63 protein-coding genes and 1 pseudogene (1 of these 64 running past the window's edge) are annotated in these 55,448 nt (G+C 56.4%); 44 read left to right on the forward strand and 20 right to left on the reverse strand.

What is annotated here, in order from left to right:
- Window positions 1-362, forward strand: a 362-nt coding sequence (locus ACH6CV_RS10035) for an ATP-binding protein (protein ID WP_456358054.1), incomplete at its 5' end; no start/stop codon positions are given.
- 18 nt (window positions 363-380) lie between these two features.
- Here ACH6CV_RS10035 and ACH6CV_RS10040 read toward each other — a convergent pair.
- The 6 genes from ACH6CV_RS10040 to ACH6CV_RS10065 form a co-directional block, all read right to left on the reverse strand.
- On the reverse strand, window positions 381-1,472 hold the full coding sequence (locus ACH6CV_RS10040) for a hypothetical protein (protein ID WP_456358055.1): 1,092 nt from the start codon (window positions 1,470-1,472) through the stop codon (window positions 381-383).
- Window positions 1,473-1,592: 120 nt separating this feature from the next.
- On the reverse strand, window positions 1,593-3,314 hold the full coding sequence (locus ACH6CV_RS10045) for an ATP-dependent nuclease (protein WP_456358056.1): 1,722 nt from the start codon (window positions 3,312-3,314) through the stop codon (window positions 1,593-1,595).
- A 177-nt stretch (window positions 3,315-3,491) separates the two neighbouring features.
- Window positions 3,492-4,811, reverse strand: coding sequence for a recombinase family protein (locus ACH6CV_RS10050; RefSeq protein WP_456358124.1), 1,320 nt, complete (start codon window positions 4,809-4,811; stop codon window positions 3,492-3,494).
- Window positions 4,812-5,087: 276 nt separating this feature from the next.
- A complete protein-coding gene (locus tag ACH6CV_RS10055) occupies window positions 5,088-5,858 on the reverse strand; it encodes an SEC-C metal-binding domain-containing protein (protein ID WP_456358057.1) in 771 nt (256 codons plus the stop codon).
- Window positions 5,859-5,908: 50 nt separating this feature from the next.
- The gene (locus ACH6CV_RS10060; RefSeq protein ID WP_456358058.1) at window positions 5,909-6,532 is read right to left on the reverse strand and encodes a hypothetical protein; all 624 of its coding nucleotides are present in this window, start codon (window positions 6,530-6,532) and stop codon (window positions 5,909-5,911) included.
- A 35-nt stretch (window positions 6,533-6,567) separates the two neighbouring features.
- The gene (locus tag ACH6CV_RS10065) at window positions 6,568-7,455 is read right to left on the reverse strand and encodes a GIY-YIG nuclease family protein (RefSeq protein WP_456358059.1); all 888 of its coding nucleotides are present in this window, start codon (window positions 7,453-7,455) and stop codon (window positions 6,568-6,570) included.
- Between the two features lie 264 nt (window positions 7,456-7,719).
- On the opposite strand from ACH6CV_RS10065, the pseudogene ACH6CV_RS10070 reads away from it, so the two are divergent.
- Window positions 7,720-7,864 (forward strand): annotated as a pseudogene (locus ACH6CV_RS10070) (recombinase family protein); the annotation flags it as partial.
- Window positions 7,865-7,999: 135 nt separating this feature from the next.
- On the opposite strand, the gene ACH6CV_RS10075 reads toward ACH6CV_RS10070, so the two are convergent.
- From ACH6CV_RS10075 to ACH6CV_RS10085, 3 genes are all read right to left on the reverse strand, one after another.
- A complete protein-coding gene (locus ACH6CV_RS10075) occupies window positions 8,000-8,749 on the reverse strand; it encodes a DNA-methyltransferase (RefSeq protein WP_456358060.1) in 750 nt (249 codons plus the stop codon).
- A 10-nt stretch (window positions 8,750-8,759) separates the two neighbouring features.
- The gene (locus ACH6CV_RS10080; protein ID WP_456358061.1) at window positions 8,760-10,283 is read right to left on the reverse strand and encodes a hypothetical protein; all 1,524 of its coding nucleotides are present in this window, start codon (window positions 10,281-10,283) and stop codon (window positions 8,760-8,762) included.
- A 138-nt stretch (window positions 10,284-10,421) separates the two neighbouring features.
- Complete coding sequence (locus tag ACH6CV_RS10085; RefSeq protein ID WP_456358062.1) at window positions 10,422-10,736, reverse strand: phage head closure protein; 315 nt, start codon at window positions 10,734-10,736, stop codon at window positions 10,422-10,424.
- A 386-nt stretch (window positions 10,737-11,122) separates the two neighbouring features.
- Here ACH6CV_RS10085 and ACH6CV_RS10090 point away from each other — a divergent pair, with 386 nt between their 5' ends.
- Entirely contained in the window at window positions 11,123-11,386 is a 264-nt protein-coding gene (locus ACH6CV_RS10090; protein WP_456358063.1) for a hypothetical protein, read from the forward strand.
- A gap of 109 nt (window positions 11,387-11,495) precedes the next feature.
- Here the strand turns inward: ACH6CV_RS10090 and ACH6CV_RS10095 are convergent, their stop codons facing one another.
- The 4 genes from ACH6CV_RS10095 to ACH6CV_RS10110 all read right to left on the reverse strand — a co-directional run bounded on the left by ACH6CV_RS10095 (window position 11,496) and on the right by ACH6CV_RS10110 (window position 13,779).
- Window positions 11,496-12,035 (reverse strand): SLOG family protein, encoded by a 540-nt coding sequence (locus ACH6CV_RS10095; RefSeq protein WP_456358064.1) that lies wholly within the window; start codon window positions 12,033-12,035, stop codon window positions 11,496-11,498.
- A gap of 9 nt (window positions 12,036-12,044) precedes the next feature.
- Window positions 12,045-12,326 (reverse strand): hypothetical protein, encoded by a 282-nt coding sequence (locus tag ACH6CV_RS10100; protein WP_456358065.1) that lies wholly within the window; start codon window positions 12,324-12,326, stop codon window positions 12,045-12,047.
- A 2-nt stretch (window positions 12,327-12,328) separates the two neighbouring features.
- A complete protein-coding gene (locus ACH6CV_RS10105) occupies window positions 12,329-12,754 on the reverse strand; it encodes a LexA family protein (RefSeq protein ID WP_456358066.1) in 426 nt (141 codons plus the stop codon).
- Between the two features lie 140 nt (window positions 12,755-12,894).
- Window positions 12,895-13,779 (reverse strand): XRE family transcriptional regulator, encoded by an 885-nt coding sequence (locus tag ACH6CV_RS10110; RefSeq protein ID WP_456358067.1) that lies wholly within the window; start codon window positions 13,777-13,779, stop codon window positions 12,895-12,897.
- 269 nt (window positions 13,780-14,048) lie between these two features.
- Here ACH6CV_RS10110 and ACH6CV_RS10115 point away from each other — a divergent pair, with 269 nt between their 5' ends.
- The gene (locus ACH6CV_RS10115; protein ID WP_456358068.1) at window positions 14,049-15,287 is read left to right on the forward strand and encodes a DNA polymerase Y family protein; all 1,239 of its coding nucleotides are present in this window, start codon (window positions 14,049-14,051) and stop codon (window positions 15,285-15,287) included.
- Here ACH6CV_RS10115 and ACH6CV_RS10120 read toward each other — a convergent pair.
- Window positions 15,274-15,441, reverse strand: a complete 168-nt coding sequence (locus tag ACH6CV_RS10120) for a hypothetical protein (protein WP_456358069.1) — start codon at window positions 15,439-15,441, stop codon at window positions 15,274-15,276. The genes ACH6CV_RS10115 and ACH6CV_RS10120 overlap by 14 nt on opposite strands.
- 637 nt (window positions 15,442-16,078) lie before the next feature.
- On the opposite strand from ACH6CV_RS10120, the gene ACH6CV_RS10125 reads away from it, so the two are divergent.
- The 17 genes from ACH6CV_RS10125 to ACH6CV_RS10205 all read left to right on the forward strand — a co-directional run bounded on the left by ACH6CV_RS10125 (window position 16,079) and on the right by ACH6CV_RS10205 (window position 28,916).
- Window positions 16,079-16,627: a sigma factor-like helix-turn-helix DNA-binding protein gene (locus ACH6CV_RS10125; protein ID WP_456358070.1), complete on the forward strand. Its 549-nt coding sequence runs from the start codon at window positions 16,079-16,081 to the stop codon at window positions 16,625-16,627.
- Window positions 16,628-16,711: 84 nt separating this feature from the next.
- Entirely contained in the window at window positions 16,712-16,918 is a 207-nt protein-coding gene (locus ACH6CV_RS10130; protein WP_456358071.1) for a hypothetical protein, read from the forward strand.
- Between the two features lie 5 nt (window positions 16,919-16,923).
- Entirely contained in the window at window positions 16,924-17,229 is a 306-nt protein-coding gene (locus ACH6CV_RS10135) for a DNA ligase (RefSeq protein WP_456358072.1), read from the forward strand.
- On the forward strand, window positions 17,222-18,343 hold the full coding sequence (locus tag ACH6CV_RS10140) for a DUF2800 domain-containing protein (RefSeq protein ID WP_456358073.1): 1,122 nt from the start codon (window positions 17,222-17,224) through the stop codon (window positions 18,341-18,343). The genes ACH6CV_RS10135 and ACH6CV_RS10140 overlap by 8 nt, the downstream gene beginning before the upstream one ends.
- Before the next feature lie 17 nt (window positions 18,344-18,360).
- Window positions 18,361-18,933 carry a DUF2815 family protein gene (locus ACH6CV_RS10145; RefSeq protein ID WP_456358074.1) on the forward strand — a complete coding sequence of 191 codons (573 nt, stop codon included), beginning with the start codon at window positions 18,361-18,363 and terminating at the stop codon, window positions 18,931-18,933.
- Between the two features lie 60 nt (window positions 18,934-18,993).
- Complete coding sequence (locus tag ACH6CV_RS10150; protein WP_456358075.1) at window positions 18,994-20,934, forward strand: DNA polymerase; 1,941 nt, start codon at window positions 18,994-18,996, stop codon at window positions 20,932-20,934.
- 125 nt (window positions 20,935-21,059) lie between these two features.
- Window positions 21,060-21,482, forward strand: a complete 423-nt coding sequence (locus ACH6CV_RS10155) for a DUF7768 domain-containing protein (RefSeq protein ID WP_456358076.1) — start codon at window positions 21,060-21,062, stop codon at window positions 21,480-21,482.
- On the forward strand, window positions 21,479-23,770 hold the full coding sequence (locus tag ACH6CV_RS10160; protein ID WP_456358077.1) for a phage/plasmid primase, P4 family: 2,292 nt from the start codon (window positions 21,479-21,481) through the stop codon (window positions 23,768-23,770). The genes ACH6CV_RS10155 and ACH6CV_RS10160 overlap by 4 nt, the downstream gene beginning before the upstream one ends.
- 144 nt (window positions 23,771-23,914) lie before the next feature.
- Window positions 23,915-24,130, forward strand: a complete 216-nt coding sequence (locus ACH6CV_RS10165; RefSeq protein WP_456358125.1) for a YozE family protein — start codon at window positions 23,915-23,917, stop codon at window positions 24,128-24,130.
- Complete coding sequence (locus tag ACH6CV_RS10170; RefSeq protein ID WP_456358078.1) at window positions 24,127-24,528, forward strand: antA/AntB antirepressor family protein; 402 nt, start codon at window positions 24,127-24,129, stop codon at window positions 24,526-24,528. The genes ACH6CV_RS10165 and ACH6CV_RS10170 overlap by 4 nt, the downstream gene beginning before the upstream one ends.
- Entirely contained in the window at window positions 24,521-24,802 is a 282-nt protein-coding gene (locus ACH6CV_RS10175) for a VRR-NUC domain-containing protein (RefSeq protein WP_456358079.1), read from the forward strand. Before ACH6CV_RS10170 ends, ACH6CV_RS10175 begins: the two co-directional genes overlap by 8 nt.
- On the forward strand, window positions 24,783-26,138 hold the full coding sequence (locus ACH6CV_RS10180) for an SNF2-related protein (protein ID WP_456358080.1): 1,356 nt from the start codon (window positions 24,783-24,785) through the stop codon (window positions 26,136-26,138). The genes ACH6CV_RS10175 and ACH6CV_RS10180 overlap by 20 nt, the downstream gene beginning before the upstream one ends.
- The gene (locus ACH6CV_RS10185; protein WP_456358081.1) at window positions 26,135-26,377 is read left to right on the forward strand and encodes a hypothetical protein; all 243 of its coding nucleotides are present in this window, start codon (window positions 26,135-26,137) and stop codon (window positions 26,375-26,377) included. The genes ACH6CV_RS10180 and ACH6CV_RS10185 overlap by 4 nt, the downstream gene beginning before the upstream one ends.
- The gene (locus tag ACH6CV_RS10190) at window positions 26,374-26,787 is read left to right on the forward strand and encodes a hypothetical protein (protein ID WP_456358082.1); all 414 of its coding nucleotides are present in this window, start codon (window positions 26,374-26,376) and stop codon (window positions 26,785-26,787) included. The genes ACH6CV_RS10185 and ACH6CV_RS10190 overlap by 4 nt, the downstream gene beginning before the upstream one ends.
- 191 nt (window positions 26,788-26,978) lie before the next feature.
- On the forward strand, window positions 26,979-27,830 hold the full coding sequence (locus ACH6CV_RS10195; RefSeq protein WP_456358083.1) for a hypothetical protein: 852 nt from the start codon (window positions 26,979-26,981) through the stop codon (window positions 27,828-27,830).
- A complete protein-coding gene (locus ACH6CV_RS10200) occupies window positions 27,827-28,345 on the forward strand; it encodes a hypothetical protein (protein ID WP_456358084.1) in 519 nt (172 codons plus the stop codon). The genes ACH6CV_RS10195 and ACH6CV_RS10200 overlap by 4 nt, the downstream gene beginning before the upstream one ends.
- A gap of 316 nt (window positions 28,346-28,661) precedes the next feature.
- Entirely contained in the window at window positions 28,662-28,916 is a 255-nt protein-coding gene (locus ACH6CV_RS10205) for a hypothetical protein (RefSeq protein WP_456358085.1), read from the forward strand.
- 116 nt (window positions 28,917-29,032) lie between these two features.
- Here the strand turns inward: ACH6CV_RS10205 and ACH6CV_RS10210 are convergent, their stop codons facing one another.
- The 5 genes from ACH6CV_RS10210 to ACH6CV_RS10230 all read right to left on the reverse strand — a co-directional run bounded on the left by ACH6CV_RS10210 (window position 29,033) and on the right by ACH6CV_RS10230 (window position 31,396).
- Complete coding sequence (locus ACH6CV_RS10210; protein ID WP_456358086.1) at window positions 29,033-29,470, reverse strand: gamma-glutamylcyclotransferase family protein; 438 nt, start codon at window positions 29,468-29,470, stop codon at window positions 29,033-29,035.
- 82 nt (window positions 29,471-29,552) lie between these two features.
- Window positions 29,553-29,738 (reverse strand): hypothetical protein, encoded by a 186-nt coding sequence (locus ACH6CV_RS10215; RefSeq protein WP_456358087.1) that lies wholly within the window; start codon window positions 29,736-29,738, stop codon window positions 29,553-29,555.
- A gap of 31 nt (window positions 29,739-29,769) precedes the next feature.
- The gene (locus ACH6CV_RS10220) at window positions 29,770-29,994 is read right to left on the reverse strand and encodes a hypothetical protein (protein ID WP_456358088.1); all 225 of its coding nucleotides are present in this window, start codon (window positions 29,992-29,994) and stop codon (window positions 29,770-29,772) included.
- 135 nt (window positions 29,995-30,129) lie between these two features.
- Entirely contained in the window at window positions 30,130-30,996 is an 867-nt protein-coding gene (locus tag ACH6CV_RS10225) for an amidoligase family protein (RefSeq protein ID WP_456358089.1), read from the reverse strand.
- Between the two features lie 28 nt (window positions 30,997-31,024).
- On the reverse strand, window positions 31,025-31,396 hold the full coding sequence (locus ACH6CV_RS10230) for a hypothetical protein (protein ID WP_456358090.1): 372 nt from the start codon (window positions 31,394-31,396) through the stop codon (window positions 31,025-31,027).
- Window positions 31,397-31,983: 587 nt separating this feature from the next.
- On the opposite strand from ACH6CV_RS10230, the gene ACH6CV_RS10235 reads away from it, so the two are divergent.
- The 16 genes from ACH6CV_RS10235 (at window position 31,984) to ACH6CV_RS10310 (ending at window position 42,403) form a co-directional block, all read left to right on the forward strand.
- Complete coding sequence (locus tag ACH6CV_RS10235) at window positions 31,984-33,219, forward strand: site-specific DNA-methyltransferase (RefSeq protein WP_456358126.1); 1,236 nt, start codon at window positions 31,984-31,986, stop codon at window positions 33,217-33,219.
- 36 nt (window positions 33,220-33,255) lie between these two features.
- Complete coding sequence (locus tag ACH6CV_RS10240) at window positions 33,256-33,750, forward strand: phage terminase small subunit P27 family (protein WP_456358091.1); 495 nt, start codon at window positions 33,256-33,258, stop codon at window positions 33,748-33,750.
- Window positions 33,740-35,293 carry a terminase large subunit gene (locus tag ACH6CV_RS10245; RefSeq protein ID WP_456358092.1) on the forward strand — a complete coding sequence of 518 codons (1,554 nt, stop codon included), beginning with the start codon at window positions 33,740-33,742 and terminating at the stop codon, window positions 35,291-35,293. Before ACH6CV_RS10240 ends, ACH6CV_RS10245 begins: the two co-directional genes overlap by 11 nt.
- A 29-nt stretch (window positions 35,294-35,322) precedes the next feature.
- Complete coding sequence (locus ACH6CV_RS10250) at window positions 35,323-35,649, forward strand: HNH endonuclease (RefSeq protein ID WP_456358093.1); 327 nt, start codon at window positions 35,323-35,325, stop codon at window positions 35,647-35,649.
- Window positions 35,650-35,749: 100 nt separating this feature from the next.
- Complete coding sequence (locus ACH6CV_RS10255) at window positions 35,750-36,205, forward strand: hypothetical protein (protein ID WP_456358094.1); 456 nt, start codon at window positions 35,750-35,752, stop codon at window positions 36,203-36,205.
- Window positions 36,206-36,280: 75 nt separating this feature from the next.
- A complete protein-coding gene (locus tag ACH6CV_RS10260; protein WP_456358095.1) occupies window positions 36,281-37,489 on the forward strand; it encodes a phage portal protein in 1,209 nt (402 codons plus the stop codon).
- The gene (locus ACH6CV_RS10265; RefSeq protein WP_456358096.1) at window positions 37,486-38,202 is read left to right on the forward strand and encodes a head maturation protease, ClpP-related; all 717 of its coding nucleotides are present in this window, start codon (window positions 37,486-37,488) and stop codon (window positions 38,200-38,202) included. Before ACH6CV_RS10260 ends, ACH6CV_RS10265 begins: the two co-directional genes overlap by 4 nt.
- Window positions 38,203-38,212: 10 nt before the next feature.
- Window positions 38,213-39,415: a phage major capsid protein gene (locus tag ACH6CV_RS10270; protein ID WP_456358097.1), complete on the forward strand. Its 1,203-nt coding sequence runs from the start codon at window positions 38,213-38,215 to the stop codon at window positions 39,413-39,415.
- Window positions 39,416-39,473: 58 nt separating this feature from the next.
- Window positions 39,474-39,725 carry a Head fiber protein gene (locus ACH6CV_RS10275; RefSeq protein WP_456358098.1) on the forward strand — a complete coding sequence of 84 codons (252 nt, stop codon included), beginning with the start codon at window positions 39,474-39,476 and terminating at the stop codon, window positions 39,723-39,725.
- A 9-nt stretch (window positions 39,726-39,734) separates the two neighbouring features.
- Entirely contained in the window at window positions 39,735-40,019 is a 285-nt protein-coding gene (locus ACH6CV_RS10280) for a head-tail connector protein (protein WP_456358127.1), read from the forward strand.
- Between the two features lie 15 nt (window positions 40,020-40,034).
- Window positions 40,035-40,391, forward strand: coding sequence for a phage head closure protein (locus ACH6CV_RS10285; protein WP_456358099.1), 357 nt, complete (start codon window positions 40,035-40,037; stop codon window positions 40,389-40,391).
- Entirely contained in the window at window positions 40,391-40,750 is a 360-nt protein-coding gene (locus tag ACH6CV_RS10290; RefSeq protein WP_456358100.1) for a hypothetical protein, read from the forward strand. Before ACH6CV_RS10285 ends, ACH6CV_RS10290 begins: the two co-directional genes overlap by 1 nt.
- Window positions 40,747-41,160 carry an HK97-gp10 family putative phage morphogenesis protein gene (locus tag ACH6CV_RS10295; protein WP_456358101.1) on the forward strand — a complete coding sequence of 138 codons (414 nt, stop codon included), beginning with the start codon at window positions 40,747-40,749 and terminating at the stop codon, window positions 41,158-41,160. The genes ACH6CV_RS10290 and ACH6CV_RS10295 overlap by 4 nt, the downstream gene beginning before the upstream one ends.
- An 18-nt stretch (window positions 41,161-41,178) precedes the next feature.
- Window positions 41,179-41,787, forward strand: a complete 609-nt coding sequence (locus ACH6CV_RS10300) for a major tail protein (protein ID WP_456358102.1) — start codon at window positions 41,179-41,181, stop codon at window positions 41,785-41,787.
- Window positions 41,788-42,011: 224 nt separating this feature from the next.
- Window positions 42,012-42,191 carry a hypothetical protein gene (locus ACH6CV_RS10305; protein ID WP_456358103.1) on the forward strand — a complete coding sequence of 60 codons (180 nt, stop codon included), beginning with the start codon at window positions 42,012-42,014 and terminating at the stop codon, window positions 42,189-42,191.
- Between the two features lie 56 nt (window positions 42,192-42,247).
- Window positions 42,248-42,403, forward strand: a complete 156-nt coding sequence (locus tag ACH6CV_RS10310; protein ID WP_456358104.1) for a hypothetical protein — start codon at window positions 42,248-42,250, stop codon at window positions 42,401-42,403.
- Here ACH6CV_RS10310 and ACH6CV_RS10315 read toward each other — a convergent pair.
- Entirely contained in the window at window positions 42,394-42,798 is a 405-nt protein-coding gene (locus ACH6CV_RS10315; RefSeq protein WP_456358105.1) for a DUF4332 domain-containing protein, read from the reverse strand. The two genes, ACH6CV_RS10310 and ACH6CV_RS10315, sit on opposite strands and share 10 nt — an antisense overlap.
- A gap of 135 nt (window positions 42,799-42,933) precedes the next feature.
- Here ACH6CV_RS10315 and ACH6CV_RS10320 point away from each other — a divergent pair, with 135 nt between their 5' ends.
- The 7 genes from ACH6CV_RS10320 to ACH6CV_RS10350 all read left to right on the forward strand — a co-directional run.
- A complete protein-coding gene (locus ACH6CV_RS10320; RefSeq protein ID WP_456358106.1) occupies window positions 42,934-47,538 on the forward strand; it encodes a phage tail tape measure protein in 4,605 nt (1,534 codons plus the stop codon).
- Window positions 47,539-47,609: 71 nt separating this feature from the next.
- Entirely contained in the window at window positions 47,610-48,260 is a 651-nt protein-coding gene (locus tag ACH6CV_RS10325; RefSeq protein WP_456358107.1) for a hypothetical protein, read from the forward strand.
- Window positions 48,260-50,137, forward strand: a complete 1,878-nt coding sequence (locus tag ACH6CV_RS10330; RefSeq protein WP_456358108.1) for a phage tail spike protein — start codon at window positions 48,260-48,262, stop codon at window positions 50,135-50,137. Before ACH6CV_RS10325 ends, ACH6CV_RS10330 begins: the two co-directional genes overlap by 1 nt.
- Before the next feature lie 2 nt (window positions 50,138-50,139).
- Window positions 50,140-51,963, forward strand: coding sequence for a hypothetical protein (locus tag ACH6CV_RS10335; protein ID WP_456358109.1), 1,824 nt, complete (start codon window positions 50,140-50,142; stop codon window positions 51,961-51,963).
- 1 nt (window position 51,964) lies between these two features.
- Window positions 51,965-52,534 carry a hypothetical protein gene (locus ACH6CV_RS10340; protein WP_456358110.1) on the forward strand — a complete coding sequence of 190 codons (570 nt, stop codon included), beginning with the start codon at window positions 51,965-51,967 and terminating at the stop codon, window positions 52,532-52,534.
- Between the two features lie 4 nt (window positions 52,535-52,538).
- A complete protein-coding gene (locus ACH6CV_RS10345) occupies window positions 52,539-54,578 on the forward strand; it encodes a DUF859 family phage minor structural protein (protein WP_456358111.1) in 2,040 nt (679 codons plus the stop codon).
- An 86-nt stretch (window positions 54,579-54,664) separates the two neighbouring features.
- On the forward strand, window positions 54,665-55,448 hold the 5' portion of the coding sequence (locus ACH6CV_RS10350) for a peptidoglycan-binding protein (RefSeq protein ID WP_456358112.1). The gene runs 137 nt beyond the window's last position; 784 of the gene's 921 nt are visible here — the first part of the coding sequence; it begins with the start codon at window positions 54,665-54,667; its stop codon lies off the right edge, out of view.

Raw genomic sequence — 55,448 nt, forward strand, 5'->3', positions numbered from 1 at the left:
GCTACAAGGTTTTCTTCGCTTCCATGGATTCCCTCATCCACATCCTTAAGACTGCCGAAATCTCAAGAAAATCACAGGCCCGTATCAAGTGGATCAAAGAGGCCGACCTGCTCATTATTGACGAACTCGGCTATCTCCCCATCTCAAGGGTCGAAGCCAACCTCTTCTTCCAGCTCATCTCCCAGCTCTACGAGAACACCTCCGTCGTCATTACTTCCAACAAAGGCTTCGATGGCTGGGCAGACCTCCTTGGCGATCCTATCCTTGCCACCGCTCTCCTCGACCGCCTTACGCACAAATGTCAGGTCCTCTCCTTCTCCGACAACTCCTACAGGCTCGCTCACAGAAAGGAGATTTTCTAGCCCTGATATCTTTCCAAACTAGGGATTTTTGTTTGCCATTTTACAGGGATTTCTGCTTGACAGTAACACCCCCATTACATTGGGAACAGGCCTATACTCTTGCTTTAAACCACCACTACAAGCGGCAAAATAAAACATGGTCAAAATAATTACACCTATAATACCTGTTTTGAGCCAAGTTCTTTTCGGCTTGCTTCTTTGATAGTTCTCCACCGTTGAGCGGTATCGCTTATGCTCCCGAATAAATCTCCTTGCACATATGCCAACCAGAAAATACTTTGCTAAAAAGAACGCGTTTATGGCGATAAGATATAGGTATGCCTCGTCAGAGAACCCGATGTTCAGTTGTTTAATAAATTCTATTACGGTATTAATCCCCTGGCTAAACGATAAAATATCGTGACTAATAGCGTATTGAGCTACAATTATTACGAGCGATATGAGGGACCAAAATGCTAAATAGGCACTGGTTCTGGGCAGGCTATTTCTTTTTACGGACTGCATCTGATCTGTGCGTAGTTCGATACCGATTATTCTCATGGTCGCAGCAATGGCGAGGTGATATGGTAACAAAACAGCTACCCCCGACAGCGCTATTGCTGAATATGTCAAAGTAACTGCCTGAGAGTACTCTCCTAAATCTGCCATTGGTTTGTTTAGGATATATATCATCCAAGCGACACCGGCAACGGTGGAAATCAAGCTAATCAGAAGAATAATATACCTGATCGTGTGTACCAGACGAACCAACCCGGAACCTTTTCCGAACATTCGTAAGAATATCACACCTATAGCGTCTAAAATTACGAATACCAGGTTTAGAATAACCACCCAGTCTATGACAACGAAAATCGTCAATTCGGCATTGAAGATGCTATATAGACCAATCGTGTCAAAGGAGTCCACGTTTCCTTTCAAAATAGTTATCAAGCCATTGATTATATGCGATCCATCGCTTGTTGTCTTAAACGCCTGGTAAAGCAGGTAAGAAGCAATCAGTGCCTCAATGAACTTAATGAGTGCAAGAACTGCTCCTGAAAACGTTTTCAGGTAACAATTCGGATTAATGTCTCTATGGGCCAGGCCGGTGCCTCTTGATGGGTTATCCATTTTCCTCGCCCCGTTTGTTTTTTTCCATTTGTGTAGCGAATATATTATATAATAAACCTGGGTGTTGGTCATCCCACAACGAAAAGATAAACAAAATATTAACAAAATCTAGAGTCTACTTTACATCCAACCCCGAATATGTGCCATAATCCTTACCCCTTCACCACAGCCCCGTCCTTGATAATGAAGAACATGGTGCCGTCTTTCAGTACTTGATTCTTTCCAGCTTGCCATTTCCTTCTTGGCAATATCTATTGCGTCTTTAACTTTATCGGATGTAAGCGCGTACTTATTACTATTTTCTATTTTTTTCGCAAATAGAATGGATTGATGCATCAATACGCGCAAATTGCTCAGTGCCAATGTGTATTCTAGTGTCCAGTTGGGAGCGACAAAAGCTTTAATTTCGTTTAGGTTATACCTTTCTGTAATATCGTGAACGGCTTGTATGGTTTCCTTTTCTTTTGAATCGATAGTTCCATCTGAATTACGCACGGGCTTAATATCACAATCGGTTACAATGGATATGGGAATCCCTAAAGTCTTCTGGCTAGTCTGTTTAAAAATGTTTGCAAATCTGAAGAAGGCTATACTTCCAACATTGACTAGAGATACTCCGTGCTTTTCAAGGTTCAATCCAATTATGTCAGCTATTGTTGGAATCAGAAGATTCTCTGCATCCCCCTCGACCATAATGATGCCATTTGCAAAGAATAGATTTGCCTTTGTAGCATCAAGAAAACGTTGAAGGAAAAGGTAATCCCCTTTCTCCAGCTGCGTTTTTTCTGGCGTAAGGTCGTAGGCAGTCCCATTCTTACACAGGATAAGATTTTTAATATTTATCTTAGATGCAAGTATTGTACTATGCGTAGAAACGATAATTTGAACGCCAGAGTTGTTGTACTCCCTTTGCAAATAGGCGATCAACCTTAATTGTGCCTGTGGGTGAAGGTGCGCCTCTAATTCTTCAATAAGCGCCAACCTTAACCCACCATTTTCATCATGGTTCAGAAGTAAAAGCTCGGCTGCAATAAAGAGCAGATTATGTAGCCCAAGGCCAGGCTGTACTTCTGGCGCTGCGAGAGACAGGTTTTCCAGAATGGATTTCAGGCTTACGCCTGCCGCCTCGAAAGATACTTTATCGGGTTCGCCGAAGGCACGAAATTCTTGCAATATACTTCTAATGGTTCCAAGAACGTCTATGCCCTCCTCCTCTGTGAAGTATTTCTCTACCTTCTCGTTTGCATCGGAGAATATTTCAACTAACTTATGACCTTCTCTATTGCTAAATGTGGGGTGACTGTACAGTATCTGGGAGATCCTAGTGTTTCTCCCGGAGTTCATTTCACGAGAGGCATCGCGCAGAGGGCGAAGATATGTGCACTTCAGCAACTCCCTTGCCTTGCCATCCAACTGAACACCGTCTTCACTGTTTCCCGCTTTTAGTTCAGTAAAGATGCGATTCTTCTCTTTCCATGCGCGAAAGCGCAGTGTAAGCTTATAGCAAACTTCTTCACCTTCGGCTTTTCTGTAGAATGTTAGCCATTCAATGAAATTTTTCGCCTCTTCGGGTTTGAATTCTTCGAAGGTACATTCAATCCTAAACTCGGAAACACTTGTGCCATTAGCTGTGTAAAAGTCGTCGTCTGTAATGCGAATATACTCCCCGCTTTGTGTCTGGAGAACTAACTTTATGGCATCGATTATTGTACTTTTTCCTGAATCATTCTCACCGATAAGTGCATTTAGCCCCTTATGGAAGCAGACTTCTAAACCAGGCTCGATGCTTTCTTTACTATTGAATTTCCTGAAATTCCATAATTTTAATTTCGAAAGGATCATCGATATCCGCTCCCCGATGAAAGAAAGTAATAAGGACCGATGCCTTAGCCTAGCATATTTCAAAAATATAATTTATTATACCACAAATTTCCAATAAATACAATCGCAAAGGTAACCGCGGAATCAAAGGACGAGAGGCCGTAGACCCGATATGAGCCTGCGACCTCTTATTTGGCCTTACCCCTCAACCACAGCCCCATCCTTGAAAATGAAGTGCATGGTTCCGTCCTCTTTTATCCGTACCTGCTCAACAGCGCCGCACCACAGTGTTTCGTTGAACGTCCTGATTGGCCCCTGCTTGCGAAGCATATCAAGATACCCCCTGAGCTTCCCGCGTTTGGCGGTGAGGGCTTCCCGGCATGCCTCAACCTCGGCGATGCACCGCTTGGTTTCGTGGTACCGTGCCTCATACTCGTCATATTGCCGCTGATACTCGGTCTGATCCAGCACCATATGAGCATTGGCGCTGATATGTCGTTGCATAAGCCCCGTGATGATCTCCAATTCCGTGCGTAGCTCGGCCTGCTGCGCTACCAGCCCGGATGTGTCGCAGCGCTCCCGCATGGTATCCTCGCAGATTTGAATGATCTCGTCCTTGCGGTCAACGATTTGGTTGAAGGCCTGCACAAATGCATCCTGCAGGGTTTCGTTGCGTAAAGGGGGCGTACAGCAGGCGGTAAGCCCCTTGTGCCTCGCGTTACATTGCCACACAGTATGCGAATGCCACGACTTGCTGCCATACAGTTCGCCGCATTCATCGCAGCAAATCCGGCTAGAGAAGCAATGCGGCGTATAGTTCCTGCGGCCCGGCTGCTTTCGGCGCTTCAGATCGACCTGAACCGCGTCGAATATCGCAGGCTCGATGATGGCCGGGTGACTACCCTCCACATAGTATTGCGGCACTTCGCCCTCGTTTACCTTCATCTTCTTGGTCAGGAAGTCCGTGCAAAAGGTCTTTTGCAGGATGGCGTCGCCCTTGTACTTTTCGTTGGAGAGAATGCTAATGACGGTATTGGGTCGCCAGTTGGGTTTGCCACCCGGCGATGGAATGCCGCTCACCGACAGGTGGCGCGCGATGTAAGCGGGCGACTTTCCTTCGAGGAACATGCGGTAAATATCCTTCACGATGACCGCCTCCTCGGGCACGATCTCCGGCAGCCCATCGGCGCCTTTGCGATAGCCGAGGAATTGCTTGTAGGGTAGTGCGACCTTGCCGTCCGCGAACCGCTTGCGCATCCCCCAGGTCACGTTCTCGGAAATGGAGCGGCTTTCCTCTTGTGCGAGGCTGGACATGATCGTAATGAGCAGTTCACCCTTGGAATCCAGCGTGTAGATATTCTCCTTTTCGAAATATACTTCGACGCCTTTTTCCTTGAGCATCCGCACCGTGGTCAGAGAATCCACGGTGTTGCGTGCAAAGCGGGAGACGGACTTCGTGATGATGAGGTCGATCACGTGAGCGAGATTGATACAAAAACAGGCCCCGAATCGCTGGATTCATGGGTTTTCCAGCCGATTTGGGGCCTTTTTCTACGAGATTATTCGGTTGATCAGGGCTAGTTATCGCGGGTCATGACCACTGTCAAATGAAGCCTTGAGAATCGTTTGGGAGTGGGGGTTCGTTTGAGGGTGCAGGGTTTTCATTTGATGGTTGTGCCTTGAATATTTCTACCCAGGCACGCATCCCTCCGGCCGTGGTGGCAAAGTCACCATGAATTGATACAATGCACAACCCGAATCGTCAGAAGCGAGTAATCGTTAAACTGCACACCCCTATTTGCCGCAGCATTTTTTGTACTTCAACCCACTCCCGCAGGGACAGGGGGCATTACGCCCAACTTTGTGCGTCGCCTCAATTTTGAACGGCTCTTTGGGGAGCGGTTTTAGCTTAGGGCGTTCAAACTTCTCAAAGATCTCGCTCGGCGTGAAGCCGTTGTTGTCGTACATCCTCGTATTATTGTGAGCGTTCATTACCAATCGAGCAAATTCATTTGCACTATCAATCCCTTTGAATTTGTATCCCCGCTTGGTGAAGTAATCAAATTCATCCGTTGAATCAACGCCGAACTGTATAATTTCGTGTAGGTCGATCAGGTCGCCATCCACGCCGTCAAGCCCCTCGCCGCGAGTGGTGAGTTGACGTTTCATGATGTGCTCCTTAAGATCAGAATACGGCTTTTCAGGCTCACGATAGAATTCGTCGAAGTATCTCAAAAATTCTTCTTTATCCGGCAAATAGCGGGGTTTGCTCTTTTGGTTGGCCCGAATAATCTCAACGTTTTCTTCGTAGTCATCGAAGTCAGGCTGAAATTCGGGCCCTGATATGATGTCGCCAGCGATTGAGTACTCAACATCATCAGTTTTGGCAAGTCGCTTCAAGGCCAGCAATGCTTCCTCCGAGGTCGTTCGGTTTTCCTCGTAGTGGTTGAAAACACCGACAAACTCATCGACGCTTATTACTCCATACAGGAACACCGCCGCCGTTGCATACTTGGCGATTAACTCCTTGCGCGCTCGGCTTATTCGGATTGTTGCTGTCGCCATACTGGTTCACTCCTTTTTTAGTAGACTGCCGGATATAGACAATCAACCATTCATCTTTCAACGGTCATAAGTGCATATTTGAACAGCCCATAATTTCCACCCAAACGGCTATACTCTTTCCAGATGATTTCATATTCGCCCCGCAAAATCAATTCGCTTTCGCGTTTTCGTATCGTTCCTTCACTGACGCTGTTGCCCCAGCGCATTAGGCCGCATTTCTTTGCCCCGTTATGAACGCTGAACTCTGCGTATCCAACATCAGGACGGCTTGGAAGACGCCAGTAGAAGGGGTCGTTTGTGAGCCAAATTACATAACCATTCTTGAAACCAGCAAGATGATTGGCGAACGACTCAATCCGACAAATATCCTTTATGCTGTCGTATGCGCCAAGGTCCTGCGCCCCATGATCTTTTAGGCAGAACTGCTCGCCATTTTTTGAAGTGGACAGCTTTATTGTCTTGTATTTCAACTCAATAGGGTATACTTGCCCTTCATGTTTGACAATGATATCTATGTACTTGTTCGGTTCTTCTATGGACGGGTACTCAAGGCGTATATCGGCATTTTGATACATCTTCTGAATTTCCCAGGCCAGGGCAAACTGGAAATCTGCCTCTGAATGAAATATTGGGCGGTTTTCGCGAAGCTTCTCAAGAGCGAGCTGTATATCCAAGGTGTCAACTCCCATCTGCCGCTGTAATGCCTTGCTTAGCAGCCACTGTTCTCAAAATCCTTCAGTGTCCTTCTGTCTTCTGTCATCCACATAATCAGCCCATTTGCACTCGCAAAAGAAACGAACCCTGCCGCAGCCGATGGGCTCTTAAACAGCGTATCTTCTGTGAGCATACAATTTCCGTCAATCCTTGCCGCGTACTGATCACGATAGTGTTGGATGGTATCCGGGCAACTCCGGGTCGGGCTCGGAGCGATAACAGAACCTTTAAGCACGACGAAGCCCTCACTGGTCCTGCGCCCTTTCACATTAGCTTTGGACGTATTCAGATAAAACAAGGGTTCGGCGGTTATAACGTCAGGAACGCTTACCTGTACGGTTGGCTGTACTACTAAGGGGTCAAAGATTTTATGGCCTAGTGCCCCCATCACAATCTTCGCATAATCAATAAACTCCTCGAGCTCGCTTTCCTTTTCTTCGGTGATATTACCGGAAGTCGGGTCATTACCATTCTTGACGGAATATCGCCCCGCTTCTGTCGCGATTTTGCAGAAGCGATTTTCCAGATAACTTATCTCAGTCGGCCCAAAGGAGTTGTTTGATGTGGTAAAGACCACCGCTTCCGTCCAGTAGTCTTTTTCGGGATTGCGCTTATGCTCCTGCAAACGATTAAGGATGCCCTCACCGTTTTTTCTTGCTCCAGCTTGGCCAACGTAAACGACATTTTCTCCTGTTTGGTCCGACGTGCCAAACAGAAAATATACTCCGCTTTGTTTAAGGTCATCTCGCTCTCGGCACGCATCCAGCTCCGTGCGCGGAATTTTATACGCCACACCGGTCCAGTTAGCAAGCGTACATTTAATGCGTCCGTTGGGGGTTCCGTCCATCAGGAAGAGGTTTATGCTTTTTCCTCGAATCGCCATAGGCTGCCTCCTGCTATCCGAGCTAAACATCGTATCCAATAAATACGCTCAATTATTAGGTGCCAATAATGCGATAAGTATATCATGTATTTACTGATAATTCCATATTAAACTTCGTCGTATTGAATACCGCAGGCACCGGACGCCGAATCAATGTCCTTTGATACAAGGGTATATGAACGCCATCCGGGTGAACGGGCCTGAAACGCCGATAGACGAAGGCATCGTCGTGCTCACACCATGTGGCGCGACGGCTTCAACTAGATGGTTGCGGACGGTCTCGCAGGAAAGTCGAAACATCACCACCAAGAGCGTCAGCAAGTTCGTACGAAACACGGTGGACAGCCTGACCGTAGTTCACCAACTGAAGAAAAATGGTGTCGAAATCTATCTCGAAAAAGAGAACATATAACACGGCAGAAACCCAATAAAATCAAGGGTTTCTGCCGTGTTTTATTGTCGTTTTGTCGCTTTTTTGTCGCTTATATCAACAAAGTTACAATAAACGCGGCTCACGGTATGCGACAAGAGAAATCAATGTGTATCACAATTTAAGGCGTGAAACATTAAGCCTTTTCTCTATCATCTGCGTATATTCTTCGCTCATTTCACATACTATCGCTTTCCTATTACTTTTCTTTGCGCACGCTGCTGTGGTTCCAGAACCGGCCATTGGGTCAAATATCAATTCATCTTCCTTTGTAGCCATTAAAATAAGTTTGTCGAAAACTGCTTCGGGCTTTTGAGAGGGGTGCCCTGTCCGCTCTTTTTTTCCAACAAAACCTATAATAAGGGGCGCCTCTATAACACTTGGCGGGCCGGGTACGAATCTAAGTTTTCCCGACTGATATTTTTCTAACTGAGCACCTTCAAGGAAATTTTCCGGGTGCAACGCATATCCCTTTCGCATAAACTGCAAGCAGGCATTCTGACTTGAACGCCATCCCCGAATTACAGAGGGGCAGTTTTTATAGTACCACGTTAACCATGCAGACAGGTAAAAATCTTTCGGGGCATTTCTGACATAAGGACCTACAATTTCGGGGAATCCCCACAAATACAGCAAGTCAGAAATTTCACCTGTACCATTCAAAAGTGTCTGGATGAACATATCATATTCATCAATCGGAAGCTCACCCCCTAAACCTTTATTGTACCATGGGTCAAGTATTGTGCATTGTACATGAATATTGTTTTCTTTAAGCAATGAAATGGATTCAAATGCTCCCATTGGCGGCAATATAACTATACCATCTCTATTAAGCGCGTCAGTAATTTTAGTTTCGAGCGTCATAACTTCCCTCTTACTTCAAAATAATCAAGCCTTGTTCAATCAACGCTTGTAGATCCCTAAATGGACTAGTTTTGCTTTCCCACAGTGCATCAAGCTGTGGAATGACTTTTAACGCTGTTTCGATCACTTTGTCTTGCGGCATACCGAAATAGGTTTTATTGCCCGAAACCATTAGGCAGCCTTTCATTTTTCCAACGGGCAAGGCACAACCATAATTTGAAATAATGTCAAGTAGACAATATTTACGCACGATTTCGGCTCGCTTCTGTGTTATTGACAATGCGCCCGTTGCGTCTTGATGTATAAGGCCTGCATTTATAGCTTCGTTGATAGCTATACCGATTTCATTCTCGGAATAATCCTCTTGAGCAAGAATAGCATATACTTCCTGTTTGTCGCCTGAAGTTCGGATAATAGCGTGTTCAATTTCTAAGGTTGTCAAGAATCGTATTCCCTGTAATTCGCGTCGCAATTTAATCGGAGCGGTCCGAATTTGAATGAATTCTTTTGTAGTAGGCTTAGCAAGCATTTTTCGCAAGTCACCATTCAAGGACGCATAATAACCTGCTCCGTCTAAGTATTCTACAAAAACGGCATTTGTAAATTTCCGCTTCGTTACATTTCTTGTACTATCCGTCTGGTCAACAACCTTGTGAGATACGCTTCCCGAATCACCTGCATAAAACTGACTTTGAATAAATATCTTTGCCCCATCCCGCCTTGATTGATACGGTATAATAAAGTCATATTTACGCTTTTTAATAGTATTTTCGGCGGGCATATCACCTAACAAATCGCCTATTTCTACATCTTGCGTATTGAAGTCAAACCCCGATTGCAGCCCCCAGTCGTGCATATAATTTCTAAGAATTTCTTCCGGTATATGGCCTTGGGTTGCGGTGATTGACCCGCGCGATTGAAATATCACAATGGAACTGATAAGCGAATCAGCATCACCAGTAAGTTTTTGCGCAACATATGAACTTCCTAAACTCCAAAGCTGCCTTGCATATTGCTCATCTGAAATTACAAGATGAAAATAGCTTTCAGCTATTACCTTTTGCAGTTCCTCTTGCTCCGCCAACCCTAGAATAGTTTTGGTTACATCTTCTAAAGAAATGGTTCTAGGAAGTTCTTTATTCCTCCATTGTCCCCGGCTATTCTTAACCGGATAAGAAGAAATTCCTACTTCGTTTTGTAACATAAGCGGAAATTGACATTTGAGGTTATTATCTGTTTTCCCTGTGGCAAGCAGCAGAACATTAAAAATACTGTCTAATATATTTTTTGCTTCTTCGTGCGATTTTCCCGCAATTAAAGATATGGCATTATCAGCTAATGCCATTGATGAACACATTTCAGGCGTTTCATAGTTGTTTGTAATACAACCGCAAATATCGAAGCCGTTTTTCAGTAGTTGTAAATTAAGCCTGAATTGCTCTGTTTCCCTTATATCTCCAAGGGACGGCGTGACCCACAAGTCAAATTCCGACATTTTTTCTACAAGAGTAGCAGCATAAGATTTTAGTTTCATTATTGCGCCCCCTTATCAGCATTTTCCATAGCTTGTTATAGCTGTAAAGCAAAAACAAACCCCACTGTTCGGCATCCCTCGTATCAGTATACCACAAGTGGGGCAAAGCCCGCAATCAATATTGTCAACCGTGATAGTTTATCTGCGCCGCTTTGCGTACAACGTCAGGTCGTCTTTGTACCCCTCAAACGAGTCCACGCGCGTAATATCGTACAAAGCCCCGTTGTACCGTATAACCTGCGTTGGCGTAATGTCGGGGCGGTAGTTAATGGTGAATAGCACTTCCTCAACCGCCATTTGCGCAGACGCGGCGAATATCTCCTTGCCGGACAGGTGGCGAAAATATGCCCATACGGGTGGGCCTATGGGGGTCAGGGTTTCGGTGAAGTACCCGCTGCCGTTTGAGACGTTCAGCGCCGCCAGAATCTCAATTTTCTTGTCTTTCAGCTTCATGCTACTGCCCCCGTAAATTCGTTCAGGTGCTCGTACAGCCCGACATAGCAATCCAGCAGCGCCGCCGTGCCGTCAATACTCACAGGTCATTGCAGCACCACCCGGCTACTCGTCGTAGGTCATTAAGAACAAATCAGCGTTATCGACCAGGGATCGATTTCTCTAGAACATGTAGGGAACTAGTGCACTCACGCCTGATCGCGGTCACGATGTTCACTCCCGCAGAAGCCAATCATGCCGCTTACAATGCTCGACATTCCCAATTGAGTACTCTAGTTTTCTATCGCATCGACTGTTTGGATATCTTGCCAAAGCAAACAAGTAAATTAGGCCTTTACATTTCAGATCAATGATGATACTCTCATTTTTGAAAGGATGTGTGCATTATGACCGTGAAGAGAAAATCAGAAGTTGTTGTTTCAGCTCAAAGTGGAGAAGCCAAGCGTACTTTCAGAAGCGCCGAAGAGAGGATCGCCGAAATTGATCGGAAGATCCAGTTTCATCAGAAGGCGATTGAACAGCTCGAAGCGAAGAAGGCCAAGACTGGAACCAGACGCCGCCAGAGCAAGTTAACTTATGCTAAGGTCTTTGCTGAACTGAAGGCATCCGGCAAGACACCAGAAGAAATCGCTGAATTGCTCAGCAGGTGATTTTCAACCCGCTTCGGCGGGTTTTCTCTTCAACTGCACTGATCCTGGAGAAGCGTAAATAAAAACCCCAGTCGCTTGAAGCAACCGAGGGCTTTGGAGAACTCACAAATTATGCAGCGCGAGACAGGGGCATAATCAACCGTATCGGCACACCCATTTCCCGGGCGTACTCACAGGTCATCGCCGTGCCGCCCGGCTGCCCGTCGTAGGCGGCTAAGAGCAAATCGGCATTAGCAACCATGTATCGATTTCTCCGGAACATGCATGATTTGGTGTACTCGTGCCCGGTGGCGGTTACGATGTCCGCCGCCGCAAACAGCCGATCATGCCGCATCCGGTACTCGTCATTCCAACGAGCCGCCTGTGCGTCAAACGGGCTGACCATCTCCAGGATGATCCAAGGATACTTCTCCTGTAGCTCCAGCACGGCTTCGGCCGCGAACAGGTCCATTCCCAATGCGCCCCCGCTGACGAAATGTGCGTAGCCTTCTCCGATCAGTGTCTCGATCATGTTCTTCAACCGGGCCTTGAACTCGACACAGCGCGGATCGGCCTCGTCATAACCAAAGGGCATCTTGGCGGGGCGATAGCCCGTGAAAGCGCAGCGCTTGAGTGAAGATTTCCGTTTCACAAGATTCGTCACTTTCATCCCTCCCGATCAACCAACTTTGCGTTCCACGAACCATTTACCGATATTCGGACCGCTCAATTCCGTGCTGCGCTCAAAAAAAAGATACTTCTCATGTCCGTCCACCCGGATTGTGAAACGCTCGCCTTGTCCACCGGCGCGCATGGCGGCGGCGGGTTTACACGCCAACACTTGATCGATGTTATATCGCGTACCATCCTCCCAAACAAGGCTGCGCGGAAGCATACGCCCGTCCGCCCCAAAGTCGGCGCTTACCTGAACATACACTTTCGTTGGATTCCGATCCGGCATAGTTATCCCTCTTCCTGCTTGTTCGTCTCCAGTCTGCAGCTTACAACTCGGCTCACCGTGCCTTTTAACTGGCTGGCATCGAGTACTCCGCAGAATGTAACGGAAACGCCGTCCGTGCCAGTTTTTTCGAGGTTGCAGTCAAAGCAAATCACCCCGCCGTCAGCGACTTCCAACTGTACCCTGCTTTGGCGCTCCGCACTGGCGTTAACAAGCTCCAAGCGGCGAAGCGGCGCCAACGTCCGCGACTTCTGATCGCGCAACGTGATCCTCCCTTCAGCCTTCAACTGCTCGATATGGCGACTGACGCTGGAGGGTGACCTCAAACCAACCGCGCTCGCGATCTCACGGTAGGTTGGCGAGAACCCATTGGCATCCACAAAGCCCACGATGTATTCCAGGATGCGTTCCTTTATCTCCTTGTGCTGCACCAGATCACCTCATCTCCACCGATCCATGGGCGTGATTCGTTTTTCTCGACCCAACTTGACTGAATTCCTTTCCCCCTTGCGGTTAATTCATAAAGGGGATAGCAAATAAACCGACCGCCTATACAATTCACATTAGGACGTTAGGCTTCGCCGTGCTTGCTCTTCTTCCGCTTTTCCCTATAGATATCTTCCAGCACTTCCTGCTCAAGGCCGGTGGCATACTGATCTTTTTCCAGGACTCCCAGCACCCTGCCGGTACACCGGACATTGTCGTCTGCCGAGAACTTCATGACCGGGTATGCGGGATTGTGGGAGTGAAGTCCATCTTTCTGATACTCTTTGACGAAGCCCTCGCCAGCTGCCACAAAGATCCCGATTTCGCCAGGCTCAATGCGATCCGCGTGCTCAACCAACAGATCGTCCCCATCATGATAAGTTGGCTCCATACTGTCGCCGGTGACAGAAATGATCTCGTCGGCGCGGCAGACGTTACGGCTCACGCGTGCGAACACATACTCCGCCTTGCTTTCATCGCTCAGATAAAAGCCGGTACCGGCCGAAGCCAGCAAGTCGGAGCGGCGCAGCCGCTCAAAGTCGCGTTCACAGTTCGCCTTGAACGCCGCGTCATTGTTCTCGATCATGGTGTCAATCATGCAATCCACCAAGGTCCTGTCGTACCTGGTCAGAGAACGGTAATTGGTCAGATGGCGTTGTTCGTCGAAAGAAAGCTCCCCAAGCCTGGCTGGCGAGCCAAACAGCGTGGAGATTGAGACCCCCAGGGCTTCGCTCAGTGGAGGGAGCAGGTTCATGTCAGGCCGACCGCGCCCAGCTTCCCAATTGCAGACAGCGTTCTTCTTCACGCCAACCTTCGCCGCAAGCTGCGGCTGACTCAGCCCGCACTTAATGCGCAGCGCCCGAATTCTATCGCCGTACTGCTCCTTGTTAAACTGATACAACTTCTTCGCTTTCGCTTCCGCGAGATGCGTGATGTTCCCCTGCGAGGGCTTAGGAGTTGTCGGTGCCATGATTTAGCCCCCCTACTACACTTTTCTATTCGGCCGCATTATAGCACACCATCGATGTACTGTAAAGCGCCCCAGAAACTCCGGATCAAATTTCACATCGTGTTCGATTCCCAGAAATAGGCGAATGTTAAATTGCGCCGAAAAGAACGCTTGTTCTCTACGGTCGATTTGCTTAGACATCAACCGTGTGCTATACTCCGTTTCACCGTATCCGGCCGGTGGCGAAATGGCACTTGTCCGGGCCGGACGAGAAGGGAGTGGAGAAAGAAATGAGCCAGGTTGTGCTTCATTCAGACCTCAACTGTTTTTACGCAGCAGTCGAGATGATGCTGGACCCATCACTTAAGGGAAAGGCGGTCGCGGTCTGCGGTTCGACGGAAAACCGACACGGGATCGTGCTTGCGAAATCCTACCCCGCGAAGGCGAAGGGCGTCAAGACAGGGCAGGCGAACTGGGAGGCGCGCCAGGCATGCCCCGGCCTGATCTGCGTCCCACCCCAGTACGATCAGTACCTGAAATACTCGAGGCTGGTGCGCGCGATATATGCTCGGTACGCGGACGACATCGAGCCGTTCGGCATGGACGAGGCGTGGATCTCGGTTCGCGGGTGCGGCAGCGTCCGGAAGGGCGGCCTCGAAGTGGCGGAGGAAATCCGGCAGACCGTGAAGGACGAGCTCGGGCTGTCAGTCTCCATCGGTGTGTCTTTCAGCAAAATCTTTGCCAAATTGGGGAGCGATATGAAGAAGCCGGATGCGATCACCGTGCTGCATGAGGACAACTGGCGGGAGAAAGTCTGGCCGTTGCCGGTGTCGGAACTGCTCTACGTCGGGCCGGCCACCACTAAAAAGTTGGCGCAGACGAACGTCCGAACCATCGGGGAACTGGCCCATATGGGTCCCGAAAACCTGCGCGCCAGATTTGGCAAGAACGGCGTCATGCTGTGGGCGTTCGCCAACGGGCTGGACAACGCCAAGGTCAGCCCATCCGATTACGAAGCGCCGATCAAGTCCGTGGGACACGGCACCACCTGCGTGGTTGACCTTGACAACGAGTACGCCGTCTGGCTTGTGCTGTACGAACTGGCACAGGACGTTGGGCACCGGCTGCGGGAGAGCGAGCTGGCGGCGCGGGGCGTACAGCTGACGGTCAAGGACAAGGACTTCGGCTGGCAACAGTTTCAACTGCCGCTGAGCTTCCCTACGCAGAGCCCGCTCGAGATGGCGCAGGCCGCGTTCGCGCTGTTCCGGGCTCGATACAACTGGTTGAAGCCGGTGCGGGCGCTTACCGTGCGCGGAATCAACCTGGTGCCGGAGAAGCGCCCCGTGCAACTGGACATGTTCGACGACGTGGTAAAGCGCGAAAGGCGCAAGGCGCTGGACGACACTATTGATGAGATCCGGCGCCGGTTCGGCTACCGGGCGATCTGCCCCGCGTCCCTCCTGGGTGATCTCAGGATGGCGCAGGACAAGTGCGAGACCGTCACGATGCCGGGCCTCATGTATATGTAATCAGGAAAAGGAAGGTATGCCCAATGCGCGATCCGAACATGCTGGCAATAGCCTGCTCCTCCTGCAGAAAGCGGGCTTTCGACACGACCGCACTCCCCGAACCACCGGTAACGATCAAGATGAAATGCCCGCAGTGCGGAATCTTGGTTTCCATCCCTCTCGTCTCGGATTCCGTTCTGTATAAGCCGCCTCACGCCTCTGAAAGAGGCAAGATTCTCAGGCTGGCGCCCGCGGGGCATGAACAGCGGCGATGGTCGCGAAAGAGCGGCCACGATTGATTGGCAACATACCGAGCAACGGCTCCGTACAGCAGGTGAAATAGTCCTGGCCGCCCATGAGCGGCAGCGCATTGCCTGATAAGCAGGCCAATGGAGATTCTGTAGCGAGTGACCAAATAGCCGGATGATTGCGGGATGGGTGTTTTGCACCCGTTCCCCTTCATCCGGCTATTTTTTGTCGGCTAAGTCCGGCGAGCGGTTCCTTTCGCTGTAGGAGCCTTACAACCTTACGGCGCGGCATTCCATCAGGGACCATCTCTGCACCTTGTACAGCCTGATCCTGCCGGGTCGCTCCCGGTCAGAAGTTCCCGATCAAGCTGGAAGACCCGCACCGCGCTTGGGAAGGCGCAGGTGCAGCCTATGAGGGAGACTCCTTCATTTTCGGGCTGCCCGTATTTGGTGCACCTTGAAATGGGCGGATTTGCTCCCTCAGCGCAAGAAAGCGTAGAGGGAGCTTCATTTTTGCCTTCTCTCGCTTTCGGAACACAAACCGACGACGAGAGGAGACAAATCATGAAAACCAGGAAAACACCTCTGGACAAGCGTTTGACCTATTCCTATATGGACGCCGATGGCGGCGTTGTGGCCCTCTACCCCGGCAAGGACGGCGTGACCGAGGCCGACATCAAGCGGCTGCATGCTCTTGATGACGCTGAGGTGTACCAAAACCTCAAAGCCGCCCATCGGTATATCTCTCCTGACGAGAAGGCCGTAATGACGGCGTGGCGTAAAACACACCCTGGGGAACCCGAACCGTCCTCGTGGCAGCTTTGGAATGCTCCGCTCTCATCTGTGTACGGCGGCGAAGATGACGCCGAGGATAAGAACCAGCTTGCCCTTCGCGCGTGGGAACTCACGCGGAAGGAGGATGTCTCCCCTCGCGCCGAGAGCGTCCGGGACTTCATCGCCACCCTTCCCGAATATCAGCAGAATCTGTACCGCTTATACTTCATTGAGGGTAAACAGCAATCTGAAATCGCTGACGAGCTCGGCAAGGGTCGTCCCGCCATTAGTCGCGCGCTAGGTCGTCTGTTCGAGTCCATCAAAGAAAACTGCAGATAAACCTCCGGGGCGTGTAAACAACGCCCCACTTTTCTTTGACTGGGACACGAGAGGGAAAGCCCTCCAGAAAGGCAGGTGGTCAATATGACCCTCAAACATCGGATCTGCATCAACGTGACCGACGCGGACGGCAGTCGAGAACAGGTGCTCAAGGGTGGCACGCTGTCGCTGCCCAGAAAAATCGCGCGCTGGTTGTTCGGTGAGCCGACCGAGATTCTGGTGCTCACGCCCGGCCAGTCGGTGGAATCGGTGGAGATTCGAGAGATTGCGGAAGGGGGCGTGGACGCGTGAGCAGGATGAGCGAACTGGACATCTGCATCGGCGAACTGAGGACAGCGGCAAATGCCCTGAACTCGGCAGCGGTCACCCTGGAACGCCTCTTCTCCAGTCAGGAAGAAACAGAAGCGCCTGCTCCCGTAACCAAGGAGCAAGTTCGTTCCGTCCTCTCCCAGAAGAGCACGACGGGGCACAGCGCGGCGGTCAGAGCGCTGCTAATGGACTTTGGTGCAACGCAGCTGTCCGACGTCGATCCCGGCAGGTACGCCGACCTGATTCAGGCAGCGACAGCAATCGGCACGACGGAGGTGCGGCAGGATGGGTAGTCACGCGCTTCTGTCCGCCTCCTCCAGTAAGCGCTGGATCGAGTGCCCACCGTCAGCGCGGATGTGCGAAGAGTACGAGGATAAAGGCAGTGATTACGCCGCCGAGGGCACCGAAGCACATGCCCTGTGCGAGTATCTGCTCAAAACCGCGCTGGGCATGCAAGCGCGAGACCCGCACCCAGCACTCATCCACTACACCGAGGAAATGCACGAGTGCGCCGAAAGCTACGTGGCATATGCGCTTGAGATCATCACTGGGATTCGGCAGACTTGCGCCGACCCGCAGATCCTCATCGAACAGAAGCTGGACTTTAGCGAGTTTGTGCCGGGCGGGTACGGCACGGGCGACCTGCTCATTGTGGGCGACGGCACGCTGTACGTGTGCGATTACAAGCATGGCGCTGGAGTACTCGTGGAGGCGTACGGCAATCCCCAGCTTCGGCTATACGGTCTTGGGTCCTTGCTCCTCTTCGACGGCATCTACGATATCCAGACTGTCAGCATGACGATCTTCCAGCCCCGGCGCGCGAATGTCGCCACCGAGGTCCTCTCAAAAGACGACCTCTACCTCTGGGCGAACGAAGTCCTGAAACCGGCGGCGGATCGGGCTTTCAAGGGCGAGGGCGAACTGAAGTGCGGCGAGTGGTGCCGTTTCTGCAAGGCGAAAGCCGAGTGCCGGAAACGCGCCGAGCACAACATGGAACTTGCCCGACACGACTTCAAACTCCCTCCATATCTGGAGGACGACGAGATCGCCGCCATCCTCGACAAGCTGGACGAGCTGCTGGCGTGGGCCAGCGACATCAAAGAGTACGCGCTGCAGGCAGCGCTCAGCGGCACACACTTCAACGGCTGGAAGCTGGTAGAAGGTCGGGCGAACCGCCGCTACACCGATGAACAGGCCATCGCAGACGCCGTGACCGCTGCTGGCCTCGATCCCTTTGAACACAAACTGCTGGGTCTTACGGCAATGGAGAAGCTGCTCGGCAAGAAACGCTTCAGCGAGATGCTTGGTGCTTATGTGGAACGCCCGCAAGGTAAGCCGACGCTCGCTCCCGAGACCGACAACCGTCCGGAAATCAACAACGCGAAGACTGACTTCGCTGACGAATGAAAGTGAGGAACACATCCATGGCAAATACGCAGAAGGCAATCAATCCCATGAAAGTCATCACCGGCAAAGACACCCGCTGGAGCTACGTCAACGCCTGGGAAGCGAAAAGCATCAATGGCGGCACGCCGAAGTACTCCGTCTCTCTGATCATCCCCAAGTCCGACACGGTCACCATTAATAAGATTCACGCGGCGATCGAGGCCGCTTACCACGACGGGGAAAGCAAGCTCAAGGGCAACGGCAAGTCTGTGCCCCCTATGTCTGCTCTCAAGAACCCGCTGCGCGACGGCGATGTGGAGCGCCCCGACGATCCCGCTTACATGGGTGCTTACTTCATCAACGCCAACTCCGCGACCGCGCCGGGCATCGTGGATGCCGACCGCAATCCCATCCTGTCCCGCTCCGAGGTGTACAGCGGCGTGTATGGCCGGGCGAGCATCACGCTGTACGCGTTCAACTCGAACGGCAACAAGGGTATCGCCTGCGGCCTTAACAACCTCCAGAAAATCCGCGACGGCGAGCCTCTCGGCGGTCGCGCCAGCGCCGAGTCCGATTTCACGGACGATGACGACGACGATTTCCTGCGGTAAGACAAATCGGCTGGGGCGGTGGAGCGACTTCACCGCCCTTCGCCTTATGGAGGTGAAACGGTGAAACGTTTGAGTGTTGACATCGAAACCTTTTCCAACGCCGATTTGAGTAAGACCGGCGTATATCGCTACGTGGAAGCACCCGATTATGCTGTGTTGCTCTTCGGCTATGCTGTGGACGACGGCGAGGTACGTGTGATCGATCTCGCTCAAGGAGAACAGATTCCTCCTGAGATCATCACCGCTCTGACGGATGAAAATGTTCAAAAATACGCCTATAATGCAAACTTTGAGCGTGTCTGTTTGTCGCGCTATCTTGGCTACCCCACTGGCGAATACCTTGACCCGACACAGTGGCGCTGTTCGATGATCTGGTCTGCGTACCTGGGGCTGCCGCTGTCCCTCGCGGGCGTTGGCGCGGCACTCGCTTTGGATAAGCAGAAACTGACAGAGGGCAAGGAACTCATCCGATACTTCTGCCAGCCCTGTGCGCCGACCAAGGCAAACGGCGGACGCGAACGCAACCGCCCCGCCGATGCGCTGGAGAAATGGGCGATGTTCAAGGCCTACAACGCGCGGGACGTAGAGACGGAACGTGCCATTCAGGAGCGCCTCAAGCGCTTTCCCGTACCACAAGCCGTCTGGGAGGAATACTGGCTGGATCAGGAGATCAATGACCGGGGTATCCGCGTAGACATGACGCTCGTGCAGAACGCAATCCGTATGGACGAGCAGTCCCGAAGCGAACTGTCTGAAAAGATGCGCGCGCTGACGGCGCTCCAGAACCCGAACAGCGTAGCACAGATGAAAACTTGGCTTGCGAAGAACGGTCTGGAAACTGACTCGCTCGGCAAGAAGCAGGTGGCCGCGCTTCTTAAAGACGCTCCCGATGGTCTTGCGGATGTGCTTGCGCTCAGACAGCAACTGGCGAAATCCTCGGTGAAAAAATATCAAGCGATGGCAAACACCGCTTGTTCGGACAATCGCATCCGCGGGTGTTTCCAGTTTTATGGCGCGAATCGCTCTGGTCGCTGGGCGGGCAGAAACGTGCAGTTGCAAAACCTGCCCCAGAACCACATGGACGATCTCGCGGACGCCAGAGAGATGGTGCGTGCGGGCGCGTATGAGGATCTGAAAGCCCGATATCCTTCCGCCCCCGATGTGCTTTCCGAGCTCATCCGCACGGCACTCGTACCCTATGAGGGCGGAAAGCTCATTGTCGCCGACTTCTCAGCCATCGAGGCGCGAGTCATCGCTTGGCTGGCTAGGGAGCAATGGCGGCTGGATGTGTTTAAGAAAGGCGGCGACATCTACTGTGCCAGCGCCGCCCAGATGTTTCGTGTGCCCGTGGAGAAGCACGGCAAAAACGGGCATCTGCGGCAGAAAGGAAAGATTGCGGAGCTGGCGCTCGGCTACGGCGGCTCCGTAGGCGCGCTCAAGGCAATGGGCGCGCTGGACATGGGTTTGATGGAAGACGAACTGAAGCCGCTGGTCGATGCGTGGCGTGCGGCCAATCTCAAGATCGTAAAGCTCTGGTGGGATGTGGACAGCGCCGTGATGACCGCCGTGCGCGACAGGACGATCACCAAGACGCACGGAATCACCTTTACCTGCCAATCCTCGATGCTTTTCATCACGTTGCCGTCCGGCAGACAGCTCTCCTATGTACGGCCCCAGATCGGAACAAACCAGTTCGGTTCTCCGGCGATCACCTACATGGGCGTAAGCGGGGTCAAGAAGTGGGATCGCATTGAGTCCTACGGTCCGAAGTTCGTAGAAAACATCGTTCAGGCGATCAGCCGTGACATTCTGTGCTACGCCATGCAGACGCTGCGCTGCTGCAATATCGTGGCACACGTGCATGACGAAATCATCATCGAGGCTGATCCTCGGGTGTCTCTGGAGGCCGTCTGCGAGCAGATGGGCAGAACTCCGCCGTGGGTACCGGGGCTGGTGCTGCGCGCGGACGGGGACGAGATGCCTTTCTACAAAAAAACTTGATCCGGCGGTGTAAACTCCCGCGCCGATTCTTTTGACTGGGATGTGAAAGGGCGACCTTTCACATCTTTGTTTTAGGAGGTCAAGGTTATGTGCTATCACCCAAGTCCCCCGGCGGAGGGAACACTATGAGCGTCAGCAAGTACAACTCGGAGGGCTACCCCGACCCGACGGTCTTTGCAGCCTTCACCAACATCGAAGCTGAACTGCGAAAAGCCCGGTTCCGGCCGATCGTCTATGTGTGCTCCCCCTACTCCGGAGACATCGATGCCAACATCCTGAACGCCCGGCGCTACTGCCGCTTCGTGGTTGACAGTGGCTGCATCCCCATCGCGCCGCACCTGTTGTTTCCCCAGTTCATGCAAGATGATGACGACGCCGAGCGAGATCTGGCGTTGTTCATGGACATCGTGCTCCTTTCGAAGTGCGCGGAGCTCTGGGTGTTCGGAGACGCGATTACGAGGGGCATGGGCATTGAGATCACGCGCGCTATGCGCAAGGGCCAGCGAATCCGGTACTTCACCAAAGAATGTGAGGAGGTGGTCACATGAACGGCTTTACGCTCTACCACGCAGACTGCGTCGGAATGGAGACAAATTGCATATACCCACACAAGGTGCTGGTCACGGATGACGCGTCACTACGGGAAGCCGCCGCGCGCGATTATGTCTGCGTGCAGTATAAGCGCAACTATCGCTCGAACGATAATTTCACAAGATCGGACTGTCTCGGCATGGACTGTGACAACGACCATTCTGAAAACCCTGACGACTGGGTCACTCCGGACCATATCCGGCAGGCTTTTCCGGACACGACTTTCGCCGTGCATTTCAGCCGACACCACAACATACCCAAGCGCGGCAAACCCCCGCGACCCAAGTTTCACGTTCTGTTCTTGATCGAAGAGGTGACCGACCATGCCGAGTACAGCGACCTGAAAAAGCGCATGAACGCTGTCTTCCCGTACTTCGATATGAAAGCGCTGGATGCCGCCCGGTTCTTCTTCGGCACGGCAGAGCCAGAGGCGGCGTTTTTCCCAGGCACGATCACGCTGGACGAGTGTCTGGACATGTACTATCCCGACTCCGAAGCGGACGCTTTCAGGAATATGGGCAATCCGTCGGGCAGCGTCATTTCGGAAGGCAGCCGGAACGCCACGCTGTCGCACTTTGCCGGGCGCGTGCTCAAGCGCTACGGGGACACCGAGACCGCGTACAACTTCTTCCTGGATGAGGCCGACAAGTGTGACCCGCCGCTGGAGGATGCGGAACTCTCCACGATCTGGCGCAGCGCACAGGGGTTTTACAGCCGGATCTCGCAGCAGGAAGGCTATGTGCCGCCGGACGAGTACAACGCCGACACATATCTGTACAAGCCCGAAGACTACACGGACGTCGGCCAAGCCCGCATGCTCGGTGAAGTCTTTCATGGGGAACTCCGGTACTCTCCGGCCACCGACTACATCCATTACAACGGCACCTACTGGCGCGAAACAAAGCCGGGCGCGCAGCATGTCGCGCACGCGCTGACAGATCTGCAGTTGGCGGAGGCCCAGCAAGACATTCAGAACTGCGTTGGTGCCTACGAAGATACCGGGGCGGCTGAGATTATGGCCAAGCATCCGAAGAAGAAGGCCACGGCAGTGCTGAATGATGAGCAGCTCCAGGCATACCAGCGGTACGAGGATGCGGCGTCCTACAAGAGCTTTGCCCTGCAGCGCCGTGAGTCCAAGTATATCACCGCCACCCTGCATGAAGCAAGGCCTGTTCTGGAGATCGATCCAGCGCTCCTGGACAAAGACTGGTACCTGCTGTGTACGCCTGCCGCCACCTACGATCTCCGCCGCGGGCTCGCGGGCGCGCAAGCGCACAATCCAGAGGATTTCATCACCCACGCAACAGCCGCTTCACCCAGTGAAAAAGGCAAGAAGCTGTGGCTCGACGCCCTCAATACCTTCTTCAGCCATGACGAGGAGCTGATCCGGTATGTCCAGCGTGTCGCGGGCGTGGTGTGCGTTGGCCAGGTCTTCTGGGAAGTCATGATCATCGCCTATGGTGACGGCCGCAATGGCAAGTCCACCTTCTGGAACACACTGGCCCGCGTGCTGGGTGACTACAGCGGCAACATCTCCGCTGATGCCTTGACGGTGGGCTGCAGGCGCAATGTCAAGCCTGAGATGGCCGAGACCCGAGGCAAGCGCCTCCTAATCGCTGCCGAGCTCGAGGAAGGTACCCGGCTCAACACCTCCACGGTCAAGCAGCTGACCTCCACGGACAATGTGTACGGCGAAAAGAAGTACAAGGACCCGCTCAGCTTTACGCCGAGCCACACGTTGGTTCTGTACACGAACCATCTCCCCAAGGTCGGCGCGATGGACAGCGGTATCTGGCGCAGGTTGGTGGTCATTCCCTTCACGGCGAAGATTGAGGGGAATAGCGACATCAAGAATTACGCGGACCACTTGTTCGAGAACGCCCGCGAGGCCGTCATGGCATGGATGATCGAGGGCGCGCAGGAAGCCATTGAGCTGGGGTTCAAGATCCCTTTGCCCGCGCGTGTCCAACGTGCGATCGAGGCGTATCGGGAGCAAAGCGACTGGCTCAACCACTTCCTGACGGAGTGCTGCGAGGTCGGCCCCGGCCTGGAAGCCAAATCGGGGGAGTTGTACACGACCTACCGCAGTTTCTGCACTGAGACCGGTGAGTACATCCGGTCCACCACGGATTTCTACGCGGCGCTGGAGGCGGAGGACTTCAACAGGCATAAAAAGCGATCTGGGATCTTCGTCAATGGCCTGCGGCTCGTGGATCGGACGTTCAACGATGACTTTCTTCAGTAACACCATTTAATAGGTAGTGTGCAGGTTGCGAAGGTCTCCACTAGAAAGTCCCTTAAGGGAAATTCAGGGTCAAATTTTCCCTATAGAGAGTTTTATACAGCGACTTCCGCAACCTGCACACAGGAGATAGGAGTGGAACATATGATGACCTTTTACGATTGGATGATAGCCCGATATCAGGGAAAAAACTCACCCCGCGGGGACCTCGCTGATGATATGTCGTCCGACAAATCCTGGCCCGCTGAAAACATCAGGGCGGCTATCCTGGAGCATCTCACTAGTCATGGTGCCTGCTCCGAGTGCGTTGAGGTGTTCAAACGCTGCTGGCGCGACTACAGAAAGTGTGAGGTATCTCCATGACAGATCAGATCGCGATCGTATTCGATTCCGATAATCCAACCGTCAGCGGACGCGAGCTGCACGCCTTGCTGAAAATCAACACCCGCTACAATGACTGGTTCCCCAGAATGTGCGCGTATGGCTTCCGTGAGGGAAAAGACTATTGCACATTTTTGAGTAATAGGTCTGACGGGTTTCCGGGCAAGCAAGCGATCGACCATGCGCTTTCCATCTCAATGGCCAAGGAGCTCTGCATGCTTCAGCGCAGCGAGATGGGCAAAGAGTTCCGTCGGTACTTCCTCTCCATAGAGGAAGCGTGGAACTCGCCCGATAAGATCATGGAGCGAGCGCTTCAGATTGCCCATGATCGTGCCCTTGAAGCCGAGCGCCGGATCTTCGAGGAAAACAAGGATGCGTGAGAAAATCATCGAGCAAAACCTGGTACAGGCCGTCCGTCGGATGGGCGGCCTCGCGCCTAAGTTCACCTCCCCCGGATGGGCAGGCGCACCCGACCGCCTCGTACTCCTCTCCAGTGGGCGCCTGGCGTTCGTGGAAGTGAAAGCGCCTGGGAAGATCCTGCGCCCGCTGCAGGTAAGGCGGAAAGGGCAGCTGGAGGCGCTAGGGTTTCGAGTGTACGTGATCGACCGACCGGAGCAGATCGGAGGTGTGCTGGATGAAATACAAACCCCATGAGTACCAGGCCTACGCGACCGACTTCATCCTGACGCACCCTGTTGCCGCAATTCTCTTGGATTGTGGCCTTGGCAAGAGCGTAATCACACTGACGGCGATTCATGAGCTTTGCCTGAACCGCTTCGAGATCAGCCGGGTGCTGGTGATCGCACCCCTGCGAGTGGCGCGAGACACGTGGCCAGATGAGATTCGGAAATGGGATCACCTGCGGGGCCTGACCTACTCGGTCGCGGTGGGCACGGAAGCCGAACGCAAAGCGGCGCTACGGCAGCAGGCCAGCGTGTACATCATCAACCGGGAGAACGTCCAGTGGCTGATCGAGAGCAGTGGCCTGCCGTTCGACTACGAGATGATTGTCATCGACGAACTGTCCTCCTTCAAGTCCTATCAGGCGAAGCGGTTCCGGAGCCTCTTGAAGGCGCGCCCCCACGTCATGCGGATTGTGGGCCTGACGGGCACCCCCTCCAGCAACGGCTTGATGGACCTGTGGGCGGAATTCCGGCTGCTGGACATGGGCAAGCGCCTGGGCCGCTTCATCACCCACTACCGGGACGAGTTCTTCCTGCCCGACAAGCGCAGTGCTCAGCAGATCTTCTCCTACAGACCCAAACCCGGCGCGGAGCAGGAGATCTACCGCCGGATCGCCGACATCACCATCAGCATGAAGAGCACCGACTACTTGAAGATGCCCGAGTGCGTGATGAACAAGGTGACGGTGACACTCTCTGACCCGGAGCATGAGGTATACACGCAGATGAAAAATGACCTCGTGGTCTCGCTGAACGGCGAGGAGATCGACGCGGTGAACGCGGCCGCCCTCTCCGGCAAGCTCTGCCAGATGGCGAACGGCGCGGTGTACGGTGATGAGAAGCGCGTCGTCCACATCCACAACCGGAAGCTGGACGCGCTGGAGGATCTCATCGAAGCGGCGAACGGCAAGCCGGTGCTGGTGGCCTACTGGTTCAAGCACGATCTGGCCCGGATCCAGGAGCGGTTTCATGTACGGGAGATCCGAACGAGCAAGGATATCGCGGACTGGAATGCCGGCGCAATGCAAGTCGGCCTGATCCACCCAGCATCTGCCGGACATGGTTTGAATTTGCAGGCGGGCGGCTCCACGCTCATCTGGTTCGGGCTAACCTGGAGCCTGGAACTATATCAACAGACCAACGCCCGGCTCTGGCGGCAGGGGCAGCGGGCCGAGGCCGTGGTCATCCACCACATCATCACGAGGGGCACGATTGACGAGCAGATCATGGCTGCTCTGAAACAAAAAGACAAGACCCAAGCCGCGCTGATTGACGCGGTGAAGGCGAATTTGGAGGGGTACCAATGACTGAAATCCCCAGCGACAACTGGTTGAGCCTGGCGGAAGCTATCATCGTGCAGGCGACCAAGGATTACAGAACCGCACTTCGGAGCCTGCACTTTTACCCGGAGAGCACCAAACAACTCTGCCAGAAGCGTGAACTGGAAGCGTTCTTTCGATCGAGCTGGTTCCAGACATTATGCGACCTGGACGGCAAGCAACTGATCTGGATGCTAAAAAACGAAGTCAGGGGGAAACACAAATGACCGCGAAAGAATACCTTAACCAAACGTTTCGGCTCGACCAGCGCATCAACAGCAAGCTTGAGCGCGTGGAAGTCCTGCGCGCGCTGGCGCAGAAGGTCACCGCCTCGTATGAGAGCGAGCCTGTCTCGCACTCGCGCTGCGCCACCTCGATGGAGAACACGATCCATCGGCTCATGGAAGCGGAGGATGAACTGAGCCGGGCAATTGATCTGCTGCTCGAAGTGGGCACCATCATTCAGAAGGTGCACAACCCGGAATATCAGCTTCTGCTGGAACTGCGGTATCTATGCTTCAAAAGCTGGAGCGAAATCGCTGTTCGGATGGACCTGGAAGAGCGGTATGTGTACAAAGTGCATGGCCGGGCCCTCCAGGAGGTAGAAAAAATTCTGGCTTCGGAACAAAAGACCTGAAAAGACAGTATTAGACAGCCCCCAGGGTGTGATATAGTCAGACTAGCAAAGTAGATCCGACAAGCCTTCGCTGATGCACCGCGAGGGTTTTTTCTTTGAAAAGAAGGATAATGACCAACCTTCATGATTTGCTTGACTTCCATCGCTTTTAGAGCGTATATGACACTACCCAAAGCGAAGGAGGCATCCCCATGAGAGTAGAAACCGGTCTTACAACCCAGCGCAAGCTGCTCGCACAGGCCATCGGTGAATGGCTGCACATGGAACCGCACTATGACGGCGTACCGCGCTGCACCTACAGCATTGGCTCGGTCAAGGTGGAAAAGGACGCAGCAATCGTCACCGACGATTTGGAAGCCTGGACCGCACTACAGCCATTCTTCCAGAACCATGGCTGGGCGGCGGAGGAACCGCAGACCGAGCAACCAGCGCCGGAAGCTGATTCAGAAGCTACCGACATCGAAGCCATGGAGATCAGCGAGCCCGCCCCCGGCTTGACGGTTGGGAGCCTTTCGAACTTGATCCACATGCTGTACAGCAAGCAGTATCTGTTCAACCGCATGACGGAATCCGGAAGCCTTTTCATTTCGAAGAACCTGATCGACAGCCTGAAGGAGCACATGCCAGAAGACCTGGCCGCCTTCCAACAGCGGCTGGCTGATTCTAAAACCCGCGGCGAACTGGACGGCTTCAGCTATTTGGACGGTAACGTCACGCTGCGCTACCCATTCCATGCGGAACAGCCGATGCGCTGGACGACCTACGGCCTGCTAACCGACAAGATTATCAAGGCCGCGCAGTCAGCGACCCGCATCACCGCACAGGTCCAGGAACCCGAGAACGAGAAGTACTTCGCGCGGTCATGGCTACTACGGCTGGGCATGGGCGGTGCCGATTTCAAAGAGGAGCGCCGTATCCTGCTGGGCGGATTGAACGGCCACGCGGCGTTCCCGAACGACGTTGCCGCACAAAAGCACAAAGAGAAATACGCCGCGCTGCGCCGGGACGCCCACGCCGCTGACGGGAAGGAGGAGACAGAATGAAGGATCTGAATGAACAGCTCCTTGATTTCAAAGCCCGGCAACTGGCCGGAGAGCGCATGTCCTGTCCCCGCTGCGGGAGCGGCGTGATGAACATCCATGTGACGTGCAATGCGCTCAGCCGCCACGCGGACGTCTACGTCTGCGACGATTGTGGTACCGCAGAAGCGATGCTGGACCTGATGCAAAACCCGCTACCGCTTAACCAGTGGGCGCTCTTTCATGACGGGCGGCCAATCTCCAACTTCAAGTCGATGCCCGGCCCACTGGTGTGGGAGCGGCTTCAGAAACAGCAGCTTCCTTACCTGATGGATCTGTACAGGCGTTGGCTGGGCGCGGAAGGCAAAGAAGATTTCGAAGCGTACCGCGCCGAAGCATACCAGCACTGCCCAGGGTTGACGCACCTGTGGCTCCAGCCCTTCCAGGCGGTGTACCGGGTGTGTGAAGGCCAACTGCTGGTTCGGTTCAGAAAGAACGAAACCGGTGTCGAAACCGCCTACGACGTGATCCCTCTCTGACGATTCGCGACGTGACCGCACAGGCGCCCTTGACGCCGGCTGAGCGCTGTTGACTCGGGTCGTCCCCCCAGCTCCGCCATCGGCGCTCACGTGGCGCGACTGGCGCAAGATTTCAAAGCTCCATGAACGACAGAAGCCGCCCTCGATTTGAGAGCGGCTTCTGTCGTTGGACAAACCCCTAAATTAAACAGCTTGGCAGAAGGGTGGATGGAAAGAGGGCGAAAGGTACGGGAAAGAGAAGAGGCAATTGACACCCAGACCGCCGGGTGATAGTATATTGCATGTGGATCTATGAATAGAAAGACGGGGATGTTGCATGAACACGGAAACCATCATGGCCATCCGGGCCAGCAAGCGGCGGGAAGTCGCGGACGCTCTTCAAGGTGTGTTGACTGAATTCGGATGCAACATCAAAATGCGCCTTGGATTGCACCAGGCCGGCGATGTTTGCTCCGAAGAAGGTCTGATTCTGCTGCAGCTGGTGGACGCGGAGGAAGTCGGCGCGATTAAGGCGCTGGAGGACGCGCTCGCAAAGATTGACGGGCTTCGGTTCAAGACCATACAGTTCTGATTCTCCAGCCACCGGAGGTTTTCGGCGCAAGAAAAGCGCTATTTTCCCTATTCATCAACGCTTAAAGCCGCTCGATTTGAGAGCGGCTTTTGTTGTGCCCTAAACGGCCGGGTGCATCAAGATTTTCGCAGCAGGCTGCGTAGGAGCGCGGGCTTCAAGACCCTCTCGATTTCGGAGGAAAAGCCCAGCGCCAGGTACGCCCGTAAGATTCCATCATAGTAATCCCGGGTCGGCGGCGCAATGCGCTTCTGGTTCATCAGGTAGATCATACCCTTGATTTCAGAGCCGCCCGTCATGTGTACCGTGCGCTCCGCCTTGATGTAGTAACTGGGGTAACCTTCGTAGTGGTCCAGCCGCCGTTCATCAGCTGAACTGATCTCCCAGACGGCGACCGGCACCTGTGCATCTTTTGCATGGGAGTGCTCTACGGTGGCGTGAAGGTAGAACTCCAACCGGCTTCCCGGCAGGTACCCCATGCCAAGAAGCCGAGCGTCCGGGCAGCGGTACATCATCTGTTCCTCGATCATGTTGGAGCCATACGCGATGTAATTCATGGCGTTGTTCCTCCGTATTTAGTGTATCAGGTTTGAGGTTGATTTGGAAGTGTATTCGCTCTGGATTTGTAAGCTTGCGGGGTCAACCGCAGCGGGCGCAGGCGATGATCACCGGGATCATCCTGAGCGGGTAGCGGAGCGTCAGCAAAATGGCGGCTGTGCGGGCGGCGTCGTGCAGCCCGACGCGCTGCAGCGCCCAGTACCGCTCGGGGTCATCGGTGTGGTCAAAGATATTCCAGCAGGTGGTGTTGTCAAAGATGCGCTTCATGATGTACCTCCCTTGATTTCAGAGCCGTGTGTCAGCGGCTCCGGATGATGGTCAACTGGTACTCGCGGCCGTTCGGCAGGCTGATGACCAGCCCTTTGTCGCGGGTCATCACGCCATCCTCGGAAAAGGTCTGAACCCGTAGGTTCACCCAGCACAGGTCTTCCGCTGTGCGGTAGTCGCCATCCTGGGCGATCAGTTCCCGCAGGCCGTCCTGCAACACCTCTTCGAAGTCCTGTTCGTTCTCGCGCTCGTACATCTGTGTGGTCCCCCTTTTTGATTTGGGAGCTCTACTAGCTTCCCGCGACGCGTTTCGCGTTTCGGCCCGGAGCCACCGGGCCTCATCAGGCGGGTGTGCTTGATTTCAAACCAGCCGGCCTGGAAGCGGGCTGTGTCAGCTCGCCTGGCGCCATGCGGCATTGCCCGGCAGGTGCTTGAGCAGGTGTTCGCGGGCGGTCGCGAACTCGTCGCCGATGAACCCCAGCCGCAGCATCCAGCACCGGAAGGTGTACTTGGGGTTGTCGGTCTCCGGGCGGCGTGGCGAGGCCGAGCTCGATTCCAAAGCCTGGTGGGAAATCGCCATGCTCAGTTGGATGAAGGATTTGATTTCGCCCGCGTGGAGTGTGCTGTTGAAGGCCCGGAACTCGACGGTGCCCTTTTGGAACACCGAGTGGAGGTTCAAAAGGTGGTACCGGCTGTGGTCGTAGTGCTCGTGGGCATGGCGCTCCCAGTTCCGATCGTCGTACCACACCCGGGCGAGCTCGGGAAGGGTTTTGGGCTTGAGCCGGTTCAGCCTCGCGAGGAAGCCCGCGTCAACCGGCTGGCACCAGCGTGTGCGGCGTTCCGGCGCGATTTGCAGCGCCTGGGTCAGCAGGTCCTCCTTGGCGTTGACGATGTTCACCAGATTTCGAAGCGTTTTCGGGGTGTGGCTGCCCAGCCCGATGTGCACGTGGATCCCGCAGCTCTCGTGTGCTTTGGCGCCGGCCCGGCGCAGCTTGCGCACCAGTTCCTGGACCGTCTCGATGTCTGTCCACCGGCAGATCGGGCTGACCAGCTCGGTGCGCTCCTCATACGGGCCGGCGATGCTGGCGTCCGAGACCAGCTTCCAAGGCCGGCCTTCCGGGTCGTACACCGCCCAGGTGTCGTAGCTCCCGCCCACGTGGGTGGGTCGGATGTCAAAGTGCGCGGCGATGACCTCCGCGGCCTTCGCCCGGGTGATGCCATTCATCTCAATCTCGATACCAAAGGTCTGGTCCTTCATAGCGGCGTCCTCCTTTGTGTGCTCGGGCTCAGCGCTTGACCTGGCGGGCGGCGGCCGCGGCTTTGCGGGCCTTGTCGGCGGCGACGTAGGCCCGGCCGTGTGCCTGCATGGCGGCTTCCAAAAGGTCGGCGTCCTCGTCGTCCGACCCCATGTCGGCCGGGATCTCGTCTGCCAGGAGCTCGGCGGTGTCGGCCGCGACCGCGGCGTGGAGCGCAGCCTGTTCGGCGGCGGCCCGGTACAGCCGGGCGGCGTTGGTGGCGGCGACCAAGGCGGCTTCGGCCTCGGCGGCTTCGCGGGCGGCCCGGTCGGCCCGGTCGGCGGCGGCCTCGGCTTGAGCGGCGGCCCGGAGCGCGTCCCGGGTGGCGGTGTGGAAGGCAGCCCTTTCAGCGCAGGTGGTCATGGGGTACCCCTTTCGGCCCGGCGGCTTGACCCGCCCGCGGCGGCGGCCCGGTTTGCGGCCGCGACACATTCATCGCTCGGCCCGGCCGGAAACGCAAGATAACAAACGCCGTCGTTTTTGCGTCGTTTGCGATACGTCGCCCGGCCCACGCGCTATAGAGGAAGCGCGCGCCACCGCCCGCCCAAACCCCGCCCGGCCGCCCGCCCACACCCACCGCCGGCTTTCGCACGCCGCTTCGGAGAAGTCCGACGGGCGTGGTGGACTTTCGGGGTTTGCTTTGCAGAAGTCCCACCGACCCCGTGGACTTTCGGGGTTTGCTTCGGAGAAGTCCCACCGGCCCCGTGGACTTTGGCGCTCCGCTTTGGAGAAGTCCCACCCGCCCGGTGGACTTTCGCGCTCCGCTTCGGTGAAGTGTGCCGGGGAGGGGGGATCGGATCTCTACGAACCTCTCGCCGGAGACCGCGGCCCCCTCTAGTGCGAGTTTTCGCGAAATTCAGGACCCGGGGTATTCGGCCCCAAAACGAAAAAAGCAGCCGCTCGTGATGGGCGTCTGTTGCGAGTGAAGGAGGCTTTCTTTGAATACGAGCATGAACCTGCAGCGGATCCCGGTGGAGAAGCTGAAGCCCGCGAAATACAACCCGCGCAAAGACCTGAAGCCCGGCGACCCGGCCTATGAGAAGATCAAGCGGAGCCTCTGCGAGTTTGGCTATGTCGATCCCGTCATCTGGAACGAGGTGACCGGGAACATCGTAGGCGGTCACCAACGATACAAGGTGCTGACGGCGGAAGGCGCGACGGAGATCGACTGCGTGGTGGTGCACATCGAAAATCCACCGGACGAAAAGGCCCTCAACATCGCGCTCAATAAGGCCGTGGGTGAATGGGAACCTGTGGCGCTGGCTGACCTCCTCTCCGACCTGCAGCAGAACGGTTACGACCTGGGCGCGACGGGATTTGACGCCGCCGAGATCGACGAACTGTTCTCCAAGGTCCATGACAAGGATGTCAAGGACGACGAGTGTGGTATCGACCCGGATGCCATCCAGCCGTTTGTGCAGCTGGGTGATGTATGGACGCTGGGCAGGCACCGAATGGTCTGCGGCGACGCTACGAATGCGGACCATGTCGCGCTGCTCATGGACGGCGTCAAAGCGAACCTCGTCGTGACCGACCCCCCGTACAATGTTGCATACGAAAGCGCAGATGGCAAGTCAATTTTGAACGACAGCATGGCGGATGGTGCTTTTCTCGAGTTTCTGCTGGCCGCGTTCCGCAACATGGCGGCACATATGGCGGAGGGTGCGTCGGCTTACGTCTTCCACGCGGATACGGAGGGGCTGAATTTCCGGCGCGCGTTCAAGGAAGCGGGCTTTCACATCAGCGGCGTCTGCATCTGGGTGAAGCAGTCGCTGGTGCTGGGGCGCTCCCCGTATCAGTGGCAACACGAGCCGGTTCTTTTCGGGTGGCTCCCCAACGGCAAGCACAAGTGGTTCGCCGATCGTAAGCAGACCACCATCTGGAACTTCGAAAAACCCAAGCGCAGTGCAGACCATCCGACCATGAAGCCGATACCGCTTCTGGCCTATCCGATCAAGAACAGTTCGGCCCCCAATGGCGTGGTGCTTGACCTCTTTGGGGGGAGCGGTTCAACGCTCATCGCCTGTGAACAGACCGACAGGATCTGCCGGATGATGGAGATAGATCCGAAGTATGCGTCCGTCATTGTCCGGCGATATGCCGATGCCTTAGAAAGCACGGCGGGCATCCGCGTGCTGCGTGACGGTGTGGAGCTGTCATTCGAGGAAGCGACGGCGCAGGAGTGATCATCGGCCCGATAACCAGGAAGGGAGGTGTGCCAGATGGCGACGCGGGGCAGAAAGCCCAAACCCACCGCGATCAAGTTGCTTGAAGGCAATCCGGGCAAGCGTCCGCTCAACGAGCATGAACCGATCATGCCCAAGGGGAACATCAAATGCCCGGCCTGGATTCTGCCGGTAGCCAAGAAAGAATGGAAGCGTCTGGCCCCGGCCCTTGAAGCAATGGGTGTACTGACCATGGCCGACCTGACAGCCTTTGAGGGCTACTGTCAGGCGTATGCGCGATGGAAGGAGGCCGAAGCGTTCATCACGCAGCACGGCTCCATCTTCAAGACGCCCAGCGGGTATGTCCAGCAGGTCCCGCAGGTGTCCATTGCCCAGCAGAATCTGAAGATCATGCAGTCGTTCTGCTCGGAGTTCGGCCTGACGCCCGCAACACGCGCCCGCATCATCGCGGCAGGCGGTGGATCAGATGATACGTTCTCCACAGACCCCATGGAGACGCTGCTGAAGGGCGGGTGGATGGGTGGCGTTTGATGAGAACAAGGCCAAGCGGGCCAGCTCTTTTATTGAGTGCCTCAAGCACACCAAGGGCGAGTTCCACGGGAAGCCGTTTAAGCTGCTGCCGTGGCAGGACAAGATCATCCGCGAGGTTTTTGGCACCGTCCGGGACGATGATCCGACCATGCGGCAGTACACCACAGCATATATCGAGATCCCGAAGAAACAAGGTAAGTCTGAACTTGGCGCGGCGATTGCCCTGAACATGCTGGTCAATGACGATGAATGGAAGGCGGAAGTGTACAGCTGCGCGTCCGACCGCCAGCAGGCGGGCATCGTATTTGACGTGGCGGTTGATATGGTCAAGCAGTCCCCAGCGCTCCTGAAGCGCATTAAGATCATACCCTCCGTAAAGCGAATGGTGTACCAGCCCACCGGCAGCATCTATCAGGTGCTGTCTTCGGAAGTCGCCACCAAGCACGGTCTGAACGTTTCGGCTTGCATCTTTGATGAGCTGCACACCCAGCCTACCCGCGCGCTTTACGACGTGATGACCCAGGGCTCCGGCGACGCTCGGAAACAACCGTTGTGGTTTTTCCTCACGACAGCAGGTACAGACCGCAACAGCATCTGCTGGGAGGTACACCAAAAGGCGCTCGACCTTCTGGAAGGACGTAAAGCCGACCCGCGTTTCTATCCGGTTATCTTCGGACTGCCGGATGATGCGGACTGGCAGGATGAGCAGAACTGGTACAAAGCCAATCCGTCACTGGACCACACGATCTCCATCGATAAGGTGCGCGACGCCTACCGAAAAGCCATGGAGACCCCTGCGGATGAGAACATGTTTCGGCAGCTGCGCCTGAACCAATGGGTCAAGCAGTCCATCCGCTGGATGCCTATGGAGCGTTGGGACGAGTGCGGCGGTGTAGTGAATGCTGTGGCACTGGAAGGCCGGCTTTGCTATGCGGGGCTTGACCTTGCGTCCACAAGCGACCTGACGACGCTGGTGCTTGTGTTCCCGCCTGAGGATGAGGAGGAGCCATACACCGTGCTTCCTTTCTTCTGGCTGCCGGAAGAGACGCTTTCCCTGCGCGTCCGGCGCGACCACGTGATGTACGACGTCTGGAAGGCGCAGCAGCACCTCATGACCACCGAGGGCAACGTTGTACACTACGGGTTCATCGAGAAGTTCATCTGTGATCTGGGCGAGCGCTACAACATTCGCGAGATTGCCTACGACCGCTGGAACGCCACGATGATGGTGCAGGCACTGGAGAACGACGGGTTCACCATGGTTCCCTTCGGGCAGGGTTTCAAGGATATGAGTCCCCCGACCAAGGAACTGATGCGCATCGTGTTGGAACGGAAGCTGAATCACGGTGGGCACCCGGTACTCCGGTGGAACATGGACAACGCTTTCGTGCGCACCGACCCGGCGGGAAACCTGAAGATTGACAAGGAGAAGTCCACGGAAAAGGTGGACGGCGCGGTGGCGCTGGTGATGGCGCTGGATCGGGCGATGAAGAACCAGAACGGCGGCTCCGTTTATGATGAACGCGGACTGCTCTTCATCTGATCTCTTCATCTATATAGGGGGGAATTTGCATGCCGCGAACGCCAAAACGTCCCTGCCGCCATCCCGGCTGCCCCAATCTAGGCGACGAGCCCTATTGCGCGCAGCACCAAAAGTCGTACGCGCGCGAAACGGCGACGCAGCGCGGCTACGACGGGCGCTGGCGGAAAGCGCGAACGCTCTTTCTGAAGAAGCACCCGCTCTGTACCGAGTGCCTGCGGGCGGATCGGCTGACACCCGCCACCATAATCGACCACATCGTCCCTCACCGCGGTGACTACCGATTGTTCTGGGATCAGTCGAATTGGCAACCGCTGTGCAAGCCCTGCCATGACCGGAAGACCGGCGAGGGCCTGTAGCCAGTCGGCGCACGCCCAAATATTGGGACGATCTATCTTTACCTTTCAAGATAGGTCTGATACAATATCAACAGTACCAATAGAACGGGGGTGATGTCTGATGAGCCTGATAGCTGAGTTTGATGAAATAGTCCTCAACACTTTTAAGCTGTTGGGTAAGCCCATCGATACAAGGAAGTACATAATTGTCGATAGGCCTACACCTCACAATCCGGAGAAACTTCCGCCTGGTATGATGGGCATTTGTACGTTCTGGCACGATGGCAATGCGTTAGTCGTTGGAAGAGCCGGCTCCAAGAGCAATTCCCGGTTTTATAGCCAACACTACAACCCAAAGTCCTCGCAAAGCAATTTGGCAGCATCACTTCTATCGGATATATCAATGAGTCACCTCAGAATTTCAGAAGCGAGTGTCTGCGGATGGATAAAAGAGAATTGCAGGAGAATCGACATATTACTAGACGCTAACTTCGGCACCATAGTATTAGAGCGGATAAAAGCATCCCTCGTTGAAAAATACAATCCCAAGTATGAGAGAAGAACGGCACAACACTAAATCCCTTTCCTTCGAACCCCTCCAACGCCCATCCACCGATGGGCGTTTTCTTGTGATCTTTTTTGGAGGCGTGATATGAACAATCCACTAGCCCGGCTATTCCGCTCGCGGGATAAACCGGAGAATATCGTCAGCGCTGCACCAGCCTTCTACTTTGGTTCCAGCGGCTCGGGCAAATCCGTCACGGCCCGGTCGGCCATACAGGTTTCCGCGGTGTACGCCTGTGTGCGGGTAATCGCTGAAACCGTCGCCAGTTTGCCGCTCCATGTCTATGAGAGCACAGAATCCGGTAGCGTGAAGGCGGTGGAGCATCCGCTGTATCGAGTGCTGCATGATGAGCCCAATGCGGAGATGACGTCCTTCGTCCTCCGGGAAGTGATGCTCTCGCACCTGCTGCTCTGGGGGAACGCCTACTGCCAGATCATCCGAACGGGCAGAAACCAGGTTGCCCAGTTGTACCCACTGCTGCCCGATCGCATGGAGGTGGACCGCGACAGTCGCGGTGCGCTCGTCTACACCTACACCACGACGGACGGCAAGGCTGTAAAGCTGGCGCCGGAAGAAGTGCTGCATGTGCCCGGCCTCGGCTTTGACGGTATCATGGGCTACAGCCCCATTGCGCTAGAGCGGAATGCGATCGGTCTGGGGATTGCTGCAGAGGAATACGGCAGCAAGTTCTTTGCCAACGGGGCGACGCCCTCCGGTGTGCTGACCCACCCGAACACAGTGAAGAGCCCTAAGGCGCTCCGGGAAAGCTGGAATGCCGCGCACGGTGGGTCCGTAAACTCCGGGAAAGTCGCTATTTTAGAAGAAGGCATGAAGTTCGAGCGGATCTCCATGCCGAATAACGAAGCGCAGTTCCTCGAAACGCGTAAGTTTCAGGTGTCGGAGATTTGCCGCATCTTCCGGGTGCCACCGCATTTGGTGGGCGATCTGGAGCACGCTACTTTTAGCAACATCGAGCACCAATCCATCTCGTTTGGTGTTCATACCATCCGTCCATGGCTTGTCCGCATTGAGCAATCCATGAACCGGGCGCTCTTTTCCAAGACGGAAAAGGAGCGCTTTTTCGTGCGGTTCAATATAGACGGTTTGCTGCGGGGCGCGTACAAGGAGCGCATGGAGGGCTATGCCATCGCCCGGCAGAACGGCTGGATGAGCGCCAACGACATCCGCGAACTGGAGAATCTGAACCCTATTTCCGAGAATGAAGGTGGCTACGCCTATCTCTGCAACGGCAATATGGTCCCCATCACCGAAGCGAGAAAGGAGATTTCCGATTGAAGAAGTTCTGGAATTGGTCTGCCCCGGACCGGCAAGCAACGAACGACGACGGCGAGAGAACGCTTTACTTGGACGGCGTCATCGCGGAAGAAAGCTGGTTTGACGATGATGTCACGCCTGCCGCGTTCAAGGCAGAACTGCTGTCGGGCACTGGGCCGATCACCGTTCGAATCAACTCGCCGGGCGGCGACTGTATCGCGGCATCTCAGATCTACACCATGCTCATGGATTATCCGTCCGACGTCACGGTGAAGATTGACGGCATTGCCGCATCCGCTGCCTCCGTCATCGCCATGGCAGGAACCAAGGTCTGCATGTCACCCACGAGCATCCTGATGATCCATAATCCTCTTACGGTCGCCATGGGCGACAGCGAGGAAATGCGAAAAGCCATCCAGCTTCTGGACGAAGTGAAAGAATCCATCATCAACGCCTATGAGATCAAAACTGGGCTTTCCCGCGCGCGGCTCAGCCATCTCATGGACGGCGAAACGTGGATGAACCCGAAGATGGCGCTGGAGTTCGGGTTCTGCGACGAGATCATGTATCTGCAGGAAAGCGACGCGCCCGAGAAGCTTGAGGACAGCTTCACCTACTCCCGCCGGGCGGTTACGAACAGCCTGCTGGACAAGTTGAAAACCCGGATCCCTAAACCCGACAACCGAGTGAAAGCGGCAGACCTGGAGCACAGGCTGGCGCTACTCAATCATTAGGAGGTAGAACATGAATCAAATTCTCGCCCTGCGCGAAAAGCGCGCAAAGCTGTGGGACGCCGCGAAGGCATTTCTGGACACCAAGCGCGGCACCGACGGCATGATCTCCGCTGAGGACAACGCTACCTATGAGAAGATGGAAGCCGACGTGGTCAGCCTGGGCCGTGAGATCGACCGGCTGGAACGTCAGTCCATCATCGACCGCGAACTGAACGCGCCCACTTCGAAGCCGCTGACCGGCGCGCCCCTATCGGATACCGGAACCGTAAAGTCTGGGAAGGCCACGGACGAGTACCGAAGCGCCTTCTGGCGCGTCATGCGCGATAAGGCGGTGCCCTACGAAATCACGAACGCACTGAAGATCGGTCAGGACGACCACGGCGGCTATCTGGCGCCCGATGAGTATGAGCGCACGCTGGTTGAAGCGCTGGAAGAGCAGAACATCTTCCGCCAGCTGGCCCACGTGATCACCACGTCCTCCGGCGACCGGAAGATCCCCGTAGTCGCATCCAAGGGCAACGCGGCGTGGATTGACGAGGAGGCGCAGTACCCCGAGAGCGACGATACCTTCGGCATGATCTCCATCGGCGCGTACAAACTGGCCACCATGATTAAGGTGTCGGACGAACTCCTTCACGATAGCGTGTTCAATGTCGCCAGCTACATCGCCAAGGAGTTCTCCCGCCGCATTGGCGCTGCCGAGGAGGAAGCGTTCTTCATCGGCAACGGCACCGGCAAGCCCACCGGCATTCTGAACACCACGGGCGGCGCGGAGGTGGGCGTGACCGCGGGCAGCGCGACCGCCATCACCTTCGACGACGTGATGGATCTGTTCTACTCGCTGCGCGCGCCGTACCGCAGGAATTCCGTATTCATCATGAACGACACCACGGTGAAGGCGCTCAGGAAGCTGAAGAACGGCTCCGGTGACTACATGTGGCAGCCTTCGGTGACGGCTGGTACGCCGGACACCATTCTGAACCGCCCGGTGTACACCTCGTCTTTCGTGCCGACGCTGGTGGCCTCGGCGAAGCCGATCCTGTTCGGCGATCTGGGCTACTACTGGGTAGCGGACCGGGAAGGTCGAACGTTCCAGAGGCTGAACGAGCTGTACGCGCCGACCGGCCAGGTCGGCTTCCTCGCCTCCCAGCGCGTGGACGGAAAGCTGATCCTGCCGGAAGCGGTCAAGTGCCTGCAGATGAAGTCTGCCTAATTGGTCGGGGGCTGTCCAGCGTGGGCGGTCCCCGATTCCCTTAAGGAGGGTGATACCCATGGAAACCAATACTCGAAATTATCATGCTCATGGGGGCGGCGAATGGGTGATCGGCGGCAAGCTGACCTTCTTGCCAGGGGCCACCGTAGAGGGGGCGGAAGGGCTGTTCGACGTTCCTATCAGCGCCCAGATACCCAGCATTCCTCCCAGCACTGCTACCACCGTCGCCGCGCTGCGCGAGGAGTTCAACGCCTTGATCTTGGGCCTGAAAACCTCGGGCCTAATGGCATCGGAAGCTCCGGAGGAATAAACCGTGGGAATGATCGTGACGATCCCTGAGGTCAAAGCCCACCTGCGGATCCAGCATGAGGATGAAGATGCCTACATCGGGAGCCTGATCGAGCAGGCGCAGTCAGCGGCGGAGGACTTCTGCCGTGTTTCGTTTTCGGAGGACGCGCCGCCGCCTGTACGGCTGGCCGTACTCCTCATGATCGGTCACTACTTTGAGAACCGGGACAATCCCGACAAGCAGGTGTACCTGGCGATGCGGATGGCGTTTGAGAACTTGCTCTACCCGCATAGGGATGTGGCACAGTTTTTTTGATTGAGGTGATACGCCTTGCGTGGATACAAGAATTTCGAGAGTGACCCCCATCCGGGAGATCTGAAGCATCTGGTGGAGGTCGGGTACACCGAGAACACCATCAATGAAAATGGATATCCAGAGCCCACCGAAGTGGTGGTCTGCAAGGTGTGGGCCGCCGCTACGGACGCCGGAAACCAGCACTTCCGCGCTGCCGACACCATCAACGCCGAGGCGGTCATCAACTTCACTATCCGGTTCCGTGAGGACATCCAGCCGGGCATGTGGGTGAAGTTCCGGGGCGCGCGATGGATCATTTCCACGCTGGGTGAGTACGAGTTCAAGCGAAGGTATCTGGGCCTCAAGGCGTCCATCGTGAAGGGGGTCAGCTGATGAAGCAGGTACAAGAGGCCCTCTCCGGCCTGGACATCCCCGTATACGCCGGCATCTGGCGGCCCACCGCTTCCGGGCAGAATCCGCCCGCACAGTACGCCGTGTACGCCACCACGACCACCGAAGATGTCCATCTGGACGACTCCGTTGTCTCTCTCAAGACCTTCGTGTACCTGAACCTCTGGAGCGACGGGGATCCGACCGACACCGCCGCCCGTATCCGAAGCGCCATGTATGCCGCAGGGTTCGTCATGGTTGAGGAGACCGATATGGGCTACAACCAACCGGCCTACGACAGCGCGACCCGGCAGTACAACATGCATTGGACCTGGTGCCTGCGCTCGGGGGTAGCCCCATGAGCATGAAGCTCGACGGTGTCGACCAGTTGATGGGCGATTTTGCCGCCATGGCCGCGCGCCTTCATGAGGATGGCCCCACCTGCACTGGCATCCTGGAGGCGGCGGCTGTCCCGATCCATCAGCAGATGAAGGCCAATGCGTCCTCCGACCCCAAGATCATCACTGGTGCGCTGCAACGATCGATCAAGGTCGGGCGCGCCAAAAAGCGCAAGACCGGCCGGAGCATCACCATCGGCGTACACCACTCCGCGGAGGGCGCATACTACGCAAACGCTGTCGAGTTCGGGCATGGCGGCCCTGCCCCAGCCCCGGCACACCCCTTCGTCCGGCCCGCCTATGACACCAAGGCCGACGAATCCTACGACATCATCCGGGCCGGGCTTCGTGATGCTGTCAGCAGGAATCCATAATACGAGGAGGATTAACCCATGCCGAATACCGCTTCCCCCGCCGTGGCCAGTACGGTGGGTCTCAAGAACGTCGTCATCGCACCGGTCGTTTCTGATACCGATGAGGGCGTCAACTACGGCACATTGCAGGACTTTGCGGGTGCCATCGACGCGCAGATCGCGCCGGAGAACGCTGATCCTGAAGTGCAATATGCTGATGATCAGGAGTTCGACGTCGTGTATCCGGATCCCGAGATCAAGCTCACAATGGAGATGGCGGACATTCCGCTGCTCATCCAGGAGATGATCTTAGGCAACGTCATCGACGACAATGGCGTCCTGATCCGTGCGGCAGGCGACACCCCTGGCTACTTCGCGCTCGGTTTCAAGAGCGAGAAAGCGGATGGAACCTACCGCTACGTTTGGCTCTTCAAGGGGCGTGCTGCGCCGATGACCGAGCAGTATCATACAAAGGAAGGCACCACGCTGACGCGTCAGACAGGAAAATTGGAGTGGACCTTCATCAAGCGCACCTTTGACAAGCGCTATCAGGCGATTGCCGACGAGGGGCAGAACGGCTTCACCCCAGAGAAGGCGGCTGCCTTCCTGACCAGCGTGTATACGCCGGTGGTCACTTCAGGCACCTGATTCCAACCAACGAAAGGAGATCAACCATGATCACCTGTACCTTGGGTGAAAAGAGGTATTCTGTGGACTTCATCTCCGGGCGCGCACTACGGGAGATGGGCCCTGCCTGGGACATGTACGCCCAGCTTTCCGCGGTTGCGGCTGACGCCGTGGCGGGAAAGGCTTCCAAGCAAGCGAAAGACTGTGGCAATCAGCCCTCCGTGACAGCGGCGCTCGATGTCCTGGTGAAGTGGTTCTGCCTGGTGTTTGGCAATCAGTTCAGCCCGGACGACGTGTACGACCACTACCCCGTGGACCGGCTGACGCACGACGTCGTGTTGGCTCTACTGGCCGTGCAGACCCAGACCACCGAGGTCTTGAGCGAATTCCCTACACTGGCAGCGCAGGAGGAGACGGCGTCCTGACGCTGCCGGACTACATCTTCGCCACTTACAATGAACTGCTGGGCGCAGGCTGGCGTATGACCGACATCGACAACATGGATATGCTGGGCTTTTTCCGGGTTCGGGCATGGGAAGCAAACAGAGCGAAAGCAACCAAAGCACCCAAACGCAGGTTCATTGACGAAGTGTGGCCCCGTCATGCCAGCGAATCATTTGTGACGGCTCAGTATTGAATAATGCGCGGCAGTCTTTGCGCTTGCTCGATCCAGTCCTTGATCTCCGCTTCGCTGGGAAATGAACAGGTTTCAGGCTTGACACCACTGACTGCTACCATCTTCTTGCGCAGATTCGCCGCATTGCGGCGTGATAGATCCGGCACTGTCTCTACGCCAGCTGCCCGAAGCAGCCTTGCGTAATCAGGACCGACCCCATTAATCCGGAGCAGATCTGCCTGATGCGCCCAATCCAGGATGGTCGTCCGAGGTATTCCAGTTCTCTCGGCCAGCCGGGTCCGCCCATTCGCCATGATGCAGACTTGCATTAATGCCCTGAATGATGAGATACCGGCAGCCTGTAACCTCTCGATGGATTCCTTGTCAATTCCCTGAACCTTGGTCAACGTTCTCATGCCTGGTGCCCCCTTTCACATCAATAACAGTCGGAGACTCCTTGTGAACATTTTACCTTAAAATAACATTCGGTGTCAAGGACCATGCTTCGAAAGTAGCGTGACATTTTCCATTTTCAAGGAGGGAGGATTTCAATGAGCGAGACGCTTCGAGATCTGGTTGTTTCGCTGTCCTTGAGCACGGACAATTTCACGCGAAACATCAAGACCGTCAACAAGCAGATCGCCGAAGCGGAGAGCAAATTCAAGCTCGCAGCTGCAGGGGTAGAAGGTTTTGAGAAGTCCGCGAGTGTGCTCGGCTCACAGATCGGCTCGCTGCGGCAGAAGCTCGTAAGCCAGAGGCAGGCAGTCGAGCAGTATCAGCGCGCGCTGGCCGCAGCGGATGCGAAACTGCAGTCCTCCGTGGCGAACCACGGCAAGTTTAGCGCCTCTCTGGAATCTGCCCGCACGAAGCAGGCCGCGCTGAAGGGTGAGGTCGAGAAGGCCACCCGTCAGGTGGAATCGTACCGCAGCACGCTCGGGGCGTCCAGTTCCGCAACGATCGCCGCGGAGTCCAATCTTGAGGCGCTGACCGCGGAGTATGCTGGGGCATCGGCAGAAGTCACCAAGCTCGAAGGTCAGGTCGTGGCGACCGGCAAGGCCATGCAGAAGGCCGCGGACGACTACACCCAGGCGCGGACGAACCTGAACAACGCCACCACCGCCGTCCGCGAGACGCAGGCGGAAATCGGGAAACTGTCTAAGCAGCTCACGGCTGCGAAGTCCGCGCTCCGCGCCGCGGGGGACGACCTGACCGCGTTTGGCAAGAGCGCGACCGCCGCGGGCAAGGCGCTGACGCCCGTGGGGCGAGACCTGACGCGCTACGTGACGACGCCCATCGCTGGGCTTGGCGCGTTCGCCATCAAGTCTGCCATCGACTTCGAAGACGCATTTGCCGGGGTCCGAAAAACCGTCTCCATGACCAAGGACGAGTATGCCGCGCTGGACGCGTCCATCAAGCGAATGACGCTGGTCAAACCCGCCGATTACGAAGCGATTGCCGCCGTGGCGGAGGCAGCCGGACAGCTCGGCGTCGCCAATCATGCCATTGAAGGGTTTACCTCCGTCATGACGGACCTGGGCGCGGTGTCCACCGATCTCTCTGCCGAGGATGCCGCCACCAATCTCGCCAAACTCGCCAACATCATGGGTGTGACTGGGGACAAGCAGACCAACGAGTACTTCGAGCGGATGGGCAGCGCCGTCCTTGAGCTGGGCGTCAACTCTGCAGCCACCGAGGCGGGTATTGTGGAGATGTCCATGCGCCTCGCCGCGGCCGGTAAGCAGGTGGGGCTGACTGAGCCCCAGATTATCGGGTTCGCGACGGCACTCTCGTCGGTGGGTATTGAAGCCCAGATGGGCGGCACCGCGTTTTCGAAGGCCCTCATCAAAATGGAGCTGGCCGTAGAGAGTGGCGGGAAGTCGCTGAAGGATTTCGCGAAAGTATCCGGCTTGACCGCTGATGAGTTCACGCGCCTCTTCAAGTCCGATCCCGCGGCAGCGTTCCAGGCGTTCATCGAAGGTCTGGCAAAAATGGATGACGAAGGCGTCAGCGCCATCTCCACACTGCAGGACATCGGGTTCAAGGAAGTGCGGCTCCGAGATACGACCCTGCGCATGGTGAACGCAACGGAACTGTTGAGTTCCACACAATCCATCGCCAACAAGGCCTGGAAGGACAATAGCGCCATCACGACGCGGGTAGCGGAGCGCTACAACACCACGGCCAATCGTCTGAAGATGCTGAACAACCGCGCGCAGCTAACGGCCGCGACCTTCGGCGATGTGATGCTGCCCACCATGGAAGATGTGATCGCTGGAGCAGGCGATTTCTTGGACGGCTTTGCCGAAATGGACGAAGGCCAGCGCAAGGCGCTCATCTCCACCGCAGCCTGGATCGCGGCCATCGGTCCTGCCATCCTGCTGGTAGGCAAGCTAAACACCGGTATCGGCACCGTATCAACCGCGCTCGGAAAGCTGCTGCTCTCCTCCGTCGAAGCGGGCGGCGGTGCCACCGGTATGCTCTCCGCTCTGAAGGGTCTATTGGGTCCTGCGGGCATCGCAGCGGTGGCCGCTGTCGCGTTGTATGGCGCGTACAAATGGTACGACTATGCCTCGGGGGCCGCGGCAGCCCGGGAAGCGACTAGGGGCATGATCGACACCGCCGAGCAGTGGCAGTCCACCCAAGCGAAGACCATCTATGATACTGGCAACGATCCGTTCACACGGTTTGGCATCGATGAATTAGCGTTTTCCAGCGGCGTCGACGCCGCAAAAGACTGGCTGGATGCCATCCGCAAAGTATGGTCCGACGGCACGAAGGATTCGAAAACGGCTGTGAACGAGTACATTGACCAGTTTACCGCCGGATCGGACGAAGTGCGTGACGCGATCAAAGCGAGGCAAGCTACCCAGGAGAAGTACGGGGTCAAGGGAGACAAGACCGCAACCGACGACCTCAAAAATCTGAAGGCGTATGACAAGGAAGTCGCGGCGCTACTCAAAAAGCGGCGGAACAAGACGCTGACAGAAGACGATCAGAAGCGCCTGGAACAGATCGTGCAGGAGCGCGTAGAGATCAAGCTGCGCTACATCACCGGCGAGGGTGGCGGCTACGACAGCATCACCCAGGCGGTGGAAGCGGAGAAAGCGCGCCTCGCTGCCGAGGGGCAATCCCCGGGCTCCGACCTGTACGGCGATGCGCTGTCAGCGGCGGCCACTGGGTACAAGGCACAGGTTGATTCCATCAACCAATCCTACACCGACCAGTACGCCGACATCCTGGCAATCACGGATGAAAAGGAACGTCAGGACGCGCTTGATCAGCTGAACCTGGAGCACATCGAGCAATTGAAGGCCGCTCGCGAAGCGTACAACGCTGTTATGGGCGAGTACGCCACCGAGGCGTTCAAGGCCCCGGAAGTGCAGCAGGCGCAGGCGGACATGGAGAAGCTGCGGCAGATGATCGCCACCTTCCAAAGCGACGGCGTTGTGACGGGCGATGAACTGACACAACTGAAGGCGTTCACGGACTCCTTAGACGAGGGGAAGCTCGCCAGCTATCTTGCGCTCCTGAAGCAGATTGACGAGGGCGGGTTGGGCGACCTCAATCTGGGTACCGAAGGTGCGCCCATCAAGGCAAGCGACCTTCTCGGCGGGTACGACACCGTTGCCGCGTTTCTTCAGGCCAACAGTGGCACGTTCGAAGGGCTGGCAGGCATGTTTGGAGCGGCGGACGCAGAAGCGAACCGCGTACTGCTGGACATCGGGATCACCCCCGAGGGCCAAGTCGTAAAAGACTGGGTGGACGCCCACGAGACTTTTACCCTCGCCGGGACAGCCAGCCTCGACTTCACGGGGCTGGACCAGGCGACATTGGACGCGTTCTATTCGGCAAACCCCGACAAGAAGCCCAGCGTCGTGATGGACGTGGGGCTCAAGACCGGCTGGGCGGAAGCGCTGCAGATGGCCTACACGAACGGAACACTGCAAGTGTTCGGCGCAGACGGCGCAGCAATCAAAGTGACACCCGAAGTGCTGAAGCGCATCGGCCCGACGGACATCTTCCTTGAAGGGATAACCGATGAAAACGGCAACGCGGTGCTGGGCGTCGTCATCACGCAGAAACTGGGCACCAAGGAAGCCGTGGATGCTGCGGATACCCAACTCAAGCAAGTACCGGACAATTTCCTGCCTGACTGGCTGAAGTCCAGCACGAGCGATAAAGTCACATCCATCACCAGCCTCGTGCAGGGTGTGGAGGATCTGACCACTGCCGGCGAGGAACTAACCGCCCAGCAGGGTAAGTCGGTGATCTTGGACCAGCTGACCAGCCTGAACAGCGCGGACATCCAGAAGATCTCCGATTCCATCGCGGCAGCCATGGCGGCGCTGAATAGCGGCACATTGGATCCAACCACTGAAGCGCAGGTGCAGGAACAGCTCAATTCTCTACTCACCGTCGTGCGGACTGCGGACGAATACTTGGGCGTGGGCAACGATATCTCCGCGGGCATCGCGAGCGGGTTGACCACCTACGGCTGGACCGGCGATGCGGCGACCGTCGCCACTTCCATTGAAACCGCACTGCGCACTGCGGCACAGACACACTCTCCATCAGCCATGACGCGCCCGATCGGCGTCGATCTTTCGGCGGGCGTCGCCGTTGGCATGACGGCTTACGGGTTCGGCTCCACGGCTGGTGTGGTCACCGCTAAAGCAAAGTCGGCTCTTTCCGCCGAACTCACTACGGATACGATGAAGCCCATCGGCAGAAATGCAATGGTCGGCATGGCGGCGGGCATCCTGAACGGCCAGAACATCGTCGTGAACGCGATGCGGATTGTAGCCGAAGCCGCGGTTCGCGCCGCGAAAGCGAAGCTCAAGATCCAGTCGCCGTCCAGGGTGTTCCGGGATGAGGTCGGTCGGATGATGGTCCGGGGCATCGGCGTTGGTGTGGAACAGGAGGGCAAAGCCCAGGCCAAGGTGATCCAAAACGCTGCCCGATACCTGACCGACGCCGCACAGGCGGGTGTTGGCGGCAGTACCTCTTATGATAACCGCCGCACCTATCATCAGGACCAGAGCGTGACCGTGCAGGTCGACAAGCTCTACGTCCGGGATGAAAAGGACGTGCGCAGCCTTGCCATTGAGCTGGCGCAGTTCAACAAAACCCAGTACGCGGGCATGGGTGTCCGCTAATACACGAAGCGAGGTGATGAGGAATGGCCGATTGGTTCGCATGGAATGGTGTGAAGTGCACCGACTACGGTGTGCATGTACTGACCCACCCGGCCATCTCCAGGCCCAAGGAGCGCGTCACCACGCAAGCGGTGCCGGGACGTAGCGGCACGCTGACCATCACGGAGGGCGACTGCGTGTACGATGAGTTCATCGCGCCCTGCGAATGCATCGCGCCGAACCCGGCATCCATCCCGGCGTTCTCCGCCTGGCTGCACGGTCCTGGGGTCGTGATGTTCGGGAACCGCCCCACCGGGTTTTACTATGCCCGCGTCAGTAACCAGATCGACTTCGAGACGGTAATGCGCGGGCGTCTGCAGCGAAAGTTCACAGTGAACTTTCGCTGCCAACCCTTTCTATACCTGCTGGGTGTGGAAATTATTGTGCTGACATCTTTCGGCCAGATTGTGAACCAGGGCACCGTCTTCGCCGAGCCGATCATCACGGTGGAGGGTACCGGCGACATCGACCTGATAATCGGCGAGGTGACGCTGGGGATCGCGGGCCTCTCGTCCTCGATTACGATCGATGTGCCGCAGCGGCTGGCGTACAAGGACAGCATCAACCTGACCGGCTCGTTGTCCGGCGACGAGTGGCCGACGCTGCCGGTGGGGTCGACGGCCATCTCCTGGACGGGGAGTGTCACTCGCCTCATGATCACCCCCAACTGGAGGACGCTCTGATGGGCGACGTGTACATCTATCCCCCGGACGCCGAGGACTTCGACACCATGGGCCTCTGCGGCGCGCTTTCCGCGACATCCTGCGTGCACACCGAGGCGCGGAACGATCTCTCGGAGATCGTGCTCTCGCAACCTATCGATGAGATCGGGCGTTGGGCGTTTCTGCAAAATGACTACATCCTCAAGTGCGACGTGCCTGTGCGCACCGTGCCGCCCATCACCCCGGAGGGGATGCTGGTCACCGCTCACGAGGTGTGGACCATCAAGACCGGCACAACGAAAACACAGCGTAACCTCTACTACAAAGCGACCGGCAACAAAGTGCGCAAGAAGAACCTGCCGGTGGGCCTGAGCATCCCCATCATCTTCAAGGGCGAGAACCGATACAAGGGCGTCTTCACCGGGCGAAAAAAGTACCGGCACAAGGGCAAGTGGCGTTGGAAGACCTACACCTACTACGGCTGGATCGCGAAGTCCGCCATCCAGTACACACTGACCGAGGACTGGCCGAACGATCCCGCCGCCATCGAAACGGTCGCGCCCGCGTGGATTGTGGCCGATCAGCTCTTTCGCATCTACAAGGTGGACCTACGCGACGACGGCGTGACCGCCTACGCCCGGCATATCTTCTATGACCTCCTGAACAACCTCACCTCGCACCCGCCCGGGCAGACGGATTGTGTATCAACGGTTGACGGAATCCTGGAGAACTGCCTCGTACCCACGCTGTTTTCAGGGTTCACCAACATTGACGGCGAGAGGGTGATTGACGGCTGGACGCGGGTCAATCCCGTCAGCGCTCTGCTGGACCCTGAGACCGGCGCGGCGGCGCTGTGGGGCGCGGAAATCGTCCGTGACAATTACGACTTCTTCCTGCTCCGGGACGCGGGATTAAACCGCGGGGTACGCATCGAATACGCGAAGAACCTGCTGGGTGTCTCCTGCGAGGTAGATGCCTCCGACGTGGTCACACGGATCGTGCCCGTCGGCAAGGACAAGAGCGGTAAGGACCTGCTATTGACCGCTGGCAGCTACAACGTAGACGGCACCGTGTACACAATCGCCGCCGACCAGACCTGGATTGATGGCCCACGCGCTTCCCTGTACCCCACGCCCCACGTGCAGGCGCTCACCTGCTCCGGCGAGTGCAAGGAGACCAAGACGGTCTCGAAAACCTCTGTGCGCATCCGCATGATCCGGGAAGCGCTGGCGGCGCTGGCTAATGACGCCGACCTGCCCAAGGTATCCCTGAAGGTAGAGTTCCTCTCCTTGGGCGATACGGAGGAGTACGCCCAGTACCGCAGCCTGGAAGATGTGTTCCTCTATGACCGGGTCCGGGTGAAGCACCCGGGGATTCAGCTCGATGTGCTCACTGAGGTCAACCGCGTCGAGTTCGATTGCCTGGGCGAGAAATTCCGGTCCATCGAACTGGGCTCCGTTCGCCAGGACATGAGGAAGACCGCTGTTGCTTCCTGGCAGCTGCCCTCCACCATCTCCGGCCGGAAGATCGCCATGGAGAGCATCTCCGCCGCGCAGCTGGAGCCCGAGTCGGTGGAGGAGATCGACCTGTCCTTAAACAGTAGCGTGATCGGCGTTGCTGAGCAGACGGTGGGCATTACCCTCGCAATTGTCGCTTCGCGGGGTGGCGTGTTGACAACAGAAGTGCTGGAGACGGTGCTAACTGCAAAAGTCCTCCGGGGTGCCTCCGATCTCACCACTCAATATGACGCTTCCCGTTTCTCCTGGACGCGCTCGAGTCCGGATGCGTATGGCGACACTCTCTGGAACGCCACGCACCGGGGAACCAAGACCATCACCGTCACCGCCGCCGACGTAAAGCGTCAGGCGGTTTTTCATTGCACACTGGAGGAGGAATAACCATGGCCGCACTCGCAACCGGGCAGATCAGCATCGTGGACCTCGCGGACGGCAAGTCGCTGTCCTGCTACATCAACTCCAATCAGCCGCGCATCCAAGTACAGGAGGTCAACGCGGGGACCTTCTCCCCGGACTGGTCGATTGCCGCCGGCAACGTCATCCTGACGCCAGTGGTCTACGCCGATCAGGCGCAGATTCCCCTCACTCAGGCAGGGCTCACGATTGACTGGAAGCGCAGGGAGGGCTCCGCGTCGGAGACCGCGCTGACCACGGGTGAGTCGGTCACCTCAGGCGTGCTGATTGTCTCCCAGAACAAGATGGCCTCGATCTCCGCAGGCACACTGACCTACATCGTCTATGTGACCTATACCGACCCTGACACCGGAGAGACCATCTCTGTGTCCGCCGCCATTGACTTCGCGCTGGTCAAGACCGGGCAGAACGCGAAGAACTGCTGGATCTCCGGTGAGCAGGTGTTCAAGTATGCCTCCGGCTCCCCGACTCCGAACCCCACGTCCATCACGCTGACCGCGAATATCCAGAACGTCACCTTTTCCAAGTGGCAGTACAAGAATTCCTCCGGCGTCTGGACGGATTACCCCACCGGCGACGGTAACACCGTGATCACCACCACGACACTGGTGGTGAAGCCTGCGCACGCGGTATGGGTGAACGACGTAGCGACTATCCGAGCAGTTACATCGGACGCCGGGATCGGTGACGCGACCAGCGTGTACAAGGTCGCCGACGGTGCGGCGGGTGCCAGTGGTTCCAGCGGCGCGTCCGCCTCCGTCGCAATGCTGACCAATGAGAACGTCACCTTCGCCGGGAATGTCTCCGGTCAGGTCTCCGCCACCAGCGTCGTCTGCAATGTAGTTGCCTACACCGGAACGACGAAGGTCACGCCAACCGTGGGGTCTGTTACCGGAGCGCCCACCGGCATGACGGTCGCCGTTGGAAGTGCCGTGAACAGTGAGATCCCGATCACGCTGACCATTGCGGCCAACGCCACGCTGGGTGGCGCGGGCCAGCAGCAGGGTACGTTGTCCGTGCCGATCACTTCGCCCGTCAGTACCACACTCGTTATCACCTGGTCCAAGGTCAATACCGGCGCTACGGGCGCGGCGGGCGCGAATTCGGTGGTCTTTTCCGTGTACGCGCCCAGCGGCGCGGTGTTCCAGAACCAGTCGGGAACGTTGACCCTGGCGACCGCCGCCTATGACGGCGCAACCGCCATCTCCTCCGGCGCTACCTATGTCTGGAAGAAGTACACCGCCGGCTCCTGGGTGACCATCTCCGGGCAGACGGCATCCACCCTCAGCGTCAGCGGTTCCGACGTCGTGGGGATTCAGGCCTACCAGTGCGCCATGACCTACGGCGGCAAGACCTACACCGACACGATCACGCTGACTGATAAGACGGATAATTATCAAGCGGCAATTGAAAGTACCGGCGGCAGCGTGTTCAAGAACACCGTCGGCACCTCCTGCCTAATCTGCCGGATTTGGCAGAACGGGGCGGAGACCGACGCACTCAAGTCGGTGACCTTCTCCGCCACCGCACCCTCGTCGCCCGCGACGGGTGATTTCTACTACAAGATCACCACGACGACGCCCCAGATGGCGCTGATGCGCTACTCTGGCTCCGCGTGGGTGGATGTGACCGCGGACGCGACCTACAAGCACACCCGGACCTATACCTGGTACAGGCGCGACAAGGACGGAAACATACTGGACGGAGGTGCGACGTTCGCCACCGGCAAGGTGATCTACATCGACGGGGACGACGTGACCGTGAAGACCACGTTCACCTGCGAGGTGAGTTAAGGTGGCTATTACCAGCGCACAGTTTACGATCTCGGACCTGACCGACATCATCGCACAGGCGACCGAGCCTACAAACCCGGTCGATGGGATGCTCTGGCGAAACACCACCACCAATGCGCTCAAGGTCTACCGCGCTTCTCTTCCGGGCTGGGAGGTTGTGGTGGACAATCTGTCGATTCAGGGCTTGATTGAAGCGCTTCAGAACGGCACGATCAACAACGATGCCTTCAACGATCTGATGGACGCGGCCGGGGCGCTGACAAACTTCGCTTCAGCGCCTTCACAGGCCACTTGGGATAACATCGCCAGTTCCCTGACGTTCGGGGGCGAAGGATTGACGATCTCCAATAAGGGCGGCGATCTTTGGACGCGCCTTGCACTGGAGCAACTGGAATTCTGGAAGGGCAAAGATGCCGCGGCTGTGCTGATGGCCGTCTTTGGCGTGCTGAAGACCATCACGTCGCCGACGCTGCAGATCGGGACCTCTGCCCAATCGCCAAAGCTACTGCTGGGCGCGGGCTTGCTGGAATACCAGGCAGCGACCGGGAACATCACTTGCAGAAAGGCTTGATTTCATGCCCTCAGTAACGATCCCCACCAGCACTGGGCCGCGGTGGGGTGATTCGTCGTTCAACTCGTCCACAGCCTCGCTCAAGGTTGGCAAGAGCGGAACTTCCACCTATTACGGCTACGTCGGCTTCCCGGCGCTGAACCCGACGTGGACAATCAAGTCAATCACATTCAGGATGAACCGGACCGACAGTTACTCGACGAAGGTGCTGCAGTTCGGCAGCAACACGTCGAACGCGTGGGGGTCTAAGGGGACGCAGGACTGGAAAGCGGACTTCTCTGTCGCATCAGGAACCGGCACGAAGTCGTGGAGCCTGACGGCGTACAAGGACATCCTGCAGGGTTATACCGGAACGTGGTACCTGCATGTCCAGCACGGCAGCGGTTCGAACTCTTACTGTGAGTTCAACGGCGGGACGGGCAGCTCTTCGCCGCGGCTGGTCATCGAGTACGAGGACTCGTCGGTTACCGTGCTGGGCGACCAATTTACCATCGGCATGCAATCGACCCTGACGGTCGGGAACGCGGGCAGCGGGCTGACACACAACCTGTCGTACTCCATCGGGACGGCGACCGGCGTGCTCGCCACCGGTGTTGCAGCAGGGGCGACGGTCAATTGGACGCCCGACACTACGTTGGCTAACCAGATCACGGATGATATGGTGGGCGACGTCACGCTCACGCTGGAGAATTATTCGGGCGGCGTCTTTCAATCATCGCGCACGCTGACATTCCCGCTGAACGTGCCGGCGTCCTTCGTGCCGATTATCTCATCGGCTCCGTTTGCGCTGCAAAATCCCGTGGGCGATACCATTGGCGTGTACGTGCAAAACAGAAGCTGGACGAAATGCACGATCACGGCGGCATCAGTCTATGGTGCGAGCATCGTGGAGTATCGGCTCACTATCGGCGGCGTGACCTATTCCTCTACGACGAACGTCATCACCACAGGCGTGCTGGCGCAGTACGGCGTGCTTTCGGGGACGGTGACTGTGGTCGATTCGCGCGGGCAGACGGCGACGTATACCAATGCTGCGGCTGCGACTGTGTACCAGTACTTCGCGCCGATCATCACGGCGTTTTCGGTGATGCGCTGCACGGCGGGCGGCGTGGTCTCTAACACTGGGACCTACATCAAGTACGTCTTGACCGTATCCTTTGCGCCGATCAATAACCTTAATGTCAAGGCCGGCACACTCAAATTCAAGCTGGCCGGTGGCGCATATGGCTCCTCGGTTGGGATGAGCGCGATCCCGACGTACAGCGCGACCGTGACCGGCGTCATCGGCGCAGGCACGATCACGTCTGCCGCATACGTCGTGTCGGCGTCGTTAACGGACAAGTACAGCACCACGACCGTCGAGGTGGACCTTGCATCCTCGAAGATCTGGTTCGACCTGCATTCCTCCGGTGAGGGCATGGCCATCGGCAAGCCAGCTGATACCGCGAGCCTGTTCGACGTGGGCATACCGAGCCGCTTCGGTGACGACGTGAGCTTCGAGAGTGATGCGCGGTTTAAGGGCGGCGTGGTGTTTGATAAGCCAATCGGCCCGATCTGTATGTTCAGCGATCCGACCAGCGAGTCGATTGTTTATAATGCCACGTCGAGGATGTGGCTGCTCGATTGGAAAACGATCGTACAATCAGCCGGGAACCCATACGATCTATTCGCCGGAGGCACTGGTAACGCGAGAACCGTTGGTGTGATAATTCCAGAGACCGGGTTTTACCGCTTGTCGGGTATTGTGCATTGCTCTCAATCATCCTCGGAAAGCGGCATCTCTCCCTATTTCCTGCGATTGCCGGGGACGTGGAATCCTACGCAAGACCGCAACTACATGCTCGATGCCGATTACAGTTCTGTTTTGCTGAAGAAGCACTTTTACTACCATCCGGCATTCAGTACAACGAACTCCGTCTGCAATTTGGACGTGTTGATGCTCTTCAATGCAGGAGAGAAGGCGATGATGACCATGTATCTGAATAATGCGTCGAAAACGCTGTATAGCTCGAATACATACTGGTCGATTCAGAAGGTCGGGTAATCCCAGAACGAGCTGCTGGCGTGGATCGGTGTGACGGGAGGCTTCCAAGCGCAGGGGCGCTTATTCTTTTTTTTGGGAGGTACTACATGAGTTACCAGGATACCACAAAGGCCGCCCGCGACTGGGCGGTCTCGAAGATCGGCTGCAAATACAGCCAAGCCAAACGCACCCAGGAGAGGATCTTCGACTGCTCCTCACTCGTCGCCCGCGCCTACAGTGCACAGGGCAAGGCCTGGAAGTACGGCGGGCGCGTGCCGCTTTCCTGCAATGAGGTCTATGATGATGATTTTGAGCTGGTCTGGCCAGCCACCTATTCAGAGATCGGCAAGAAGAAGGGCGGCTCGTCGGTGATCGCGCTGGCGCGCCAGCCGGGCGATCTGCAATTCCTGAACACGAGCCAGACCAGCCGGGCGAACAAGATCACACACGTCACGATGGTGGCGTCCGCGTCGAAGATCGTTCACGCCCGTGGCACGGCTTACGGCGTGCGGCAGGATAGCCTGACGCACTACGCCGGGAAAGTGTGCGCGCTGACGCGGTACAATCCGGCGTGCGATCTCGTGCCTGGCCACAGGGGCTACCGCACGGCCGCGCTGCAGAAGGCGCTGAACGCGAAGGCGGGCGCTGATCTGAACGGCGACGGCGAGTTCGGCTCCAAGACGCTGGCGGCGCTCAAGGCATTTCAGAAGGCAAAGGGGCTCCCGGTGACCGGCAAAGGCGACAGCGCGACGCTCGCCGCGCTGGGACTCGTGCCTGCTGTTGAATCGCCTGCGGATTTGCCGGACGTGACGACGCCCACCAATCCGTCTGTACCGGTTTCAACCAATAACATCCGCGTCACCGGAGATTCCGTCAACATTCGCACTGGCC

This window comes from Anaerozeibacter quisquiliarum (assembly GCF_051162045.1).
Taxonomy (GTDB): Bacteria; Bacillota; Clostridia; order Christensenellales; family Aristaeellaceae; genus Anaerozeibacter; species Anaerozeibacter quisquiliarum.

What these genes read in the sequence shown, in the direction of transcription:
- ACH6CV_RS10040 (WP_456358055.1), bottom strand. Translation starts at nt 1,472, where the DNA reads ATGGATAACCCATCAAGAGGCACCGGCCTGGCCCATAGAGACATTAAT.
- ACH6CV_RS10045 (WP_456358056.1), bottom strand. Translation starts at nt 3,314, where the DNA reads ATGATCCTTTCGAAATTAAAATTATGGAATTTCAGGAAATTCAATAGT.
- ACH6CV_RS10055 (WP_456358057.1), bottom strand. Translation starts at nt 5,858, where the DNA reads ATGGCGACAGCAACAATCCGAATAAGCCGAGCGCGCAAGGAGTTAATC.
- ACH6CV_RS10065 (WP_456358059.1), bottom strand. Translation starts at nt 7,455, where the DNA reads ATGGCGATTCGAGGAAAAAGCATAAACCTCTTCCTGATGGACGGAACC.
- ACH6CV_RS10075 (WP_456358060.1), bottom strand. Translation starts at nt 8,749, where the DNA reads ATGACGCTCGAAACTAAAATTACTGACGCGCTTAATAGAGATGGTATA.
- ACH6CV_RS10080 (WP_456358061.1), bottom strand. Translation starts at nt 10,283, where the DNA reads ATGAAACTAAAATCTTATGCTGCTACTCTTGTAGAAAAAATGTCGGAA.
- ACH6CV_RS10085 (WP_456358062.1), bottom strand. Translation starts at nt 10,736, where the DNA reads ATGAAGCTGAAAGACAAGAAAATTGAGATTCTGGCGGCGCTGAACGTC.
- ACH6CV_RS10090 (WP_456358063.1), top strand. Translation starts at nt 11,123, where the DNA reads ATGACCGTGAAGAGAAAATCAGAAGTTGTTGTTTCAGCTCAAAGTGGA.
- ACH6CV_RS10095 (WP_456358064.1), bottom strand. Translation starts at nt 12,035, where the DNA reads ATGAAAGTGACGAATCTTGTGAAACGGAAATCTTCACTCAAGCGCTGC.
- ACH6CV_RS10100 (WP_456358065.1), bottom strand. Translation starts at nt 12,326, where the DNA reads ATGCCGGATCGGAATCCAACGAAAGTGTATGTTCAGGTAAGCGCCGAC.
- ACH6CV_RS10110 (WP_456358067.1), bottom strand. Translation starts at nt 13,779, where the DNA reads ATGGCACCGACAACTCCTAAGCCCTCGCAGGGGAACATCACGCATCTC.
- ACH6CV_RS10115 (WP_456358068.1), top strand. Translation starts at nt 14,049, where the DNA reads ATGAGCCAGGTTGTGCTTCATTCAGACCTCAACTGTTTTTACGCAGCA.
- ACH6CV_RS10120 (WP_456358069.1), bottom strand. Translation starts at nt 15,441, where the DNA reads ATGGAAACCAAGATTCCGCACTGCGGGCATTTCATCTTGATCGTTACC.
- ACH6CV_RS10125 (WP_456358070.1), top strand. Translation starts at nt 16,079, where the DNA reads ATGAAAACCAGGAAAACACCTCTGGACAAGCGTTTGACCTATTCCTAT.
- ACH6CV_RS10130 (WP_456358071.1), top strand. Translation starts at nt 16,712, where the DNA reads ATGACCCTCAAACATCGGATCTGCATCAACGTGACCGACGCGGACGGC.
- ACH6CV_RS10135 (WP_456358072.1), top strand. Translation starts at nt 16,924, where the DNA reads ATGAGCGAACTGGACATCTGCATCGGCGAACTGAGGACAGCGGCAAAT.
- ACH6CV_RS10140 (WP_456358073.1), top strand. Translation starts at nt 17,222, where the DNA reads ATGGGTAGTCACGCGCTTCTGTCCGCCTCCTCCAGTAAGCGCTGGATC.
- ACH6CV_RS10145 (WP_456358074.1), top strand. Translation starts at nt 18,361, where the DNA reads ATGGCAAATACGCAGAAGGCAATCAATCCCATGAAAGTCATCACCGGC.
- ACH6CV_RS10155 (WP_456358076.1), top strand. Translation starts at nt 21,060, where the DNA reads ATGAGCGTCAGCAAGTACAACTCGGAGGGCTACCCCGACCCGACGGTC.
- ACH6CV_RS10160 (WP_456358077.1), top strand. Translation starts at nt 21,479, where the DNA reads ATGAACGGCTTTACGCTCTACCACGCAGACTGCGTCGGAATGGAGACA.
- ACH6CV_RS10165 (WP_456358125.1), top strand. Translation starts at nt 23,915, where the DNA reads ATGACCTTTTACGATTGGATGATAGCCCGATATCAGGGAAAAAACTCA.
- ACH6CV_RS10170 (WP_456358078.1), top strand. Translation starts at nt 24,127, where the DNA reads ATGACAGATCAGATCGCGATCGTATTCGATTCCGATAATCCAACCGTC.
- ACH6CV_RS10175 (WP_456358079.1), top strand. Translation starts at nt 24,521, where the DNA reads ATGCGTGAGAAAATCATCGAGCAAAACCTGGTACAGGCCGTCCGTCGG.
- ACH6CV_RS10180 (WP_456358080.1), top strand. Translation starts at nt 24,783, where the DNA reads ATGAAATACAAACCCCATGAGTACCAGGCCTACGCGACCGACTTCATC.
- ACH6CV_RS10185 (WP_456358081.1), top strand. Translation starts at nt 26,135, where the DNA reads ATGACTGAAATCCCCAGCGACAACTGGTTGAGCCTGGCGGAAGCTATC.
- ACH6CV_RS10190 (WP_456358082.1), top strand. Translation starts at nt 26,374, where the DNA reads ATGACCGCGAAAGAATACCTTAACCAAACGTTTCGGCTCGACCAGCGC.
- ACH6CV_RS10195 (WP_456358083.1), top strand. Translation starts at nt 26,979, where the DNA reads ATGAGAGTAGAAACCGGTCTTACAACCCAGCGCAAGCTGCTCGCACAG.
- ACH6CV_RS10200 (WP_456358084.1), top strand. Translation starts at nt 27,827, where the DNA reads ATGAAGGATCTGAATGAACAGCTCCTTGATTTCAAAGCCCGGCAACTG.
- ACH6CV_RS10205 (WP_456358085.1), top strand. Translation starts at nt 28,662, where the DNA reads ATGAACACGGAAACCATCATGGCCATCCGGGCCAGCAAGCGGCGGGAA.
- ACH6CV_RS10210 (WP_456358086.1), bottom strand. Translation starts at nt 29,470, where the DNA reads ATGAATTACATCGCGTATGGCTCCAACATGATCGAGGAACAGATGATG.
- ACH6CV_RS10215 (WP_456358087.1), bottom strand. Translation starts at nt 29,738, where the DNA reads ATGAAGCGCATCTTTGACAACACCACCTGCTGGAATATCTTTGACCAC.
- ACH6CV_RS10220 (WP_456358088.1), bottom strand. Translation starts at nt 29,994, where the DNA reads ATGTACGAGCGCGAGAACGAACAGGACTTCGAAGAGGTGTTGCAGGAC.
- ACH6CV_RS10225 (WP_456358089.1), bottom strand. Translation starts at nt 30,996, where the DNA reads ATGAAGGACCAGACCTTTGGTATCGAGATTGAGATGAATGGCATCACC.
- ACH6CV_RS10230 (WP_456358090.1), bottom strand. Translation starts at nt 31,396, where the DNA reads ATGACCACCTGCGCTGAAAGGGCTGCCTTCCACACCGCCACCCGGGAC.
- ACH6CV_RS10235 (WP_456358126.1), top strand. Translation starts at nt 31,984, where the DNA reads ATGAACCTGCAGCGGATCCCGGTGGAGAAGCTGAAGCCCGCGAAATAC.
- ACH6CV_RS10240 (WP_456358091.1), top strand. Translation starts at nt 33,256, where the DNA reads ATGGCGACGCGGGGCAGAAAGCCCAAACCCACCGCGATCAAGTTGCTT.
- ACH6CV_RS10250 (WP_456358093.1), top strand. Translation starts at nt 35,323, where the DNA reads ATGCCGCGAACGCCAAAACGTCCCTGCCGCCATCCCGGCTGCCCCAAT.
- ACH6CV_RS10255 (WP_456358094.1), top strand. Translation starts at nt 35,750, where the DNA reads ATGAGCCTGATAGCTGAGTTTGATGAAATAGTCCTCAACACTTTTAAG.
- ACH6CV_RS10260 (WP_456358095.1), top strand. Translation starts at nt 36,281, where the DNA reads ATGAACAATCCACTAGCCCGGCTATTCCGCTCGCGGGATAAACCGGAG.
- ACH6CV_RS10270 (WP_456358097.1), top strand. Translation starts at nt 38,213, where the DNA reads ATGAATCAAATTCTCGCCCTGCGCGAAAAGCGCGCAAAGCTGTGGGAC.
- ACH6CV_RS10275 (WP_456358098.1), top strand. Translation starts at nt 39,474, where the DNA reads ATGGAAACCAATACTCGAAATTATCATGCTCATGGGGGCGGCGAATGG.
- ACH6CV_RS10280 (WP_456358127.1), top strand. Translation starts at nt 39,735, where the DNA reads ATGATCGTGACGATCCCTGAGGTCAAAGCCCACCTGCGGATCCAGCAT.
- ACH6CV_RS10290 (WP_456358100.1), top strand. Translation starts at nt 40,391, where the DNA reads ATGAAGCAGGTACAAGAGGCCCTCTCCGGCCTGGACATCCCCGTATAC.
- ACH6CV_RS10295 (WP_456358101.1), top strand. Translation starts at nt 40,747, where the DNA reads ATGAGCATGAAGCTCGACGGTGTCGACCAGTTGATGGGCGATTTTGCC.
- ACH6CV_RS10300 (WP_456358102.1), top strand. Translation starts at nt 41,179, where the DNA reads ATGCCGAATACCGCTTCCCCCGCCGTGGCCAGTACGGTGGGTCTCAAG.
- ACH6CV_RS10310 (WP_456358104.1), top strand. Translation starts at nt 42,248, where the DNA reads ATGACCGACATCGACAACATGGATATGCTGGGCTTTTTCCGGGTTCGG.
- ACH6CV_RS10315 (WP_456358105.1), bottom strand. Translation starts at nt 42,798, where the DNA reads ATGAGAACGTTGACCAAGGTTCAGGGAATTGACAAGGAATCCATCGAG.
- ACH6CV_RS10320 (WP_456358106.1), top strand. Translation starts at nt 42,934, where the DNA reads ATGAGCGAGACGCTTCGAGATCTGGTTGTTTCGCTGTCCTTGAGCACG.
- ACH6CV_RS10330 (WP_456358108.1), top strand. Translation starts at nt 48,260, where the DNA reads ATGGGCGACGTGTACATCTATCCCCCGGACGCCGAGGACTTCGACACC.
- ACH6CV_RS10335 (WP_456358109.1), top strand. Translation starts at nt 50,140, where the DNA reads ATGGCCGCACTCGCAACCGGGCAGATCAGCATCGTGGACCTCGCGGAC.
- ACH6CV_RS10345 (WP_456358111.1), top strand. Translation starts at nt 52,539, where the DNA reads ATGCCCTCAGTAACGATCCCCACCAGCACTGGGCCGCGGTGGGGTGAT.